General features: G+C 68.7%; 61 protein-coding genes (1 of these 61 only partly in view). 31 read left to right on the top strand and 30 right to left on the bottom strand.

Annotated features, from left to right (window positions below):
• Window positions 1–164, top strand: the final stretch of a protein-coding gene (locus AC1DWT_RS01165) for a ferritin (protein ID WP_124390723.1). It extends 382 nt beyond the left edge of the window; 164 of the gene's 546 nt are visible here — the last part of the coding sequence; the start codon falls outside the window, past its left edge; it ends in the stop codon at window positions 162–164.
• A 66-nt stretch (window positions 165–230) separates the two neighbouring features.
• On the opposite strand, the gene AC1DWT_RS01160 is transcribed toward AC1DWT_RS01165, so the two are convergent.
• Genes AC1DWT_RS01160 through AC1DWT_RS01150 form a run of 3 tightly spaced genes read right to left on the bottom strand, consistent with a single transcriptional unit; the run spans window position 231 to window position 2,944 of the window.
• On the bottom strand, window positions 231–1,145 hold the full coding sequence (locus tag AC1DWT_RS01160) for a DUF5926 family protein (protein WP_095862810.1): 915 nt from the start codon (window positions 1,143–1,145) through the stop codon (window positions 231–233).
• Window positions 1,146–1,178: 33 nt separating this feature from the next.
• Complete coding sequence (locus tag AC1DWT_RS01155) at window positions 1,179–1,943, bottom strand: glycerophosphodiester phosphodiesterase (protein WP_072938670.1); 765 nt, start codon at window positions 1,941–1,943, stop codon at window positions 1,179–1,181.
• Window positions 1,940–2,944 carry a DUF4328 domain-containing protein gene (locus AC1DWT_RS01150; protein WP_477919421.1) on the bottom strand — a complete coding sequence of 335 codons (1,005 nt, stop codon included), beginning with the start codon at window positions 2,942–2,944 and terminating at the stop codon, window positions 1,940–1,942. The genes AC1DWT_RS01155 and AC1DWT_RS01150 overlap by 4 nt, the downstream gene beginning before the upstream one ends.
• Before the next feature lie 456 nt (window positions 2,945–3,400).
• Between AC1DWT_RS01150 and AC1DWT_RS01145 the strand changes: the two genes are divergently transcribed.
• Window positions 3,401–5,182, top strand: coding sequence for a hypothetical protein (locus AC1DWT_RS01145; RefSeq protein WP_477919420.1), 1,782 nt, complete (start codon window positions 3,401–3,403; stop codon window positions 5,180–5,182).
• On the opposite strand, the gene AC1DWT_RS01140 is transcribed toward AC1DWT_RS01145, so the two are convergent.
• The gene (locus AC1DWT_RS01140; protein ID WP_072938680.1) at window positions 5,183–6,049 is read right to left on the bottom strand and encodes a S49 family peptidase; all 867 of its coding nucleotides are present in this window, start codon (window positions 6,047–6,049) and stop codon (window positions 5,183–5,185) included. It lies immediately after the preceding gene.
• A gap of 41 nt (window positions 6,050–6,090) precedes the next feature.
• Between AC1DWT_RS01140 and AC1DWT_RS01135 the strand changes: the two genes are divergently transcribed.
• Window positions 6,091–7,020: an LLM class F420-dependent oxidoreductase gene (locus tag AC1DWT_RS01135; RefSeq protein WP_477919419.1), complete on the top strand. Its 930-nt coding sequence runs from the start codon at window positions 6,091–6,093 to the stop codon at window positions 7,018–7,020.
• Between the two features lie 153 nt (window positions 7,021–7,173).
• A complete protein-coding gene (locus AC1DWT_RS01130; protein ID WP_072938686.1) occupies window positions 7,174–7,485 on the top strand; it encodes a DUF3303 domain-containing protein in 312 nt (103 codons plus the stop codon).
• A gap of 7 nt (window positions 7,486–7,492) precedes the next feature.
• Here the strand turns inward: AC1DWT_RS01130 and AC1DWT_RS01125 are convergent, their stop codons facing one another.
• Window positions 7,493–8,086: an Rv1733c family protein gene (locus AC1DWT_RS01125; protein WP_072938689.1), complete on the bottom strand. Its 594-nt coding sequence runs from the start codon at window positions 8,084–8,086 to the stop codon at window positions 7,493–7,495.
• Between the two features lie 108 nt (window positions 8,087–8,194).
• A complete protein-coding gene (locus AC1DWT_RS01120) occupies window positions 8,195–9,136 on the bottom strand; it encodes an AraC family transcriptional regulator (RefSeq protein ID WP_387492794.1) in 942 nt (313 codons plus the stop codon).
• Window positions 9,137–9,216: 80 nt separating this feature from the next.
• Here AC1DWT_RS01120 and AC1DWT_RS01115 point away from each other — a divergent pair, with 80 nt between their 5' ends.
• Both AC1DWT_RS01115 and AC1DWT_RS01110 read left to right on the top strand, forming a co-directional pair.
• Window positions 9,217–10,047 (top strand): Rossmann-fold NAD(P)-binding domain-containing protein, encoded by an 831-nt coding sequence (locus AC1DWT_RS01115; protein WP_477919418.1) that lies wholly within the window; start codon window positions 9,217–9,219, stop codon window positions 10,045–10,047.
• A gap of 2 nt (window positions 10,048–10,049) precedes the next feature.
• Window positions 10,050–10,517: an anthrone oxygenase family protein gene (locus AC1DWT_RS01110; protein ID WP_477919417.1), complete on the top strand. Its 468-nt coding sequence runs from the start codon at window positions 10,050–10,052 to the stop codon at window positions 10,515–10,517.
• Between the two features lie 11 nt (window positions 10,518–10,528).
• Here the strand turns inward: AC1DWT_RS01110 and msrA are convergent, their stop codons facing one another.
• Both msrA and AC1DWT_RS01100 read right to left on the bottom strand, forming a co-directional pair.
• Window positions 10,529–11,239, bottom strand: a complete 711-nt coding sequence (gene msrA, locus AC1DWT_RS01105) for a peptide-methionine (S)-S-oxide reductase MsrA (RefSeq protein WP_095862804.1) — start codon at window positions 11,237–11,239, stop codon at window positions 10,529–10,531.
• Window positions 11,199–12,392, bottom strand: a complete 1,194-nt coding sequence (locus AC1DWT_RS01100; RefSeq protein WP_095862803.1) for an acyltransferase family protein — start codon at window positions 12,390–12,392, stop codon at window positions 11,199–11,201. The genes msrA and AC1DWT_RS01100 overlap by 41 nt, the downstream gene beginning before the upstream one ends.
• A 258-nt stretch (window positions 12,393–12,650) precedes the next feature.
• Here AC1DWT_RS01100 and AC1DWT_RS01095 point away from each other — a divergent pair, with 258 nt between their 5' ends.
• Window positions 12,651–13,274 carry a superoxide dismutase gene (locus AC1DWT_RS01095; protein ID WP_012691075.1) on the top strand — a complete coding sequence of 208 codons (624 nt, stop codon included), beginning with the start codon at window positions 12,651–12,653 and terminating at the stop codon, window positions 13,272–13,274.
• Window positions 13,275–13,391: 117 nt separating this feature from the next.
• Window positions 13,392–14,831 carry an amidase gene (locus tag AC1DWT_RS01090; RefSeq protein ID WP_477919416.1) on the top strand — a complete coding sequence of 480 codons (1,440 nt, stop codon included), beginning with the start codon at window positions 13,392–13,394 and terminating at the stop codon, window positions 14,829–14,831.
• 3 nt (window positions 14,832–14,834) lie between these two features.
• Here the strand turns inward: AC1DWT_RS01090 and AC1DWT_RS01085 are convergent, their stop codons facing one another.
• On the bottom strand, window positions 14,835–16,184 hold the full coding sequence (locus tag AC1DWT_RS01085) for a YhgE/Pip domain-containing protein (protein WP_477919415.1): 1,350 nt from the start codon (window positions 16,182–16,184) through the stop codon (window positions 14,835–14,837).
• A gap of 201 nt (window positions 16,185–16,385) precedes the next feature.
• Between AC1DWT_RS01085 and AC1DWT_RS01080 the strand changes: the two genes are divergently transcribed.
• From AC1DWT_RS01080 to AC1DWT_RS01060, 5 genes are all read left to right on the top strand, one after another.
• The gene (locus tag AC1DWT_RS01080; RefSeq protein ID WP_072938714.1) at window positions 16,386–16,913 is read left to right on the top strand and encodes a peptidase; all 528 of its coding nucleotides are present in this window, start codon (window positions 16,386–16,388) and stop codon (window positions 16,911–16,913) included.
• A 281-nt stretch (window positions 16,914–17,194) separates the two neighbouring features.
• Window positions 17,195–17,899 carry a TMEM165/GDT1 family protein gene (locus tag AC1DWT_RS01075; protein WP_072938717.1) on the top strand — a complete coding sequence of 235 codons (705 nt, stop codon included), beginning with the start codon at window positions 17,195–17,197 and terminating at the stop codon, window positions 17,897–17,899.
• Between the two features lie 82 nt (window positions 17,900–17,981).
• The gene (locus AC1DWT_RS01070) at window positions 17,982–19,658 is read left to right on the top strand and encodes an NAD(P)/FAD-dependent oxidoreductase (protein WP_072938720.1); all 1,677 of its coding nucleotides are present in this window, start codon (window positions 17,982–17,984) and stop codon (window positions 19,656–19,658) included.
• 13 nt (window positions 19,659–19,671) lie between these two features.
• Window positions 19,672–21,120, top strand: coding sequence for an ATP-binding protein (locus AC1DWT_RS01065; RefSeq protein ID WP_387494689.1), 1,449 nt, complete (start codon window positions 19,672–19,674; stop codon window positions 21,118–21,120).
• Entirely contained in the window at window positions 21,113–21,460 is a 348-nt protein-coding gene (locus tag AC1DWT_RS01060) for a UBP-type zinc finger domain-containing protein (RefSeq protein WP_206014353.1), read from the top strand. The genes AC1DWT_RS01065 and AC1DWT_RS01060 overlap by 8 nt, the downstream gene beginning before the upstream one ends.
• Before the next feature lies 1 nt (window position 21,461).
• Here the strand turns inward: AC1DWT_RS01060 and AC1DWT_RS01055 are convergent, their stop codons facing one another.
• Entirely contained in the window at window positions 21,462–21,809 is a 348-nt protein-coding gene (locus tag AC1DWT_RS01055) for a hypothetical protein (protein WP_477919414.1), read from the bottom strand.
• 156 nt (window positions 21,810–21,965) lie between these two features.
• Between AC1DWT_RS01055 and AC1DWT_RS01050 the strand changes: the two genes are divergently transcribed.
• From AC1DWT_RS01050 to AC1DWT_RS01030, 5 genes are all read left to right on the top strand, one after another.
• Complete coding sequence (locus tag AC1DWT_RS01050) at window positions 21,966–22,733, top strand: SDR family NAD(P)-dependent oxidoreductase (RefSeq protein WP_072938731.1); 768 nt, start codon at window positions 21,966–21,968, stop codon at window positions 22,731–22,733.
• 83 nt (window positions 22,734–22,816) lie between these two features.
• Window positions 22,817–23,446: a class I SAM-dependent methyltransferase gene (locus AC1DWT_RS01045; protein WP_477919413.1), complete on the top strand. Its 630-nt coding sequence runs from the start codon at window positions 22,817–22,819 to the stop codon at window positions 23,444–23,446.
• A gap of 74 nt (window positions 23,447–23,520) precedes the next feature.
• Window positions 23,521–23,856, top strand: coding sequence for a hypothetical protein (locus tag AC1DWT_RS01040; protein ID WP_477919412.1), 336 nt, complete (start codon window positions 23,521–23,523; stop codon window positions 23,854–23,856).
• Window positions 23,853–26,138 carry a TPR repeat domain-containing protein gene (locus AC1DWT_RS01035; protein WP_477919411.1) on the top strand — a complete coding sequence of 762 codons (2,286 nt, stop codon included), beginning with the start codon at window positions 23,853–23,855 and terminating at the stop codon, window positions 26,136–26,138. The genes AC1DWT_RS01040 and AC1DWT_RS01035 overlap by 4 nt, the downstream gene beginning before the upstream one ends.
• Before the next feature lie 148 nt (window positions 26,139–26,286).
• Window positions 26,287–26,922, top strand: a complete 636-nt coding sequence (locus AC1DWT_RS01030) for a hypothetical protein (RefSeq protein ID WP_477919410.1) — start codon at window positions 26,287–26,289, stop codon at window positions 26,920–26,922.
• Window positions 26,923–26,973: 51 nt separating this feature from the next.
• Here AC1DWT_RS01030 and AC1DWT_RS01025 read toward each other — a convergent pair whose 3' ends face one another.
• Window positions 26,974–27,648 carry a YoaK family protein gene (locus AC1DWT_RS01025; RefSeq protein ID WP_072938743.1) on the bottom strand — a complete coding sequence of 225 codons (675 nt, stop codon included), beginning with the start codon at window positions 27,646–27,648 and terminating at the stop codon, window positions 26,974–26,976.
• Window positions 27,649–27,685: 37 nt separating this feature from the next.
• Entirely contained in the window at window positions 27,686–29,242 is a 1,557-nt protein-coding gene (locus AC1DWT_RS01020) for a TM0106 family RecB-like putative nuclease (RefSeq protein WP_477919409.1), read from the bottom strand.
• Window positions 29,243–29,404: 162 nt separating this feature from the next.
• Here AC1DWT_RS01020 and AC1DWT_RS01015 point away from each other — a divergent pair, with 162 nt between their 5' ends.
• Genes AC1DWT_RS01015 through AC1DWT_RS00995 form a run of 5 tightly spaced genes read left to right on the top strand, consistent with a single transcriptional unit; the run spans window position 29,405 to window position 32,777 of the window.
• A complete protein-coding gene (locus tag AC1DWT_RS01015) occupies window positions 29,405–30,058 on the top strand; it encodes a DUF6474 family protein (RefSeq protein WP_477919408.1) in 654 nt (217 codons plus the stop codon).
• A gap of 16 nt (window positions 30,059–30,074) precedes the next feature.
• Window positions 30,075–30,593: a hypothetical protein gene (locus tag AC1DWT_RS01010; RefSeq protein ID WP_477919407.1), complete on the top strand. Its 519-nt coding sequence runs from the start codon at window positions 30,075–30,077 to the stop codon at window positions 30,591–30,593.
• Between the two features lie 41 nt (window positions 30,594–30,634).
• Complete coding sequence (locus AC1DWT_RS01005) at window positions 30,635–31,303, top strand: YcnI family copper-binding membrane protein (protein WP_072938751.1); 669 nt, start codon at window positions 30,635–30,637, stop codon at window positions 31,301–31,303.
• Window positions 31,300–31,833, top strand: coding sequence for a copper resistance CopC family protein (locus AC1DWT_RS01000; protein ID WP_072938752.1), 534 nt, complete (start codon window positions 31,300–31,302; stop codon window positions 31,831–31,833). Before AC1DWT_RS01005 ends, AC1DWT_RS01000 begins: the two co-directional genes overlap by 4 nt.
• A gap of 5 nt (window positions 31,834–31,838) precedes the next feature.
• Entirely contained in the window at window positions 31,839–32,777 is a 939-nt protein-coding gene (locus tag AC1DWT_RS00995) for a CopD family protein (RefSeq protein ID WP_072938754.1), read from the top strand.
• Between the two features lie 50 nt (window positions 32,778–32,827).
• On the opposite strand, the gene AC1DWT_RS00990 is transcribed toward AC1DWT_RS00995, so the two are convergent.
• Complete coding sequence (locus AC1DWT_RS00990) at window positions 32,828–33,733, bottom strand: NADP-dependent oxidoreductase (RefSeq protein WP_476748565.1); 906 nt, start codon at window positions 33,731–33,733, stop codon at window positions 32,828–32,830.
• A 149-nt stretch (window positions 33,734–33,882) separates the two neighbouring features.
• Between AC1DWT_RS00990 and AC1DWT_RS00985 the strand changes: the two genes are divergently transcribed.
• Together AC1DWT_RS00985 and AC1DWT_RS00980 are read left to right on the top strand one after the other, a co-directional pair.
• Window positions 33,883–34,248, top strand: a complete 366-nt coding sequence (locus AC1DWT_RS00985) for a RidA family protein (protein ID WP_072949157.1) — start codon at window positions 33,883–33,885, stop codon at window positions 34,246–34,248.
• A 108-nt stretch (window positions 34,249–34,356) separates the two neighbouring features.
• Window positions 34,357–34,917 (top strand): MarR family winged helix-turn-helix transcriptional regulator, encoded by a 561-nt coding sequence (locus tag AC1DWT_RS00980; RefSeq protein WP_174705575.1) that lies wholly within the window; start codon window positions 34,357–34,359, stop codon window positions 34,915–34,917.
• A gap of 8 nt (window positions 34,918–34,925) precedes the next feature.
• Here the strand turns inward: AC1DWT_RS00980 and AC1DWT_RS00975 are convergent, their stop codons facing one another.
• From AC1DWT_RS00975 to AC1DWT_RS00895, 17 genes are all read right to left on the bottom strand, one after another.
• Window positions 34,926–35,543 (bottom strand): TetR/AcrR family transcriptional regulator, encoded by a 618-nt coding sequence (locus tag AC1DWT_RS00975; protein ID WP_072949187.1) that lies wholly within the window; start codon window positions 35,541–35,543, stop codon window positions 34,926–34,928.
• 90 nt (window positions 35,544–35,633) lie between these two features.
• Window positions 35,634–36,665 (bottom strand): aromatic ring-hydroxylating oxygenase subunit alpha, encoded by a 1,032-nt coding sequence (locus AC1DWT_RS00970; RefSeq protein ID WP_072949159.1) that lies wholly within the window; start codon window positions 36,663–36,665, stop codon window positions 35,634–35,636.
• A 2-nt stretch (window positions 36,666–36,667) separates the two neighbouring features.
• The gene (locus AC1DWT_RS00965) at window positions 36,668–36,880 is read right to left on the bottom strand and encodes a recombinase-like helix-turn-helix domain-containing protein (RefSeq protein WP_072949161.1); all 213 of its coding nucleotides are present in this window, start codon (window positions 36,878–36,880) and stop codon (window positions 36,668–36,670) included.
• Between the two features lie 12 nt (window positions 36,881–36,892).
• Window positions 36,893–37,852, bottom strand: a complete 960-nt coding sequence (locus AC1DWT_RS00960) for a PDR/VanB family oxidoreductase (RefSeq protein ID WP_206014343.1) — start codon at window positions 37,850–37,852, stop codon at window positions 36,893–36,895.
• 103 nt (window positions 37,853–37,955) lie between these two features.
• On the bottom strand, window positions 37,956–38,690 hold the full coding sequence (locus AC1DWT_RS00955) for an oxygen-binding di-iron domain-containing protein (protein WP_477919406.1): 735 nt from the start codon (window positions 38,688–38,690) through the stop codon (window positions 37,956–37,958).
• A 12-nt stretch (window positions 38,691–38,702) separates the two neighbouring features.
• On the bottom strand, window positions 38,703–38,843 hold the full coding sequence (locus AC1DWT_RS00950; RefSeq protein ID WP_167372184.1) for a hypothetical protein: 141 nt from the start codon (window positions 38,841–38,843) through the stop codon (window positions 38,703–38,705).
• A gap of 8 nt (window positions 38,844–38,851) precedes the next feature.
• Window positions 38,852–39,970, bottom strand: coding sequence for an FAD-dependent monooxygenase (locus tag AC1DWT_RS00945; protein WP_477919405.1), 1,119 nt, complete (start codon window positions 39,968–39,970; stop codon window positions 38,852–38,854).
• Window positions 39,967–41,616: a thiamine pyrophosphate-binding protein gene (locus AC1DWT_RS00940; RefSeq protein ID WP_206014341.1), complete on the bottom strand. Its 1,650-nt coding sequence runs from the start codon at window positions 41,614–41,616 to the stop codon at window positions 39,967–39,969. The genes AC1DWT_RS00945 and AC1DWT_RS00940 overlap by 4 nt, the downstream gene beginning before the upstream one ends.
• Entirely contained in the window at window positions 41,609–42,391 is a 783-nt protein-coding gene (locus tag AC1DWT_RS00935; protein WP_072949168.1) for an SDR family oxidoreductase, read from the bottom strand. Before AC1DWT_RS00935 ends, AC1DWT_RS00940 begins: the two co-directional genes overlap by 8 nt.
• A gap of 16 nt (window positions 42,392–42,407) precedes the next feature.
• Window positions 42,408–43,157, bottom strand: coding sequence for a 3-oxoacyl-ACP reductase family protein (locus AC1DWT_RS00930; protein ID WP_072949169.1), 750 nt, complete (start codon window positions 43,155–43,157; stop codon window positions 42,408–42,410).
• Between the two features lie 2 nt (window positions 43,158–43,159).
• Window positions 43,160–43,666 (bottom strand): cupin domain-containing protein, encoded by a 507-nt coding sequence (locus AC1DWT_RS00925; protein WP_072949171.1) that lies wholly within the window; start codon window positions 43,664–43,666, stop codon window positions 43,160–43,162.
• A gap of 14 nt (window positions 43,667–43,680) precedes the next feature.
• Window positions 43,681–44,463 (bottom strand): alpha/beta fold hydrolase, encoded by a 783-nt coding sequence (locus AC1DWT_RS00920; RefSeq protein ID WP_072949173.1) that lies wholly within the window; start codon window positions 44,461–44,463, stop codon window positions 43,681–43,683.
• Window positions 44,460–45,389: a VOC family protein gene (locus AC1DWT_RS00915; protein WP_206014339.1), complete on the bottom strand. Its 930-nt coding sequence runs from the start codon at window positions 45,387–45,389 to the stop codon at window positions 44,460–44,462. The genes AC1DWT_RS00920 and AC1DWT_RS00915 overlap by 4 nt, the downstream gene beginning before the upstream one ends.
• A gap of 131 nt (window positions 45,390–45,520) precedes the next feature.
• Window positions 45,521–47,029 carry an aldehyde dehydrogenase gene (locus AC1DWT_RS00910; RefSeq protein ID WP_072949177.1) on the bottom strand — a complete coding sequence of 503 codons (1,509 nt, stop codon included), beginning with the start codon at window positions 47,027–47,029 and terminating at the stop codon, window positions 45,521–45,523.
• Entirely contained in the window at window positions 47,026–48,408 is a 1,383-nt protein-coding gene (locus AC1DWT_RS00905; RefSeq protein ID WP_072949179.1) for an MFS transporter, read from the bottom strand. The genes AC1DWT_RS00910 and AC1DWT_RS00905 overlap by 4 nt, the downstream gene beginning before the upstream one ends.
• A gap of 48 nt (window positions 48,409–48,456) precedes the next feature.
• Entirely contained in the window at window positions 48,457–49,203 is a 747-nt protein-coding gene (locus AC1DWT_RS00900; RefSeq protein WP_477919404.1) for an ABC transporter ATP-binding protein, read from the bottom strand.
• Window positions 49,200–50,240 carry an ABC transporter permease gene (locus tag AC1DWT_RS00895; protein ID WP_477919403.1) on the bottom strand — a complete coding sequence of 347 codons (1,041 nt, stop codon included), beginning with the start codon at window positions 50,238–50,240 and terminating at the stop codon, window positions 49,200–49,202. Before AC1DWT_RS00895 ends, AC1DWT_RS00900 begins: the two co-directional genes overlap by 4 nt.
• 159 nt (window positions 50,241–50,399) lie before the next feature.
• On the opposite strand from AC1DWT_RS00895, the gene AC1DWT_RS00890 reads away from it, so the two are divergent.
• The 6 genes from AC1DWT_RS00890 to AC1DWT_RS00865 all read left to right on the top strand — a co-directional run.
• Window positions 50,400–51,590, top strand: coding sequence for a sensor histidine kinase (locus tag AC1DWT_RS00890; protein WP_072949184.1), 1,191 nt, complete (start codon window positions 50,400–50,402; stop codon window positions 51,588–51,590).
• On the top strand, window positions 51,587–52,210 hold the full coding sequence (locus AC1DWT_RS00885; protein ID WP_124392048.1) for a response regulator: 624 nt from the start codon (window positions 51,587–51,589) through the stop codon (window positions 52,208–52,210). Before AC1DWT_RS00890 ends, AC1DWT_RS00885 begins: the two co-directional genes overlap by 4 nt.
• 55 nt (window positions 52,211–52,265) lie before the next feature.
• Window positions 52,266–53,750, top strand: a complete 1,485-nt coding sequence (locus AC1DWT_RS00880; RefSeq protein ID WP_206014337.1) for an adenylate/guanylate cyclase domain-containing protein — start codon at window positions 52,266–52,268, stop codon at window positions 53,748–53,750.
• A gap of 101 nt (window positions 53,751–53,851) precedes the next feature.
• Entirely contained in the window at window positions 53,852–55,021 is a 1,170-nt protein-coding gene (locus AC1DWT_RS00875; protein WP_072949192.1) for an LLM class flavin-dependent oxidoreductase, read from the top strand.
• Between the two features lie 4 nt (window positions 55,022–55,025).
• Window positions 55,026–55,451: an SRPBCC family protein gene (locus tag AC1DWT_RS00870; RefSeq protein ID WP_477919402.1), complete on the top strand. Its 426-nt coding sequence runs from the start codon at window positions 55,026–55,028 to the stop codon at window positions 55,449–55,451.
• Between the two features lie 63 nt (window positions 55,452–55,514).
• Window positions 55,515–55,872 (top strand): flavin reductase family protein (locus tag AC1DWT_RS00865; RefSeq protein ID WP_477919401.1); only part of this gene is annotated, 358 nt, incomplete at its 3' end.

The following is a 55,872-nucleotide window of genomic DNA, read 5'->3' as shown; positions in this document are numbered from 1 at the left end:
TCCTCAAGGAGCAGGTCGAGGAGGTCGCGAGCATGACGACGCTGCTGACCATCGCAGACCGCGCGGGCAGCAACCTGTTCGACCTCGAGGAGTTCGTCGCACGCGAGATGAGCGGCCCCGCAGACACGTCCGGCGCACCGCACGCGGCCGGCGGTTCCATCTAGGCGCTTCGCGCCCGTGCGCCTTTCTGGTTGTGGTGGCTACCAGAAAGGCGCACGGGCCCGGAGGGCCTATCGCAACGTCACCTGGCGGCCGCGCAGTCCGTCGCGGGCGCGTCGTTCCTCGGTGGTCAGCGGCGCGTCGACGGCGAGCGCCTCGGCGAGTCGCTGACCGAGTTCGACGGTGGCGGCGGCCCACTCGTTCGCGTGCTTTTCGCGGTCCACGTCGAACACCGGGACCAGCAGTCCGTGCGTCCGGAACGACCCGGCGTAGCGCGAACCCTCACCCAGGTGCAGGCCGCCGGTCGCGTGCACGCGTGCCAGGGCCAGCATCAGATCGTCCTCGTTCTCCGGGCGCACCCAGCGGATGTGCGCCTTCTCGCCCGCGTCGACCCACCACGCCGCGACGACACCCTCGGCCTCGACGCGCGCGGACGGCATGATCGCCGCATTCGCGTGCTGCACGGTCGTCGCGACCTCGGGTGCCGGCTCCACGCCTTCGGGAATCCACCAGTTGAAATCCTGGTGCACGGTGATGTCGAGCGGTGCGTCCGCGTCGATCACGTCGGCCAGTGCCGGGGTCTCGGATCCCGGGTTGGCGGAGGCCAGCGATTCGCCCGCGGCGGCATCACGGACCCAGGCGACGGACGCGGCCAGGTCGGCGCCGAGGTCGGCGGAGTGCGCCTGGACCTGCACACCGACGAACCCGGTGGCGCTGTCCCCCTCGTCGCGGACCAGCGCCGCGACGGCACCGGGCAGCACGGTCGCGAGCGTCACCGGACGGGACGAATCCTTGACCGGAAGCGGGGCGGTCGCCGACGGGACGAACTCGCGCAGCGCCACCAGATCGCATTCGGCGGCGAGGCCTTCGAACGGCCGGGTCACGGCCGCCGCGGCGCTCTCCCGTTCCGCCTGCCGCTGGGCGAGCTTCTCGGCGCGGGCGCTACCCGGCTTCGGACCACTGTTTCTCTTGCTCTTCTTTGCCACGACGCCAAAACCTACACGCCGACGCCGGTCCGGTCAGGAGGCCAGCCATTTCTTGGTGCGCCCGGGGTGGTTGGTGGCCACCCAGCTGACCCCGAGTTCGCGGCACAGTTCGACGTCGCTGCGGTTGTCGACGGTCCAGCAGTACGTGGCCCGTCCCGCGGCGGCGGCCTTGTCGACGATGTCCGGGTGTTCGTGCAGCGTTTTCACCGACGGACCGACCGCGGTGGCGCCGACGGTGGTCGCGGCTCCCCCGCCGAGGTACCGGGCGGATTCGCCGAGCAGCACGGTCGGGAGCATCGGCGCCGACCGGCGGATCCGCCACACCGCTCCGGCGGAGAACGACATCACGACGGCGCGGGAGTGGTCGGCGGACGGGGGTGCGGCGATGCCGAAACGTTGCAGTTCGGCGAGGACCTTGCTCTCGACCAGCCCGCCGAAGCGCACGGGGTGCTTGGTTTCGATGAAGAGTTTCACCGGGCGCGCCGTCCAGTCCAGGGTGAGCGCGATCAGCGCGCTCAGCTCGAGAAGTTCGGCGGGCTCCTCCTCGGTCCCGTAGTTGAACTCCGCCAGTTCCTCGAGCGTCATCTCGCTGACGACGCCGGTGCCGGTGGACGTCCGGTCGACGGTGCGGTCGTGGACGCAGACGAGGTGGCCGTCGCGGGTGAGCCGCACGTCGCATTCGAGTCCGTCCGCGCCTTCTTCCAGGGCCAGTTCGTAGGCGGCGAGCGTGTGTTCCGGCATGGCGGCGGATGCGCCTCGGTGGGCCACCACGAGGGGCCCGCGCCGGTCGGGGCTCACGATGCGACGGCTTCCCGGTCGGCGTCCCCGGACGTCTTCTCGGTCTTCTCGGCCGACTTCGCGGCGGGCTTGTCCGCATCGTTCCGCGGCAGCGGATCGGTGGCGATCACCCAGCGGGTGACGGGTTCCTTCGTGCCCTTCAGCGTCCGGCCCTCGAGCCGCCGGAGCACCATCAGCGCGAGGAGTGCGGTCGCCGAGGCGACCAGCGCCGTGAATGCGGCCAGCAGAACGCCGTCCGCCATGGCCTGCAGGCCCGGCCTGGACCGCCAGAACCAGTTGAAGAGAACGAGCACGGCGCCGAAGACCCACAGACTCCACCAGGCGCGGACCAGCAGGACGGCGCGGGGGTCGCGGCGGATCACCTCGAGCAGGAAGACTCCCGGCATCACCAGGTTCAACCCCGGCACCGCGCACCCGACGACGACGTCGGTCGGCGTGCGGGGGTCGGACTTCTTCGCCCGGGCGAACGTGCGGCGACGCATGCGCAGCAGCCAGCACACTCCGGCGATTCCCGACAGCAGCGCGAAGAGCATCCCGCCGGCCTGGCCGAGGAACACGGCGATGTCGGACACGGCGAGCACGGTGGGGTCGATCAGCCGGGTCCGGTTGCGGAGGAGGACGGCGTACCGGCCCAGTTCGGCGAGCACTCCGAATGCGTACAGGCCGATGGTGACGGTGAGGAAGCGCGCGGCCTTGTTTGCGAGCAGTTCCGGCCAGTCCCGGCGGGTGGAGGGGGCTTCGACGTGATCGTGGAGTCCCCAGCGGGGGATCTCGGTGTAGTGCGGGGTGGGGCTCGGCGTCGGCGGCTCGGCCGCGAGACCGCTGCGCTGCAGTGGGGACCGCGCGATCCAGCGGAATCCCCGGCTCGCGGGCGGCTGGTTGTGATCGGTCCGGACGGGCGCGAGCAGCACACCGTGGCAGCGCGGGCACCACTGCGCCGGGGCGCCGAGGACCGGCCACCGGGCCGCGCATCGCGCGCACACCTGAACGACGACGCTCATGCCCTCCGCACCCACTTCACATTGCCGATTCTGTCACGGCCCGCGAATACGGGCAGCCCACGACCGAATCGTCCTTTTTGGGGAGAATGTGTGAGCTGCACCACCGGAAATGCCGAGTTATCCACAGTTTCCACAGGTTCATACACAGTTATGGACAGTGTGAGTGGTGCTTATACACAGGTCAGAGCGCATGTGAATCCGGGATTGTTGACAGCTTCGGGTGAACGGTCCACAACGGTGGATGAATTTGACATCGCAGCTCGGTGAACATTCGGACTCGGTGACCGACGGCTCGGCCCGGAATTACCCCTCCAGTTCGGATCGCCCGCGAAGCGACCCGAGAACTCCGGACCGGCCGTCGTCTCCCCCACCTGTGCCGGGCGAAAATGTCCCGACACTTGATCTGACGCAGCCCGGCGCGGTTTGGTTCCACCCAATCTGTAATCTCGGAAACCGATGACGGAAGACGCCGGATCGCGGTGGGACCTCGGGCCCGCCCGTGTCCTCCGGGTGGCCGCCGCCCTGATCGCGGTGCAACTTCTCGTGCGGACGTGGGTTGCCGCGAACAGCGACTTCTACTGGGACGACCTGATCCTCGCCGGACGCGGCGGCAGCCTCCCCCTGCTCTCGGGCGACCTCCTGCTCTACGACCACGACGGTCACCTCATGCCGGGGGCCTTCGTGGTGGCGGGTATCGCGACGCGGATCGCGCCGTATCAGTGGATCCTGCCGATGCTGACGATGGTCGTGCTGCAGGCGGTGGCGTCGTACGCGGTGTTCCGGTTGCTTCGCAAGGTCCTCGGCCCGCGGCCCGTGCTGCTGGTTCCGCTGGCGCTGTATCTGTTCTCTCCGCTGACCGTGCCGGCGTTCGCGTGGTGGGCGGCGGCGCTCAACGCGCTGCCTCTGCAGATCGCGCTGGCGTGGGTGGCAGGCGACGCCCTCGACCTGTGCCGCACCGGACGGCGGCGGTACGCCGTATCGGGCACGCTCGTGCTGATCGCGTCGCTGCTGTTCTTCGAGAAGTCCGTGGTCGTCCCGTTCGCCGCGTTCGCGACCGTCGCGCTGCTCGCGCACGTCGGCGAGCGGGAGCGGCCGGTGCGGTCGACGCTGCGGCGGGGCGCGGCCCTGTGGATCCCGTCGGCGGCGGTGCTCGCGGTGTGGGCCGGCTTCTACTTCTCCACCGTCGCGTCGCAGTGGGAGTGGGCGGGGGCGTCGCGCGCGTTGGAGTTGCTCCACCACGGCACGTCGCTCGGTCTGCTGCCCACGTTCGTGGGTGGGCCGTGGACGTGGGAGCGGTGGATTCCGAGTCCCCCGTGGGCGTCGCCGTCGACGTCGCTGGAGGTGGTCGGCTGGGTCGTTCTCGTCGCGGCGGTCGTCGCGACGGTCCGGCTGAAGCGCCGGATCGGCTGGGTGTGGGTCCTCACGGCCGCGTACTTCCTGCTGTCGGTGACGGCGATGGTCGTCACGCGGTGGGGCGCGGACACCACGTACGAACTCGCGCAGACCCTGCGCTACTTCACCGACACCGCGGTGATCCTCGCGATCGCCGTCGCCGTGATCGCCCGTGCACCCCGTCGCCGAGCCGAGCCGGTCCGGTTGCGGCCGCTGGTGGCGGCCGGTGCCGTGGTCGCGTTCGTCGCGAGCAGCCTGTGGTCGACGTACACGTTCACCCGCAGCTGGGAGGAGAACCCGACCACCGACTACCTCGCGACCGCGCGGGCGTCGCTCGCCGACCGGGACGACGCGCCGATCCTCCAGCAGCCCACGTCCATCTGGGTGCTGTTGCCGGTGGCGTACCCGAACAACCTGGTGAGCCGTGTCTTCGCCCCGCTCCGCGACCGCCCCGCGTTCTCCGATAGCACCCCGGACCTCCGGATGATCGACGACGCCGGTTCGGTGGTCGACGCCCAGGTGACGTGGGTACGCGCGATCGAGCCCGGACCCGTCCCGGACTGCGGGCACCTGGTGGACCGGCGCAGTTTCGAGCCGATTCCCCTCGACGGGCCGCTGACCGGCTGGGAGTGGACAGCGCAGCTCAACTACCTGGCCACGGCAGACGGTGAGATCGCCGTCGCGATGGAAGACGGCAGCCCGGTGCGGGTGCCGGTGCACCGCGGCCCGAACTCGGTGTTCGTGCGGCTCACCGGCGGCGGTCAGAGCCTGCGCGTGAGCACCCTGACCCCGGACCTGTCCGTGTGCATCGGGGTGGGCCCGGTCGGGGTGGTCGTGCCGAAGTAGCTACCGCCCGTACCGCGACCAGGCGACGCGGGTGTTCGCCGCACCGACGATCGCGGCGGCCACGTCGTCCCAGCTCGCGGCGGGCAGCCCGAGTTTCGCGAAGAGGGAGCGGCGCGGCCCGGTCATCTCGATCGTGGCGTCGGGGAACCGCTTCTCCACCACCTCGCGCAGTGTGCCGATCCCGTCGACGATGCCGAGTTCGACGGCTCGGCGCCCCAGCCAGACGTCGCCGTCGAAGAGTTCCGCCTCGGCCGCCTTCAGCTTGTCCCCGCGGCGGCCGACCACCCAGTCGCGGAACTCGTCGTGGATGCCTTCCTGGATCTGTTCGAGCCACTGCACGTCCTCGGACTTCTCCGCGAAGAACGGGTCGAGGCGGGCTTTCGCCTCGCCTGCCGAATGCAGCCGTCGTTCGATGCCCAGGCGGTCGATCAGTTCGGAGAACCCGAAGCCCGCGGAGATGACGCCGACGGAGCCGACCACCGAGGTGGCGGTCGCGTAGATCTCGTCGGCCGCGCAGGCCAGCCAGTACCCGCCGGACGCGACGACGTCCTCGCAGAACGCGAGCACGGGCAGTTCGTGTTCGGTGGCGAGCTGGCGGATGCGGGCGGCGATGTATTCGCTCTGCGTCGGAGATCCGCCGGGACTGTTGATCAGCAGCGCCACCGCCTTCGCACCGTGCGTGGTGAACGCTCGCCGCAACGGTTCCTCGACGGACTCGGCGCTCAGCACGCGCCCGAAACCCGCTCCGCCGGACGCGATCATCCCCTGCAGCCGCACCACAGGGACCACCCCGGCGGCGGAGCCCCCGAACGCGTCGGGCAGCTTGTCGGCCAGCGGTTTCGGCAGGTTCAGTGGGATCTTCGCCATGAAATCAGCGTACCGATCACGGATCGGGCAGAGTGGTTCGCATGGAGTTGCGAATCTTTACCGAACCCCAGCAGGGTGCCACCTACGACGATCTTCTGGCGGTGGCGCAGGCCGCCGAACGTTTCGGGTACGGCGCGTTCTTCCGCTCTGATCACTACCTCGCGATGAACACCGAGGGCCTGCCCGGGCCGACGGATGCGTGGATCACGTTGGCGGGCATCGCCCGGGAGACGTCCACGATCCGCCTCGGCACCCTCGTCACGTCCGCGACGTTCCGGTACCCGGGGCCGCTGGCGATCTCGGTGGCGCAGGTGGATCAGATGAGCGGCGGTCGCGTCGACCTCGGCATCGGCGCCGGCTGGTACGAGGAGGAGCACCAGGCGTACGGCATCCCGTTCCCGCCGCTGAAGGAGCGGTTCGAGCGGCTCGAGGAGTCCCTCGCCGTGATCACCGGACTGTGGCGCACTCCGCTCGGGGAGACGTTCTCCTACGACGGGAAGCATCTGGCGGTCAAGAATTCGCCGGCACTCCCGAAGCCGCGGCAGCCGCAGGGTCCGCCCGTCCTGATCGGCGGCACCGGTAAGAAGAAGACCCCCGCGCTGGCCGCGAAGTACGCGAGCGAGTTCAACGTCCCGTTCCAGTCGATCGACGAGACGCGAGAGGTGTTCGAACGGGTCCGGCTCGCGTGCAAGACGATCGACCGGGACCCCGAGGAGTTGGTGTACTCCAACGCGCTCGTCCTGTGCTGCGGGCGGACGGAGGAGGAGATCGCGAAGCGCGCCCTCAACATCGGACGTGAGGTGAGCGAACTGCGGGAGAACGGCCTCGCCGGGTCGCCTGCCGAACTCGTCGACCAGATCGGCCGTTACGCAGAGGCCGGGTCGCAACGGATCTACCTGCAGACCCTCGACCTCGGCGACCTCGACCACCTGGAACTGGTCGCCGGCGAGGTCGTCCCGCAGCTGAGCTAGGCGGAGGCGGAACCGCCCGTCACACCGTCCGTTCGAGACCGGCACGTTCGTTCGGCGGGCTCAGCAACGTTCCGTTCCCTCTCCGGCGGTGGAATGCTCGAGGTACGTCCGGAACGGCCGTGCGTCGACTCCACGAGGAGATGAACAGGTGCGATGAAGTACGTGATTACGTGGACGGTGCGTGAGGGCGGTTCCGCCGCCGAGAACGAGGAGGCCGCACGGCGGAGCCTCGAAGTGTTCGCAAGATGGACGCCGGCCGAAGGGGCGAACTTCCATCAGTTCCTCGGCCGCCTGGACGGCACCGGCGGATTCGCTTTCGTCGAGGCGGACGATCCGAACGACATCCTGGACGGTCCGACGAAGTTCGGGCCCTTCTTCGAGTTCCACGTCTACCCGGTTGCCGACATCGCCGTCACCACGCAGGCCGCGCAGCACGCGGTCGAATTCCGGGGTGCGATCAGCTGATCCCGGCTCAGTGCCGGGTGGTCGAATCCAGGAACTGGCGGAGGTCGCGGTCCCACTGCGCGTCGCGGGAGCGGTTCAGGGAGGCGCGGCAGATGAGGAAGCCGGACAGCGCGATCATCATCACCGCGAACCAGGTGAACAGTCCGGCGATCACGCCGGCCACGCGGGCGGCGGACGACGACATCGGTTCGGTGGTGAGGTTGCCGTCGGCGTTGACCCAGATGTCCTGCTTCGTTCCCGAAGGAGTTGCGGGGTCGACCGTGATGTCGGCGTGCCGGGTTTCGTCACCCCAGGCCCACTTGGCGGGGGCGGTGTCGACGCCCGACGGTGCGACGTCGGAGGTGACGGACACACCGGTGGAGTCGGCGAGCGTGGTGGCGGTGACGGTGCGGTAGTCCGCGACCTGCTTCTCCGCCAGCGTCAGCTGACTGTCGATGGTCCGGGCGCCCACGAGGATGGCGAGGGGCAGCATCGCGAAGGCGAGCACCACAACCGCGAGGGTGAGCATGTTCTCGATCCGGTCCGAGCGCCGGAGAAGCGGGTTGTGCCGCTGACGAGCCGACCGCTTGCGCAGCCCTCGTGGTTGAGAGTTGTTCCACATTCCGGATCCGGTCCTCTCGCCGACAATTCCCTACCATCCAGGGTCGTACGCAAGGCAAACAAGATCAAGTCGATCCGGTGTGTTATTGGGCACTGTGCCGTAATACACTCATCTGCTCTCCGCCATCGCACGATGCTCCTTGGGGCTCACTCCGCGCACGCGTTTGAACGCCGCACTCAACGCGAATGCACTCCCGTATCCCACCCGCTGCGCCACCGACGCGACCGTGGCGTCGGGTTCGCGGAGCAGATCCGCGGCCAGGGACAGCCGCCAGCCTGCGAGGAAGGTCATAGGCGGTTCGCCGACGAGTTCCGTGAACCGGCGTGCGAGGGCCGCCCGCGACAGTCCGGTTTCCGCGGCGAGCGACTCCACCGTCCACTGGTGTGAGGGGTTGTTCTGCAGGATGCGCATCGCCTTGCCGACCACCGGGTCGCCCTGCGCCCGCACCCAGGACGGCGCTTCGGCCGCCGGCCTCGCGAACCAGGCGCGCAGCACGGCGATCAGCAGCAGGTCGAGGAGGCGGTCGAGGACCGCTTCCTGCCCGGGCTCGTCGCGCACCACTTCGTCGTGCATGAGCGTGACGAGCCGGGAGTCCCAGTCGGCGCGGCGCTGCACGACGAGTTCGGGGAGCGCGGACAGCAGTCGCCGGCTGATCTCGCCGGGGGTTTGATACGTGCCGGTCAGCATGACCGTGCGGCCGTTCGCGCTGTTGCCCCAGGTGCGCACGCCGAGGTCCATCGCCTCGGCGAGCGGTTCGCCGCGGAGCGTCGTGCAACTCTGGTCGGGGTTGATGATCACGTGCGGCGGGGTGTCCGGGTGGTCGGCGACGACGTACCGCTCGGGGCCGCGGATGATCGCGACGTCGCCTTCGGTGAGCTGCACCGGTTCGCCGGTGTGCGGGAGGATCCAGGCTTCGCCGCGGCCCATCGCGACGAGGCTGAGCGGCGCGTGGTCGTCGATCTGCAGCGACCACGGCGGTTCCATGATCGATCGGAGCACGAATGCTCCGGCGGCGCGGGGACCACTGATGAGACCGGCGAGGGGATCCACACGTTCAGCGTAGACGCTCGCGTATGGAACAGCGCTTTTCAACCATGGAAAGTCTCGCTGCCGCCGTCTTGACTGAAAACATGACAACGACTCCGCACACCCTCGTCCTGACCGCCACCGGCAAGGTCGGCAGCCGCGCCCTCGCCCGGCTCACCGCCGCAGGCGTGCCCGCCCGCGGCGCCTCCCGGGCCGGCACTCCCCCGTTCGACTGGGAGAACCGGGACACCTGGCTTCCGGCGCTCGACGGCATCACCTCGGTGTACATCGCGTACTACCCGGATCTCGCGGTGCCGGGAGCGGCGGAGGCCGTCGAGGAGTTCGCCGGCCTTGCCGTCGCGAACGGGGCGCGTCGCCTCGTCCTGCTGTCCGGTCGCGGTGAAACCGAGGCGGAGCGTGGCGAACTCGCGATCCGCACGGCGGGCGCCGAGTGGACGATCCTGCGGTCCAGTTGGTTCGGCCAGAATTTCGGCGAAAGTTTCATGCTCGACTCGCTGCTCGCCGGCGACCTCGCGCTGCCCGTCGACGGGCACGTGCTCGAACCGTTCGTCGACGCGGACGATCTCGCCGAGATCGCCGTCGCCGCATTGACCGAGGACGGTCACGCCGGCGAACTCTACGAACTGACCGGGCCCCGATTGCTGTCGTTCGGCGACGCCGTCGCCGAGATCGCGGAGGCGACCGGCCGCGAAATCCGATACACGCCAGTCACTTCGGAGGAGTACTCGACGGCGCTGGCAGGCCAGGGGGTACCGTCCGACGCGATCGGCCTGCTCACCTACCTGTTCGACGAGGTGCTGGACGGACGCAACGCCTCACTCACCGACGGGGTGGAACGCGCACTGGGGCGCGCGCCCCGCGACTTCACCGACTACGTCCGCGCCGCAGCAGCGGCCGGGGTCTGGAGGGTTTGATCATGGAGCGCTATCTGACGATCGTCACGGCGGTCGGCGCCGGCGTGGTGGGCGGGGTGATGTTCGCGTTCTCCACGTTCATCATGACCGGGCTCGGTCGCCTGGATCCGGCCCAGGGCATCTCGGCGATGCAGGCGATCAACCGCGAGGCGCCGAACTTCTGGTTCATGACGGCGCTGTTCGGCACCGCGCTGACGTCGATCGCGCTCGCGATCGTCAGTGTGGTGCGGCACGACGGTTCGGCCGTCTACGCGGTGATCGCGTGCGCGCTGTATCTCGTGGGAATCGTCCTGACCATCGTCTACCACGTGCCGCACAACAACGCGCTGGACGCGATCGATCCCCACGCGACGGGCTCGGCGGACTTCTGGCGCGACTACGTGTCGGGCTGGACCGGGTGGAACCACGTGCGCACCGTCAGCGCCATCGCGGCGTCCGCAGTGCTCACGTGGTCCGCGACCCGTGGTTGAGAGTCCGGGACCTACGAGGGCGGCAGGATGTCGGTCTGCGCCGGGACCTCGTCCTGCTTCAACAGGCCGACGGGGCAGCTGACGCCGGTCGCGTGCACGGGGCAGTATCCGCCGGGGTTCTTCGCGAGGTACTGCTGGTGGTAGTCCTCGGCGTAGTAGAACTGCGTGAGCGGCGCGATCTCCGTGGTGATCGCGCCGTACCCGGCTTCGGCGAGCCGCTTCTCGAAGGCCTCACCGGTGGCCTCGGCGATCTCCACCTGCTGTTCGTCGATGGTGTAGATGGCCGAACGGTACTGCGTTCCCTGATCGTTGCCCTGCCGCATACCCTGCGTGGGATCGTGGTTCTCCCAGAACTCCTTGAGGATCTCGGCGTAGGAGATCACCTTCGGATCGAAGACCACGAGCACCGCCTCGGTGTGCCCGGTGCGTCCCGAGCAGGTCTCCTCGTAGGTGGGGTTCGGCGTGTAACCGCCTGCGTACCCCACCGCGGTGGTGTAGACGCCGTCGAGTTGCCAGAACTCCTTCTCGGCGCCCCAGAAACATCCCATGCCCAGCACCGCGGTCTGCATGCCCTCGGGGAACGGGGGTTTCAGGGGGTGACCGTTGACGAAGTGCGTCGCCGGAACCGGGATCGGCTGAGTACGTCCGGGGAGGGCGTCCTCGGCGGTGACCATCACGGACTTAGCGGCTGCTCGACCCAGAAGCTCGTCGTACCAAGACATGGTTCGATGCTACGCGCGGTGCCGGAGTGGTCTCCCGGGCGAGCGCCGACTGCATGCGCATCCGTTCGGCGCGGGCGGTGACCCAGCCCGTCGCGGGCACCTCCACCCACCGGTAGAGCGCCTCCGACACCAGCGCTGTCACCACCAGAAACGCGATGACGGCCCCGGTCTCGCCGAACGAGCCGACCGTGTGCTCGTACACCCGATAGAGGATCAGCGTGTGGACGAGGTAGATCGCGTAACTGCGGGTCGCGGTCCACCGCACGACGGCCCAGTGCGCCGCGGGTCCGTCGTACCGGCCCACCAGCACGACGCACGCGGTGACGACGGCGAACGTCCAGAGGTAGTGATCGCCCGCCCAGTACACGCGGAAGTCGGTGGCGAGGCGGATCACCTCGACCTGCGCCAGCCCGGCGACGACGATCCACCGGCAGTCCGCGAGCCGCGCCCAGCCGAGGTAGATGATCTGCCCGAGGAACACGGCGGGAAGCGTCGCGGCGATCTTCGACAGCATCGGGACCGTGTACGGCTGCGGCACGTACAGGTTGTAGAGCAGGATCAGGGCGCAGATCGAGGCGCCGGCCATCGGCATCGCGATGGGCAGGGTCCGCAGCACGGGACGCGCGGCGACGCAGGCGAAGTAGAACACGATCTGCACGGCGAGGGTCCACGTGACCCCCAGCACCGCGACCTCCGGTTTGAGGAAGAAACCGCCGAGCACGAAACTCAGCGCGGCGTCGACGTTCGACACCCCGTCCTGGCCGCTGAACATGCCGTTGATGCCGAGGCGGACCAGCACGATCGCGGCGAGGACGGCCACCCAGAATGCGGGCAGGATGCGGCCGAGCCGATTGAACAGGAACTGCCCGGGTTCATGGCGAATGGCCGAACGGGTGATCAACAAACCGGTCAGCATCATGAAGATGGCGACCCCGAGAAACGACAGATGCTGGTTGAGTCCGCCCCGCTCGATGAAGATCTGATAGACGACGTCGATGAACCACCATCCGGTTCCGAGGTCGTCGATCAGATAGAACGAGATGTGTGAGTAGATCACGGCCAGAACAGCGAAAAAGCGGAGCAGATTCGCGCCCGTGAGCTCCACACGCGGCGCGGCCGCATGCGAATCTGCAACAGGTGTCAGCGAAGGCATCGCGTCAGCTTAAGGTTCCGTTCACCGCTCGGACGAATTCTCACGACATTCAGTGTCGCCGTGCCAGCCTTTCTTCGGGTGCCCGAACTTTCCGTTCCGGGAATCGCTCCGTGACCCCAACTGTTGCGCAGGGTGTACCAATGAGATTGGGTATATACCCGAGAACGATTCGCCAAAGGCGGGTGTCAGGCGCGTGCCCACGTGCCGTCGACACCCGGAACACACCAGGGCTCACAGCCCGTTGATGAAGGGACCCTCGTGTCTGTTTACACGCTGCCGGAACTCCCGTACGACTATGCAGCTCTCGAGCCGCACATCTCCGGCAAGATCATGGAACTGCACCACGACAAGCATCACGCCGCGTACGTGACCGGTGCCAACACGGCGCTCGACAAGCTGGCCGAGCTCCGCGAGTCGGACACCCTGCCCGCCGTGGTCAACCTGCACGAGAAGAACCTCGCCTTCCACCTGGGCGGCCACACGAACCACACCGTCTTCTGGAACAACCTCTCCCCGGACGGCGGCGACAAGCCGACCGGTGAGCTCGCGGCCGCGATCGACGACCAGTTCGGCGGCTTCGACGCTTTCCGCAACCACTTCTCGGCCAACGCCAACGCCATTCAGGGCTCCGGCTGGTCCATCCTGGCCTGGGATTCCATCGGCCAGCGCCTGCTCATCGTGCAGCTGTACGACCAGCAGGGCAACATCCCGATCGGCCTCACGCCGCTGCTGCTCCTCGACATGTGGGAGCACGCCTTCTACCTCGACTACCAGAACGTCAAGGGCGACTACGTCAAGGCATTCTGGAACATCGTGAACTGGGCCGACGTCGCCGCTCGCTTCGAGAAGGCACGCACCCAGACCGCGGGCCTGATCGTCTAGTTCTCGCTTTTCGCGGCCACGGGCGCCCGGAACACCGTCTCGGTGTTCCGGGCGCCCGTGGCCGTTTCGGGTGCGAAATCCCGTCCGAGCAGGCCGAGCGTCCAATAGGCTTCTCGAGTGACCGAGTCCAGCATCCCCGCCAGGGACGACACCGTCGTCCACGCCTTCCGCGACGACGCGCTCGGCGACCTCGACGCCACCGGCCTCGCGGCCTGGATCGCCGCCGGGGAGGTGTCGGTCCGCGAGGTGACGGAGGCGGCGATCGCGCGCGCCGAGTCGGTCGGGCCGGCGCTGAACGCCCTGGCGTTCGCCGACTTCGATCGAGCGCTGGCGGAGGCGGACCGCCCGCACGAGGGCGTGTTCGCGGGAGTGCCGACCGTCGTCAAGGACAACGTGGACGTCGCCGGAGTGCCCACCCAGCACGGCAGCGTCGCGTTCGCCGCGAAACCCGCCCGGGTGGACAGCGACTTCGTCACGCAGTACCTGTCCACGGGTGTGCTCTCGCTGGGCAAGAGCAGGCTGCCGGAGTTCGGGTTCAGCGCGTCCACCGAGTTCATGGACGCCGAGGCCGTGCACAATCCGTGGAATCCCGCGTTTTCGCCGGGTGCGTCGTCGGGTGGTTCGGCGGCGCTCGTCGCCTCGGGTGTGGTGCCCATCGCGCACGCCAACGACGGCGGCGGATCCATCCGCATCCCCGCCGCCGCCTGTGGTCTCGTCGGCCTGAAACCGTCCCGCGGGCGGACGGTCCCCGACGCCATGGACAAGACGCTGCCGATCCGGATCATCGCGCAGGGCGCCGTCACCCGCTCGGTGCGGGACACCGCACGGTGGATGGCGGCCGCCGAACGCTACTACCGCAATCCCACGCTGCCGCCCATCCGGTTGGTCGAGGGGCCGAGCAGCACCCGCCTGAAGGTCGGGGTGGTGGTCGATTCGGTCACCGCGTCCCGCACGGACGACGAGACCCGCAAATCGGTCCACGCGACCGCCGATCTGCTCGCGGATCTCGGCCACCACGTCGAGGAGTGCCCGATGCCGGTGGGCACCTCGTTCATCGAGGACTTCTGCATCTACTGGGGGTTCCTGTCGTTCGTCATCTCCAGCAACGGCAAACGGATGCTCGGACCGGACTTCGACCGCGACGCCACGGACAACCTGACGCGCGGACTCGCCGCGATGTACCGCAAGAACATCGCGAAGACGCCGCGGGTGCTGTACCGGTTGCGGCGCACGTACCGCGAGTACGCGCAGATCTTCCAGAAGTACGACGTGATCCTGTCCCCGACCCTGGCCCACACCACTCCGGAGCTCGGATATCTTTCGCCGGCACAGAGTTTCGAGGAACTGTTCGACAAGCTGATCGCCTACACGGCGTTCACGCCGCTGAACAACGCGTCGGGCGGGCCCGCCATCTCGCTGCCGATGCACGAGACGTCCCGCGGTCTGCCGCTGGCGTCGCACTTCTCGGCCGACCACGGCGACGAGCGGACCCTGCTCGAGTTGGCGTTCGAACTCGAGCAGGCCGCGCCGTGGCGTCGGATCCAGGACGCCGGCTGACGGTCAGGCCCTGCGCCGCAGGCCCATCCACACGACGGCGCCGGCGAGCAGCACGGTGGTGATCCCGAAGCCGACGGCGAGGTGCTCGGCGGTGAGGATCGGCGCCGGTGCGGACAGCGTGCGTGTCACCGCGACCGGTTCGGCGAGCACCGTCGCCAGCTGATTCTGCTGGGCCGCCGTGCGCACCGGCATCGCCGCGACCCCGTTGTTGAGGTCGGTGGACAGCTGTCCGGACAGCGTCTTCAGCTTCGCGAACCCGTCGACGATCTGCGAGGTGGCGCCTTCGAGCATCGCAGGCGCCTGATCGGCGATCGGGACGATGCCGTCGTTCAGTTGCCTGGCCCCGCTGCTCAGCTGATCGCTGGCGTCGGTGAGTTGACCCATCGCCACCCGCACGAGTTCGCCGAGGTCGGTGTCGGGGCCGACCTGTCCGCCGAGCAGACCGGGCACCGAACCCAGCTGAGCGGAGAGCAGGTCGAGGTCGGCACCGACCTGCCGGAGCGACGGGACCACGTCCGATGCAACGGGTGTGCCGTCGAGGACGCGGATCGCGTCGTCGATCCTGGTGCGCATCTGGGTCGCGCTGGCGTTCGCTTGGCCCAGGGTCAGCCCCAGCGCGCTCAACCGGTCCGCGAGGCCGTTGGCCGTTCCCGACGTCTCACCGACCACGCCCGCCACCTGATCGGCCACCTCCAGAAGTTGCACCGAACCGGCTCGGGCCGTCTCGAGATACGGGAGCAGGGTGTCGGCGCCCTCGGTGAGCTGTTGCGCAGCATCGTCCGCCGCGGCGGTCCCGGCCGCGAGGAACCCGGCCGTCATTCCCGCCTGCTGGAACCGCGTCCGCGACGAGGACATGTCCGCCAGCAGATCCGTGATGCCGTCCGCGCCGATCTGGGAGGACACCACCCCGGACAGTTCCTCGGACGCCGCGGAGTCGGAACCCGCGACGTCGAGGCCGAGGGTCGCCTGCCGCGGCTTCGCACCCCACACCGAGGAGACGGCCTCGCTGAAGTCCTCGGGCACGGTCACCGTGGCGAACCAGTCGCCGCCCGCCGCGGCGCCCGCGTCGACCACCTGCCAGTCGAACGCCTCGTTCGCCTCGAGCTTCTCGATCAGGGTGTCGCTCGCCCGCACCGGTTTTCCGTCCACGGTCGCGCCGGCGTCGGTGTTGACGATCGCCACGGTCCGGCTGTCGGCCGAGCCGTCGCCGAGGAACACGTATCCGAGCCCGCCTGCGGATGCCAGGACCAGACCTGCCATGGCGGCCGCGGCGACCCGCCGCGGTGTGAGGACCTTTCGCGTCGACTCGGTTCGGGCGTGATTCGCGGAATTCCGTGTGCGCTCAGAGGTCATTCCGGTGAGGGTAGGTGGCTTTCGTAGCGGCAGATTGTGACGATTCTGAGGATTCTCTGAGACGTCTGTGTTCACCTGAGGCAGTTAGCACTCCCATGCTCTTGTGTGCCAGGCACTGTCGGGCGCATTCTTCAAGTACCCAACGAGGTGTGCAGAACGAATCATGTTCGAAGCGTGTCATCACACACCGAGGAGGCAGAGATGAACAGGGACGGCTACATCGGCATCTCGCCCTTCCAGGCCGCGGGTACCTTGCGGGGATTCGTCATTTCCGGGCGCTGGCCCGACACCACCAAGGAGTGGGCTCAGCTCCTGGCGCTCGCCGTGCGGGTGGCGTGCGTTCCGGGGTTGCTCCGCACCACCACGGTCTTCGGAGCGCACGAGGACCTGCCCGAGGAACCCGAGCCCGAGACGGTTGGTCTCGTGGTGGCCGAGGGCACGGTCCTCGGGGAGTTCGCGCTCGCTCCGGGCCGGTTCGCGGATCATCTGCCGCCGGCGCTGATGATGCTGCACCCGCCGTCGGAGACCACCCCGTCGCTCCCGGAGTGCGCGGGCGCGGCCTCGGGCTGTGTTCTGCTCCCGGGTCTCCCCCACCTCGGGCTCGAACACCGCGCGGCATGGGTGGAGGCGGAGGCGGACGGGACGGTGACGTCCATGGTCAGCCGGGTCGGCATCGACCCGATCAGCGATCCCGACACCGCTGTTTTGGCCATGCTGCTGGCCTCGTGAGGGTACCCGAAGTTTGAGCCCCCGGGACCCCAAACTTATTGTCGCTTTTGCCTTTTCGTTCGGCCCTCGCTAACGTGGGTCGCAACGAAGGGGAGTAGCCCCCAATCGCCTGTGTCGACATACTGGCGCGGTAATCTCGCACTGCGAGGTTCCGGGCCCGGCCTGGCGGACCGGTTTCCACACCGGTGGGCGAGACCTTCGGCCGACAGACGCATCGCCGCGTCTGCCAGGCCGGAGGAATCCATTCCATCCTCCGACCCACTACTGGAGGAGGATGTGCCGTGCTGACCGCCGCGCTGCTGAGTTTCGGCGTGATCTTCGTCGCCGAACTGGGAGACAAGTCCCAGCTGATGGCGATGACGTTCGCCCTGCGCTACCGCTGGTGGGTCGTCATCGCCGGCATCACCGTCGCGACCACCGTGGTCCACCTGGTGTCCGTGGCCGTCGGCCACTACCTCGGTGTCGCGCTGCCGACCGCGGCGATCAGCGTCGTCGGCGGTATCGCCTTCCTGATCTTCGGCGCGTGGACGCTGCGCGGCGACAACCTCAGCGAAGACGAGCAACTCAAGGCGGGCCGCGCGACCCGCTCCGCGTTCCTGGCCGTCACCTCCGCGTTCTTCCTCGCCGAACTCGGCGACAAGACCATGCTCGCCACCATCACCCTCGCCACCGACCACGACACGATCGGCGTGTGGATCGGCTCGACCGTCGGCATGGTGGCGGCCGATGCCCTGGCCATCGTCGTCGGCGCCGTCCTGGGCAAGCATCTGCCCGAGAGCGTCATCCGCATCGGCGCGGCCGTGCTGTTCTTCGCGTTCGGCGTCTGGCTGCTGCTCGAGGGCCTGTTCCCCGGCAACATCGCCGGTCCGATCGCCGGGGCCGCCGTCGTCGTTCTGGCGCTGGCCGGTGCCGCCGGACGCACGGTGTGGTCGCGGCGCCGCCGGACGGCCGCGGCCGAGCCCGAACAGATGCAGCGCCAGGACTGAACCCGGTCGACAAAGACGCGCCCCGGGGCAATACTCGGAGTCCTTGGAGTACCTCGCAGTTCTCACGGACGAGAGGGCGTGTGTGAACCATCCCGTAGCGAGCGGCAAGCCTGCGATTCTCACCGTCGACGACGACCCCGGGGTGTCGCGCGCCGTCGCCCGCGATCTGCGGCGCCGATACGGTGAGAAGTACCGGATCATCCGCGCCGAATCCGGCGAATCCGCACTCGACGCGATGAAGCAGATGAAGCTGCGCGGCGATCCCGTCGCGGCCATCCTCGCGGACTACCGCATGCCGGCGATGAGCGGGATCGAGTTCCTCGAGAAGGCCATGGACCTGTACCCGGTCGCGCGCCGGGTGCTGCTCACCGCGTACGCCGACACGGACGCGGCCATCGAGGCGATCAACGTCATCGACCTCGATCACTACCTGCTCAAGCCGTGGGATCCGCCCGAAGAGAAGCTGTACCCGGTGGTCGACGCCCTGCTCGAGGCGTGGGCGTCGTCCGATCACCACCCCGCCGAGGAGACGAAGGTCGTGGGGCATCGCTGGGCGCCGCGGTCTTCGGAGGTGCGCGAGTTCCTGGCCCGCAACCAGCTGTCGTACCGCTGGTACATGTCGGACGAGCCGGAGGGCGGGCGGTTGCTCAGCGCCGCCGGCGAGGACGGCCGGCGCCTGCCGGTCGTGATCTGCGCCGACGGCGAATGCCTGGTGGAACCGTCGGACACCGAACTGGGCCGGCATCTCGGACTGCGGACCGACCCGTCGGAGAACTTCTACGACCTCGTCGTCGTCGGCGGAGGCCCGGCCGGCCTCGGCGCCGCCGTGTACGGCGCCTCGGAAGGGCTGCGCACCGCGCTGATCGAGCGGACGGCCACCGGTGGGCAGGCGGGGCAGAGTTCGCGCATCGAAAACTACCTCGGGTTCCCCGACGGCGTGTCCGGCGCGCAACTCGCCGAACGGGCCCGCCGGCAGGCCACCCGGTTCGGGGCCGAACTGATCACCACCCGCGACGTCGTGGCGCTCGAGGTCAACGGCTCGGCGCGGACGGTCCGGTTCGCGGACGGCGACACCGTCGACGCGCACACGATCATCCTGGCGACCGGCGTCTCGTACCGGCGTCATCCCGCGCCCGGCGTCGACGACCTCACCGGCCGCGGCGTCTACTACGGTTCCGCCGTCACCGAGGCGGCCCGCTGCACCGACCAGGACGTGTACATCGTCGGCGGGGCCAACTCCGCCGGACAGGCCGCCGTCTACCTGTCACGGGGCGCCCGGACGGTCACCATCGTCGTGCGGGCACAGTCGCTCGAGGATTCGATGTCGTACTACCTCGTCCAGCAGATCGAACGGAACCCGCGCATCCGCGTCCGGCCGTGCACCGAGGTGATCGGCGTCGAGGGCGACGCGCACCTCGAGAAGATCCGGCTGCGCAACAACGCGACCGGCGACGAGCAGACCGTCGACGCCGGATTCCTGTTCCTGTTCATCGGCGCCGCCCCGCGAACCGACTGGCTCGACGGCGTCGTCGCGCGGGACGAGAACGGGTTCGTCGTGTCCGGCCCCGACCTCGTCGTCGACGGCAAGCCGCCGCGCGGCTGGCCCCTCGACCGTCTCCCGCACCACCTCGAGACCAGTGTTCCGGGGATCTTCGCCGCCGGGGACGTGCGCTCGGAGTCGGCGAAGCGGGTGGCGTCGGCGGTCGGCGAAGGCGCCATGGCCGTGATGCTCGTCCACCGCTACATCGGCCAACCATGACCAGGGGCAGACCATGAGCCGACTTCCGTGCGATCCCCCCGAGCTGAGGACGCTGTTCCTCTTCGAGAAGCTCACCGACCACCAGCTCGAGCAGCTCTGCGAGAAGGGGCACGTCGAGCTGATCGAACCCGGCCCGGTGTTCGCGGAGGGTGAGGTCGCAACGTGCTTCTACGTGCTGATCGAAGGCGAACTCGTGCTGAGCAAGCTGTCGGGCGGCGAGGAGATCGAGTTCAACCGGACGTCGCAGCGCGGCGTGTACTCCGGGGCCTGGCAGTCGTACCTCGGCGACCGCGCGCCCCAGACGTACACCGCGTCGATGCGCGTCACCGCGCCGTCGAAGTTCTTCGTCCTCGACGCCGACCGGTTCGGGCAGCTGATGCGCGAATGGTTCCCGATGGCCGTGCACCTGCTGGAGGGACTGTTCTTCGGCAACCAGAACGCGAAGCAGGTCGTCGATCAGCGGGAGCGCCTCCTCGCGCTGGGGTCACTGTCGGCGGGGCTCACGCACGAGCTGAACAACCCGGCGGCCGCCGCGGTCCGGGCGACGGCGTCGCTACGCGACCGGGTGTCGCACATGCGGCAGAAACTCGGTGTCATCGCGTCGGGGGTGTACGACCGGCAGGCGCTGGCCACGTTGATCCGGTTGCAGGAGGAGACCGCCGAACTGGTGGCGAAGGCGCCGACGCTCTCTCCCCTCGAGGCGTCCGACCGCGAGGACGAACTCGGCGACTGGTTCGACGACCACGGCGTCTCCGGCGGCTGGGACCTGGCGCCCACGTTCGTGCAGGCCGGGCTCGACGTGCCGTGGCTGGAACGGATCGTCGCCAGTGTCGACGACGCAGCGATGGTCGAGAGCGCGATCCGCTGGCTCAACTACACCATCGAGACCGAACTGCTGATGAACGAAATCGCCGACTCCACCGCCCGGGTCTCCACGCTCGTGAACGCCGCGAAACAGTACTCGCAGATGGACCGTGCCCCCTACCAGCGCATCGACCTGCGGGAACTCCTCGACAGCTCGCTGGTGATGCTCGGCCGCAAGATCGGCGACTCGATCGCGGTGGTCAAGGAATACGATCCCACGCTGCCGCAGATCCCCGCCTACGCCGCCGAACTCAATCAGGTGTGGACGAACCTCATCGACAACGCGGTCGCCGCCATGAACGGCCACGGCACCCTCACCGTCCGCACCCGGCGCGACGGCGACATGGCGCTCATCGAGATCGGCGACACCGGACCGGGTGTGCCCGAAGAGATCCGGTCACGCATCTTCGAACCGTTCTTCACCACGAAACCCGTGGGCGAGGGAACCGGGCTCGGCCTCGACATCTCCTGGCGCATCGTCGTGAAGAAGCACCGCGGCGACCTGCGCGTGGAATCCGAACCGGGCGACACCCGGTTCCAGGTCCGCATTCCGATCGAACCCGAAGTCGCAGCAGCAGAAGGAGTCACCGATGGGTGAGCTGGACGGAATCGACCCGAGTGTGCCGCCGAGCGGGGAAGGCTGCGTCGAATGCGACAGCGCCGGCGGGTGGTGGGTGCACCTGCGCCGCTGCGCGCAGTGCGGTCACATCGGGTGCTGCGACTCCTCCCCGGAACAGCACGCCACCAAACACGCCGCCGACACCGGGCACCCCGTCGTGCGGAGCTTCGAACCGGGCGAGGACTGGTTCTGGAACTACGCCACCGAGACGGCGTTCGAAGGTCCCGAACTTGCCCCGCCGCAACATCATCCGATCGATCAGACCGTCCCCGGTCCCGGCCCCCGGGTTCCGTCGGACTGGCAGGCGCACGTTCACTGACTCAGAGTTGCGCGAAACGCTGTGCCGTCGCCGCGTCCTGCTCGTCGTACCGGCCCAGCGCCGCTTCGAACTTCGCCTTCAGGTCCAAGGCGTAACGCTCGTGCGCGGCGAACGTCCCGACCGCCGAATTCTCTTCCGCGACGCCCGGGCCGCCGATCGCCGTCGCCCGGAACCGCGCGGCCAGTTCCGCCGCCGACGGCAGATGGGTTTCGCCGAGGCCGAAGTTCTCCGGCGCGAGTTCGCGGTGCGCCCGCTCCCGCAGGTCCCGCATGTCCGCCGCCAACACCTCGCACGCGGCGATGCACCGCACCAACGCGTCCCGATCCACTTCGAGCCGATCCTCGGTCATCCGTCCCCCTACGGTCGTCGCTCCACCCGCGAGAGAAACTACCCGCTCCCCCGCCGGCAATGCTTCCCTCAGCGCTGCCTTCACACCGAGCGACCGTTATGGTGCAGGTCACCAGGGTCGGCCAACGAAGGTCGCCGGAAACGAAGGATGCGAACTGTGGAAATTCAGGGAACCGCCGCACTGGTCACCGGAGCAGCCTCGGGCCTCGGTGCCGCCACCGCCAAGCGTCTCGCCGACGCCGGCGCCACCGTGTTCGGACTGGACCTGCAGCAGTCCATCGAACGCGCCGGCGACACCGTCCCCGACGGCGTCACCCTCCTCGCCACCGACGTCACCAGCGGCGACGAGGTCCAGGCCGCGATCGACACGATCGTCGAGTCGGGTCTGCCGCTGCGCATCGTCGTCAACTGCGCCGGCGTCGGCTGGGCCGGCCGCATCCTGTCGAAGAAGGGCCCGCACGACCTCGAACTGTTCCGCACCGTCATCACCGTCAACCTGCTCGGCACGTTCAACGTCCTGCGCCTCGCCGCCGACGCCATCTCCAAGACCGACACCGTCGACGAGTCCGGGCAGCGCGGCGTCATCGTCAACACCGCATCCGTCGCCGCGTTCGAGGGGCAGATCGGCCAGATCGCCTACTCCGCATCCAAGGGCGGGGTGCACGGCATGACCGTCCCCGCCGCCCGCGACCTCGCCCAGTTCGGCATCCGCGTCAACACCATCGCCCCCGGCATCATCGACACCCCCATGCTCGCCGGTGTCACCGACGAATACCGCAAGGGCCTCGAAGCCGGCGTGCCGTTCCCGTCCCGCCTCGGACAGCCCGCCGAGTACGCACAACTCGTCCAGATGATCGTCGAACACGACTACCTCAACGGTGAGACCATTCGTATGGACGGCGCCCTGCGCATGGCGCCGCGGTAGGCGGCTCCGCCACCCGTGCGCCTTTCTGGTTGCTCCAGCTACCACAAAGGCGCACGGGCGCGAAGCGCCCTAGGAGGGCTGAAATGGGGTTCTACTCGGACCGGATCGTCCCGCGACTCGTCGACATCAGTTGCGGGATGAAGTTCACCGAACCGACGCGGCGACGCGTCTGCGCCGGGCTGCGCGGGCGCGTGGTGGAGATCGGATTCGGGTCGGGCCTCAACATCCCGTTCTACCCGGCCGCCGTCGAGTCGGTGAGCGCCGTCGAACCCGCCGACCTCGGCTGGAAGCTGGCCGGCAAGCGCCTGGCGGCGTCGACGACGCCGGTCGAAAGGTCCGGCCTCGACGGTCAGTCACTCCCCTCCCCCGACAACAGTTTCGACACCGCACTGTCCACCTGGACGATGTGCACCATCCCCGACGCCGACGCCGCGCTCCGAGAGGTCCTGCGCGTCCTGAAACCCGGCGGCACACTGCATTTCGTCGAGCACGGCCTCGCCCCGGACGACAACGTCCAGCGGTGGCAGCGCCGGCTCGAACCGATCCAGAAAACCGTCGCCGGCGGTTGCCACCTCACCCGCGACATCCCCGCCCTGGTCACGAACGCCGGTTTCGACATCCAGGACCTCGACCGCTTCTACGAGACGGCCGCACCGAAAATCGTCGGCGCCTACTCACTCGGGGTTGCGGCTTCGCCACCCGTGCGCGGCTGAGGAGTCCAGGGACTCGTCAACCACTCACGGGGCGCTAGGCTGCTGTCGATCCGTGAACAGACGAGGGGGGCTTCGTGGGGACGTTGAAAGCTGATCTGGAGCAGCTCGACAAGCTGGGGGGAACTTTGCGCGCACTGGCCGACGAGGCCGGTGGTCTGCGAACCGGTCCGGCGGCAGGACCGTTCGCGTCCACGCTTGGAGGTGTGATGAGCTCCGTCATCGAGGCATCCGGCATCTCCGCGGATCTCGTGGATGCAGCACTCGTGCCGGCGATCAAGGAACGACTCGGCGAGACCGGCGACGTGATGATCCATGTCGCGCAGGAGTACCGGAACCAGGACGAATCGTCAGCCGACCGGTTCGTCGCCGCCTACACGAACGCCACCGGCGAGTGGAGCGGCAAAGCATGAGCCTCACTCGCACCCAGATCGACTCCTGGAATCCCGCGACTCTGACCGAGATCGGTGACGCATGGATCGCCCTCGGCACCAAGGTCGAAGATCTCTTCACCCGATACGTCGACGGCGTGACCAAGGTCAACGACGCCTACTGGGAGGGCAAAACCGCCGAGGCCGCCCAGAACCGGGCGAATGCCGACAAGAAGACGGCGCTTGTCGTGGTCGATCAACTGGAAGCACTCGCCAACCGTGCGAAGCAGGGTTTCCACGACGTCGACGCACCCCTGCAGCGGGCGCGGATGGCGATCGTGGCCGCCGAGTCTGCGGGTTTCCGCGTAGCCGACGACCTGACGGTCACCGATCCCGGGACCCCCGATCCCGACAACGATCGCGTGAACGACATGACCGGGTGGCAACGCGACATCGCCGACGCCGCGTCCGCGACGGAAACTGCCGACGCAACCGTCAGGGACGCACTCGCTTCCGCTCGCGACGGGCTGCGGGCAACGTTCACCTCAGCCGCGGCGCTGGGCTCCGATCAGGGTGTGTCCGACGGTACGCAACTCGTCTCCGACCCCGCCGGATTGAATCCCGAGCAGGTCCAGAGACTGACCGAGGCCGGGGAACTGACCCCCGAGCAGCTCGACGCCGTGAACTCCGGCAACGCCGCGACGATCCCTGCGTCGCAGATGGAGTATCTGAATCAGGTCAGCCGGTCACTGGACGGAAAGAGTCCACAGGAGATCCAGCAGATCATGGACAAGCTGCCTCCGGACTCTGCGCGTGCCCTGGCGAACTCGCTTCAGATCGTGTCGAACGACAAGATCACGGCCACCGTCAAGGGCGACTCGCAGGTGCCGACGACCGGCGGCCTGAACCTGCTACCCGACAAGATGGTCGAATCGCTGACCCGGGACGATCTCGTGACCCGCGGTTTCAAGATGGTCGGGCCCACCGGTGCATCCAGCGTCGAACTGAACGGAGTCGCCGACAACCAGGCGATCGCCGACATCGTCCAGGCAGGCGATGAGCAGTACAAGAGCGGCAGCAGCCTCGATCAGCACCTCCTGGAGGTCGGTCGCCAGTACCTCGACGCCCAGGTCGCGCACGAACAGAACCCGAACCACAAGTTCGAGTACTTCACGGTCGACGGCCGGGGAACCGAGAACACGGCGATCACCGAAGGCATCTTCACCGCCGTCGGCGACGACAAGATCGCCGTCCAGCACGCGGTCACCCAGCCCGACACCGGCCAGAATCTGGTGCGCGACGTCCTCACTCACAACTGGTCCGACAACGGGCAAGCAGCAGCCTCGATGTTCCGGTTCGACGACGCAGAGGCCACTGTCGAGGACCCCCGCAACCCGGCCGACGTCGAAGCCGCGACACGCAGCGGGCAGATCATGTCAGCCCTCGCCGAGAACATGAGTACCGACTGGGACACGCTCCGGGGAATACCCGGCACCGACGGGCAATCCGTCGGAGAGGTCAACCCGGACCTTCTTCGGACCATGTCCCACAGCATGAGTCCGTACATCAGCGACCTCGCGGGCGCCGGCCGACCAGAAAACCCCGGCTTCGACATCGGCACCTGGGCAGACCCCGCCGACAACAACCACTTCGGCGGCTCGTCGAACGTATTCGCCGTGATGAACACCGACCCCGAGGCCGGAACACACTTCACCCAGTCCTCGATGCAGGAAATCCTTGCCGCGGAGGGCCGGTACGCACACGACCCCGCGGCACCCCTGGCCGGTGGCGACCTCTCCACCGCAGGCCGAATCCACGGCCTCATGGACAGGGGACTACTCCTCTCGACCGAGGACAGCTACAGCGACAAGGCCGAGCAGGCGCAGGCAATCTACGACCGCAAAGCGGCGGCATACGGCGCTCTCACCAGCATCGGCTCCGTAGGCCTGGACCGCCTTCCCGGCGGGGAATTCATCAACACCATGATCGACGCGGGCGGCGACCCCCTGAAAGACGCCGTCATCGGCAAGGCGCCGGGGCCGGCACCCTCCGTCGCCCTGGAAGCTCCGGACTTCTACCGCGACTACTACAACATTCTTCAAGCGACGCCGGAGCTTCCCGCGAGCTTCCGAGGGGATTACCCCTGGGCATTCGATTCGTCTGGCGACCTCCTGTCTTGGGAGGACCTCCGTTCGAATGCCGAGATGAAAGGTTACGGAAAGGATCCTCTCCAAACCATGTTCAGCAACCTCGGCGATCCGGCCGACGGGAACGGGGAACGTATCCGAAACGGTTACGACGACGTGGTACGCAACGATGGTTGATCGCGCGGGTTTCGCACTCACCTTGGGAACGGTGGTTCTTCTGTCGACCAGCTGCGCCGAGGAAACTGCACCTGAACCGGATCCGCCTCCTCCGGCAGAGACCACGGTCTTGTACTCCAACGTCTGGTCTGGCGGATCCGATGTCGACGTGTCCAACCGGAGCGCCGAACTCGTACGCGCGGCCTACGAGGCGGGAGAACTCACGTCCTATGTAGGCCTGAGCAACTCGTATCCCGGATATGAAAGTGCTGTCGGCGGCCCCGCGAGACAAGGTGATCGCGACAAGGAGGAGTTCCTCACCTGGCGAGAACCTGAGGACACCAGCCAGGCTGCGGGAACGAACTTCGTGTACATCGCCGACTTTGCAACCACGGATTCAAGAGTGGCGGCCACGGTATGTAGTTACGAGCTCTTTTCCGAGCCGCGCCCAAACATCACCCTGAATCCATTGAATGCGGCGTTCCGTGTCGAGCTGGAACGGACCGCCGCCGACCCGGGGCAGCCGGGAATTCCCGACACCGACCCTGCCCAGCAGGACGCTCGTGCGAATCGGGTGCCGACGTGGAATGTGTTCGAGGGCTGGAAGATCACCAAGCTCCACTACCTGCGCCGGCTGGACGGTGATGTCATTCCTCAGGGGTGCACGGACTGGTGGCAGCAGCAGTTCCCGGCATTCGCCGCGAATGCGTCCGGCAACCTCGTTCCGCCTCCCGGTTTCGAGCCGCCGACGATGCCGGTCGYCGTCCAGTATCCGGAGTGGATCGGGCCCGCGAATTCGGAGTAGGCGGCTTCGCCGCCCGTGCGTGCGTAAGGAGTCCCTGGACTCGTCAACCGCTCACAGGCGGCGGCGCCGCACGTCGTCGACGTAGAACAGGATGAGGGCGACGATGAGGAGGGCCGCGGGGATCCAGGCGGCGGATCCGCCGAAGTAGCGGGTGGCGAAGGCGCCGAGGACGGCGCCGCCCGCGAAGCTGCTCACGATGGCTGCGTACACCCGGGTGTGCCGCCGCGATTCGGGGATCTTCTCGATGAATCCGGCGTACGCCGCCTCGGTGAAGCGCATGAGGTTGCCGGTGGTGGCGACGGCGATGTAGGACAGCGATCCGATGGTGCGGAACAGGCCGAACTGCATGGCCGCGACGAACGCGATGGGCACGGTGACGAGCGCGTTGGGGACGTCCGGGGGGACGAACGCGACCGCGACGAGGACGACGATCTGCGCGACCATCGCGATCCGGATCGGGTGGTCGAAGACGCTGTGGGCGAGTTCGCCCTTGAGCAGGTGCGCGAATGCGACTCCGACGATGAACGCGAGGATCGGCCACAGGTGTGCGCGTGCGGCGTGGAAGTGCCGCTCGGACAGGTCGATGGCCATGAGGATGACGTTGCCGGTCTGGGCGTTCGCGAAGACGCCGCCGCGGCTGATGTAGGTGTAGGCGTCGAGGAAGCCGCCCGCGGCGGTGAGGAGCAGCGCGAACCGCAGCGTCGTGGATGTCTTCGGCACCTCCACCTGACCACCCCTACCGAATCGGGCCCTGCATTGCAGCCTAGAGGTCGGATGCGAGCGGGATCTCGTTCTCGGCCCGATCCGACATCCATTCGCGCAGTACTTTCGTGGCGATAACGTCGTCCTCGTTGTATTGCAGCAGTCGTTCGCGCTGGGTGAGGTCGGGTTCGCCGTCGTAGCCGACGGCTTCGCGGTACCAGCTCATGGATGCTTCGCCGCCGGCGTCGGCGTCGCGCCACCGGAATCCGGCGACGGGGGCGATCTTCTTGAGGCCCTTGCCGCCGGGGCAGATGAACTGGTCGCTGATCGCCTGGTAGATGTCGACCCATTGTGGGCTGTCGATGAATTCGCGGATCTCGGCTTCGGTGGGGATGCCGGGCGTCCCGGCGAACCGGCGGGCGGAGTCCAGCAACCACTTGTCCTCGGCGGACCGCGAATAGCAGTAGGCGGCGAAGGTTCTGCCGCTCAGGGCCGCCGCTTCCCGCTCGGCCATCAGCCACGTCCAGAATTCCGCGAACGACCGGGCCTCGTCCTGCGTCGGCACCGGGTCCCAGCTGACGAACGGCCGGTACGCGGACACCCCGTCCACGTTGAGCAGTGTCCCCCACAGGTAGGCGCCGTGCTCCTGGTAGCTCTCCATGTCGACGTCGACCTCGACGTCGGCGCGCGTCACCCGGATCTCGGGGAAGCGTCGCACCAGCGGCGCCCCCGCGAGCCAGGCCTTGGCGGTGACGACGGCGTCCTCGAACGCGCCGTGCGGCCAGTCCTCGAGGGGTTCGCGGTCCCATGCGGCGAGGTCGTCGATGGTGTGGCAGCCCGCGTCGCGCAGCATGTCGGCGCGCGACCCCGTGGCCACCAGGCTCACGTCGTGCGTCTGTGTCAGCTGTTCCTCGCACCCGGGCCACCACGGGCAGRACCGGCATTCGCCGATCCTCGACGGCACGGTCGCCGATTCCCCGCGTGCGACGGCGAGCCGGTCGGCGAAGCGTTCGTCGTAGTCGTCGAGGATGGTGGTGAGGTCGTGCACGTAGATGACGTCGGAGCCGTAACCGATGGCGCCGGCCACCAGGGCGGGACTCGCCAGCCCGTGCCGCTCGAGCATCCGGTACACCTGCGCGACGCGCATCTGGTCGCGGACCTGGCTGCGGGGCTTCCGCGCCACGTCCTCCTGCGGTTTCCACTCGAACATTCCCGACGTCACCGCGCCGCGGCCGGGATCGGTGACCTTGTGGTTGACGACGATCACCGGGATGTACCCACCGCGGTCCTCGTCGCGGAGCAGAATCTCGCAGCGCGCCCTCCGGCCGGCGTCGCGGTCGAGCGGGAGCACGGCTCCCCAGATGCGGTCCACGCCCGCCTCGCATGCGGCGAGGGTGTCCTCGGCGCGCCGGCGCAGGCTCTGCTCGGTGTCGATCTGCACCCACCGTTCCGGTGCGTGCTCGGTGAGGGTCCGGCGGACCTCGTCACGTTTGGCGGCGGCAGCATCCTGGCGCTGGCGGACGCCCGGGTCCTCCGGCGCGGCCGCGAGTTGTTCGGGGAACGCCGCGTCGAGGTGCACCCGGTGGCGGCACCGCGTCAGGGCGCTGGCATCGATCACCGTCCCCGACACCTTTCCGGGAGAGGCGTCGGGTTCTGATTGCTGACCGATATGGGAACACACGATGACGAAGATTATGTGCTCCCCTAGGCTGATCCCGAAGCACCGGATGCAGTTGGTAGCGTGGGCTCCGCTGAAACACCAGGAAAAGGGGTCTTTTCGATGGGGTTGTTGAAGAAACGTAAGTCCCGAGCCACCCGCAAGGCGGAAGCCAAGGCACTCCGGCACAAGGCTGGAGTGGAGGCGAAGCTGAGCGCGAAGAACGAACGGAAACGCGACAAGCATGCCGCGAAGGCCGGGCGCAAGCTCGAGGCCGCCGAACTGAGGTCGCTGAAGAAGGTCGAGAAGGCTCAGATCGCTGCGTTGAAGGCCGAGGAGAAGGCCGCCGCCCAGAAGGGTTTCACGGTCGCCGCCGTCCGCAAGTACCTCGGTGTCGCTCGACTGCTGACACCGGTGCTGCTGCCGATCGCCTACCGCGCCGCCACCGTCGTGCGCGGGCAGATCGACGCCCGGCGTGCCGACCGGATGGGTGTCGACGTCGACCAGCTCGCCAACTTCACCGGGCACGGCGCCAAGCTCAGCGCCCGCATCGCCGGTGCCGAAAGCACCACCACGGAGATCCTCGCCCAGAAGCCGGACGACGCGGAGACGCAGAAGTTCGCCGCCGCCATCCGCGACCGCCTCAGTGATCTCAACACCGCCGTCCGCGCGGCCGAGCAGATGCCGCAGGCCCGCCGCAAGGCCGCCCATCACGCCATCTCGTCCGAACTCGACGGAGTCGAAGCCGATCTCCTCGCCCGCCTCGGCGTGCGCTGAACGACCCGACCACTCGATGTCCCCCGCCCGCCCCGCCGCGACCGCTACCCTTCGTGGGTCGGCGGTCGGTGCGCTCGTCGCCGGTCTCGCGGTCGCGGCGCACGGCATCGGCGGGGGCGGCCTTCCCGAATCCGCGGCCCTGACCCTGCTGCTCGTCACGTGCAGCGGTGTCGGCGCGGTCACCGCACAACTGCCCGCCCGCTTCCACGGACCGCTCGCACTCGTGGCGGCCCTCGGCGCCGGCCAGGTTGCCGCGCACTTCGCGCTCACGCTCACCTCGCACCTGCACTCGGCGGTCCCCGCCGTGCCGATGGTCGCCGCGCACGCGGCCGCCACCGTCGTCTGCGCGCTGCTGATCGCCAACGCCGAGCGGCTGTACGGTCCCCTCGTCCACGTCTGGCGGGTGGTTCTGCGCGGTGAACCGCAGCCCGTCTCGGCAGCAAGAACGGCGCACCTCCCCGCGCGTCCCGCGAATCCCGTGGACGCCCTGCTGCGCGCGAGCATTTCGCGTCGCGGCCCACCGGTCCTGGTCTGATTCTCACCATTTCTCCCTTCAGACCTTTCAAAGGACCTTTGATGAATTCCCTCGTTTCCCGTGCCCTTTTCACGGCCGGTGCGGCCGGTGGCGCCATGCTCCTCGCGGCCGGTGTGGCCGCCGCCCACGTGACCGTCGTCGCCCCCGGCGCCGAGCAGGGCGGCTACTCCGTCCTGACGTTCCGCGTTCCCACCGAGTCCGAGACGGCGTCCACCACCAAGCTGACCGTCACGCTCCCCGACCTGAAGTCGGCCCGCACCACACCGATGCCGGGGTGGACGTCCGTCGTCGAGAAGGACCCGACGTCCCAGGTCGCGAAGTCTGTGACGTGGTCCGCCGACCCCGGTGTCGGTGTCGCGCCCGGGCAGTTCCAGCAGTTCGAGCTGTCCGCCGGACCGCTGCCGGAGCAGGAAGACGTGTCGTTCCCGGCCACCCAGACGTACAGCGACGGGGAGGTCGTCAACTGGGATCAGGCGGAAGGCCCCGATGGCGCGGAGCCCGACAAGCCGGCCCCCACCCTCACCCTCGCCGCGGCGAGCGGTGAAGATCACAGCCACGACGCCGGCGGCGCCACGACGTCCGAGGAGACCGAGACGACGGCGTCCGGCACCGACGACACCGCCCGCTGGCTCGGCGGCATCGCCCTGGTCCTGGGCGCACTCGGTGCGGCGCTCGGTCTCGGCGCGATGGTCCGGAGCCGTCGAAAATGAGACGACACACCACTTTCACGTCGGTGAAGGTGATCGCGGTCGGACTGCTGACAATGCTCGCGAGCATGCTCGGCGCCGGCACCGCTCTCGCCCATTCCGTCGTGATCAGCTCCACCCCCGAGAACGGCGCGGAAATCGCGTCCGGCCCGGAACGGGTGAGCGTCACGTTCAACGAGGCGCTGCAGGAATCGTTCGCGTCGCTGACCGTGGTGGGACCCGACGGGAACCTGTGGACAAAGGGCGACCCGGTCGTCGAAGGGCCCACGGTCAGTGCCGAACTCGGCGAGCTGGGACCGGCAGGCGTGTACACCGTCGCGTTTCGCGTCACCTCCGCCGACGGGCATCCGGTGAGCGGGACCCGCACGTTCACCCTCACCCAGGAGGGGTCGGGCACACCCGGCGCCGCGGCCGACAGCTCGGGTGAATCCGGCAGTGGCGGAGTTCCGCTGTGGCCGTTCATTGTTGCCGGTGTGCTCGTGTTCGGCGGCGGGCTGTGGTTCGCGCTTCGCAAGCCTCGCGGCGAGAACTGAGCACGGTGGGTGCGGCGCGACAGTCCTGGCTGCTGTTCGCCGTACCCACGTCGCTCGTCGGGGTCGCGTGCGGTTGGGCGCTGGCGCAACCGGAAGACCCGTCGCCGTCGAGCGCTGTCCGGGCGCTGTGCCTGGTGCTCGGTTCGGTCGTCCTCGGACTCGCCGCGCTGGGCTGGTGCAGTCGGGCGGACAGCCGTCCCCTCTTGCGGGACCAACGGCTGTGGCGGTTGTCGACCGCGGTCGCCGGCGCGTGGATGCTCGCCGAGGCCGTGCTGCTGTCGATGACGGCGGCGGAGGCCGACGCCCTGGGGTTGTCCGAGCTGTCGGTCGGGCGGTTCGGTGCCTACGTGACCGAGATCAGTGCGGGACGCGTCGACCTCGCCGTTCTCGTGTGCACGGCCGCGGCCACCGTGTGGTCGGCGGTCGCGTTCCGTCGCAGCGACGCCCGGCTTCCCGTCCCGGTGCTGGTGCTCGCGGCACTGGCCCTGGTGGCCCGGCCGATCACCGGCCACATGTCGCAGCAGGTCCTCGGCTCGGTCCTCGACGTCGTCCACGCGCTGTCCGCCGCCGTGTGGTTCGGACTCCTCGCCGCGCTCGCCCTGATGCTCCGGTCGCGTGGGGACTGGTCGTCGTGGCTGCCGCGCTATTCCGTCGTCGCGTGGCGGTGCGTGTGGCTGCTGACCGCGACCGGTGTGATCGACGCCGCGGTCCGGCTGGGTGGGGTGACGCCCCTGTTCGACACCGGTTACGGCCGCATCGTGCTCGCCAAGGCGGTGGCGTTGGCGGCGCTTCTCGGGCTCGGCTGGTGGTGGCGGCGAACGTGGGTCGTCCAGGCCGCCGCGCACCGGATCACCGCGGAAGGGTCCCTGCGGCGCGCGATCGTCGAGGTGGTGGTGATGGCCGTTCCGTTCGGTCTCGCCGCCGCCTTGGCCACCACCGCCTGACCCGTGAGTACTTGTTAACCACGGGCGGTTAATAAGTACTCACGGGCGCGTCAGCGCACGAGGAGGAGCTTCCCGCGGCTGCCACCCTTCTCGCCGGCGCGCTGCGCGTCGGCCGCTTCGGCCAGCGGGAACGTCCGGGCCGGCGGGAGGGCCAGCTTCCCGTCCACGACGAGGGCGCCCAGCCTGCGCAGTGTCTCCGCGCTGCGGTCGCCGGCGTTGCCGGACGAGAAGGTGATTCCCAGCCCGAACGCGGCACCGTCCGACAGCGTCACGATCCGGTCGGTGCCCCCGCGCAGTTCCATCGCCACCTCGAGTCCGCCGAAGCCGAGGTCGAGGACGGCGTCGACGCCGTTCGGGGCGAGTTCACGCACCCGGTCCGCCAGTCCCTCGCCGTACGTCGTGGGGGTCACGCCCAGCTCCCGCAGCGTGTCGTGGTGTTTCTCGCTCGCGGTGCCGATCACGGTGACTCCCGCGTCCAGCGCCAGTTGCGCCGCAATGGTTCCCACCGCACCCGACGCACCGTTCACCAGCAGCGTCTCACCGGACTTCAGCTTCAGGAGCCGGAGTCCCCGAGTGGCGGCCTCGCCGGCGACGGGAATGGTGGCGGCGTCCGTCCAGCTCAGCCCACTCGGCTTCGGCACGACTATCGAGGCGAGCGCGTATTCGGCGTAGCCGCCGGTGTCGGACCAGCCGAACACGTCGTCGCCCACCAGCACACCGGTCGCGTCCGGACCGACCGCGTCGACCACGCCGGCCACTTCGCTGCCCGGGATCTTCGGAAACTGCACCGACATCACCTCGGCCATCGATCCCGACCGCAGCTTCCAGTCGATCGGGTTGACGCCAGCGGCCCTGATGAGGAGGCGCACCTGGTTTCCGGTGGGCTCGGGTACCGGCACGTCGTGGATCTCGAGCACCTCGGGACCGCCGTAGGACGAGTAGGAGACTGCCTTCATGGTCTGGTTCGAATTCGTCATGCCCTCAATCTCGTCCTCGGCGGTCCGTCGCGCCAGGAGTTCGGTCGGACTTCGCTTCCCAGACCCTGTCAATTAGTTTAGCGCTAAGATATAGTGGCCGGAGCAGCCCCCCGAGAAAGCGAGCCTCCATGTCCCTCACCGAAGTCACCGCCCACCACCCCTACAGCCCGGCCGTGGTCGCGGGCGGACTGGCGTTCGTCTCCGGCGCACTGTCCGTCGACGCCGAGGGCACCGCCGTCCCGGGCCGCACCGAGGCGCTCGACGCCGCCGTCGACCGCATGGTCGATCGCCTCGCGACCGTCGGCGGGCAGCTGCAGGACGTCGTCAAGCTCACCTACTACGTCACCGACCTGTCGCTGCGCGAGGAGGCGAACCGCCAGTTCGAGCGCATCTTCGACGAGCCGCGTCCCGCACGCACGTTCCTCGAGGTGAGCAGCCTCCCCTACGGCGCCATCGCCGAGATCGACGCCGTCGCGGCGGTCGCGGGCCACTGACGGCACTGACGTCCGGCCGCGCCGCGGGTCCCCGTTTCGAGCAATCGACGGGGACCCGCGGAGCGTCGCCGTCACCTATGCTCGTTTCGATATCTTGGTACTAAACAGATGAGACCCTCGAGAATCCAGGAGGTGCGCCCGGTGACGCAACGCCCCGTTCCAGATCGCGATGCCGTCGACGACATCGTCGACCAGTGGGCCCACCAGTGGCCGGACCTGGATGTGAGTCCGCTGAAAGTGCTGGGCCGCCTGCACCGTTCGTATCTGCGGTACCAGTCGTCCCTCGCGGCGGTGTTCGAGGAGCATGGCATCAACATGGCGTCGTTCGACGTCATGGCCGCCCTCCGACGTTCGGGTCCGCCGTACCGGATGACGTCCGGACAGTTGGCGGAGTCCGCCCTCGTCACTACCGGGGGTGTGACACTGCGCGTCGACCGTCTCGAGAAGGCGGGACTCGTGCAGCGGGAGCGCGACGCCGAGGACCGCCGCATCGTGCACGCGCAACTCACCGACGAGGGCCTGCGGGTGATCGAGAAGGTCGCGGAGGCCCACTTCGCCAACGAGTCCCAGATCCTCAGCGGGATGTCGAAGGACGATCAGGCGGCGCTGGCCGAATTGCTCCGCAAGCTCGAGCACTCGATCGTCGAGAACCAGGCCCCCACCGCCTGAGCGGAAACTCAGCTGGCCGTGCGGGCGGTCAGATCGGCGACCTCACCGAATCCGATGAATCGTTCGGAGGCCGCCGTCATCTCCACGATGAAGCGTCGCTGCTCGTCCGGCGACGCACCGATCAGGCGCGCCGCACCCGTCCACTGCGCCTCGGCCAGTTTGCGGGCGAGTTGGGCGGGTTCGGCGCACGGCGTCGCGATCCCGGCCTCGTTGAGCCGTTCGATGAACCGGATGTACCGGCCGAGAATCCGGTTGTGTGCCGCCTCGAGTTGTTCGCCGATCACGGGGTCGACGGCCGCGCGGTCCTCGACCATCGTGAACAGGCGGCCGCTGCTGTAGACGGTCTCGATGAACGCCGCGGTGGCGGCGCGCAGGACGCTGCGGGGGTCCGCGTCCGGCGGGACCGGGATGCGCTGAGCCTCGACGAACGTGTCGAACACTTCGGCTGCGACGGCACGGAAGGCGTCGTCGCGGGACGCGAACCGGGCGCGGAATTCGGCCTCGGACACTCCGGCAGCAGCGGCGATGACCGCCTCGGTGGTGCGCTCGTACCCCAGTTCGGCGAAGCACCGCCCCGCCGCTTCGACCAGCGCGAGCCGACCCCGATCGTCACCGTTCGTAAGCACCGCTCGCGCCTCCTCGCACCCGGCCGGCGCCCACGTGTCGGCCGTCACACATTCTTAGTTGACATTTCACTCGAGTCAACCCGCGCGACCCTACGCCTCCTGAAGCGCCTTCGCCTGGGCCTCGGCCTGCGCCCGGTAGAGCCTGCGGAGCCGGATGACGCCGAGGTCGTGCTGGTACAGGTTCTCCGCCTGGTCCGCGTCGAATGCCATCGCCTCGAGCATGGTGCGGTCCTGCTCGAGCACCACCCAGTGCCGTTCTTCGAGCTTGGTGCGGTACAGGAACCGCCAGACGTCGCGCTCCCAGCCCTCGACGCGGCGGTAGCGCCAGAAGAACACCGCGGTGGTCTCGGCGTCGATCGGAGTTCCCATGCCGACGATGCCGAACGACCCGCCCGGGCCCGCGGTCGGCGGGTACGGGATCTCGAGGTCCACCCAGTCGATGCCTGTCCGGCAGAATTCGACCCAGTCGAAGTTCACGCCGCGCTGGTCGGTCTTCTCGAAGAAGAATCCGCGGTCGGTTTCGCGGATCCGGAACTTCGCGGACGTCTCCCCGCCGAACATCGAGTGGGATTCGCGGTGCAGGAACGCCCCGTGCATCGGGTCGAGCAGGTTCTCCAGCGTGAACCGCCACGGCGCCTTCCACTCCGCGTAGCAGAGGAAGTGCGAGATGCCGTCGTCGGTGAGGCGCTCGGGCAGTTCGAGGGGTGCGGGTTCGGCGTCGGGGTCGGTGCCGAACCAGGCGAGCACGGCGCCGGCCACTTCCCGCACGGGGAGGCTGGTCACCAGCCGCTTGCCTTCGAGGTTGCAGCCGGGCATCCCGGGGACGGAGACGACGGTGCCGCCGCCGTCCACCTGCACACCGTGGTACTGGCAGGCGACGCGGTCGCCGAGGTGCTGCCCCTGCGACAGCGGAGCGCCGCGGTGCGGGCAGCGGTCGGCGAGCATGCGGAGGGTGCCGTCGGACTGACGGAACAGCAGCCAGTCCTCGCCGAGGCGGCGGATCTTCTTCATGTCTCCGCGCGCGACGAAGTCGGACGGGCACACCGCGTGCCACTGGTCGCGCATCCCGGTCGCGAAGATCTCGTCGCCGGTCAGTGCCGCCTTGTGCAGTCGGTTCACCATGGTCAGGCCCCCATCCGTCGGATCTCGTCCGTGAAAGTGTCGGTGGTCCAGGCGTCGCCGCCGGGACTGTGGATTCCGAGGGCGTTCAGGCCCTTCACCAGGCCTTCGAGGTGGTGCACCCCGGTGCCGAAGACCTCTTCGATCGCACCGGCCAGTTTCCGTTCGTACGGGGTGGGCGCCGCGCCGGACTGGCGTGGTTGCAGATACAGGCTCATGGTTCTTCCCTTCTAGAGATCCAGCACGAGCTCGTCGGAGCGGGCGCGGGAAACGCAGATCATGATGGTGGTGCCGGACTCCTGCTCGGAGCTGGAGAGCAGGGAGTCGCGGTGGTCGGGGGTGCCGGCGAGGACACGGGTTTCGCAGGTCCCGCAGATGCCTTCGCGGCAGGAGTTGGGGACGTCGACGCCGGACTCCTCGAGGGTGTCGAGGATGGTCCGGTCGGGGGCGACGGTGGCGGAGATGCCGGATCGTTCGCAGATCACGCGGACGGGACGGTCGCCGGCGAGGGTGTCGGCGGGGATCTCCTTGGCCTTGAACCGTTCGAGCCGGATCGCGCCGTCCGGCCAGGAGCCGGCATACCCCTCGACCGCGCCGAGCAGTCCCTCGGGGCCACAGGCGTAGACGAGGGTCTCCGCGCGGGCGGTGCCGAGGATGCCGTCGAGGTCGAGGATGCCGTCGGCCTCCTCGGTGACGACGTGGACGCGGTCGCCGTACGGGGACAGCTCGTCGAGGAACGCCATCGACGAGCGGGCGCGGCCGCCGTAGTGCAGTTCCCATTCGGCACCCATGCGTTCGGCCTCGCCGATCATCGCGAGGATCGGCGTGATGCCGATGCCGCCGGCGATGAACACATAGCGCGGCGACGGCAGGAGTTCGAAGTTGTTGCGAGGTGCGCTCACCGACAGACTGTCGCCGGGCCGCAGCGTCTCGTGGACGTGCCGGGAGCCGCCTCGGCCGGTCACCTCGTGGAGGATCGCGACGCGGTACCCGGTCTTGTCGTCGGGGTCTCCGCAGAGGGAGTACTGACGGATCGTCCCGCGGTTCAGGTGCAGGTCCAGGTGGGCGCCCGGCGTCCACCGGTCGACCGTGCCGCCGTCCTGCCGTTCGAGGCGGAGCGAGACGACGCCCGAGGACTCGACCCGCATCTGACGCACCATCATGGGGACGGTGTCTGCGTCTGTTGTCATCGCTCACTCCCAAGCTCGACCCGAAGGCATAGTTCCTTAGTGCTCAATAATTTAGCACTAAGATGTATTCTGCGCCACAGTCGAGGGGAAATTTCCGGGTCGGCTATTCGGCTTCGCGGTACCGCGCGGCCTCGGCCGCCATCCGCTCCTCGTACGCCTGCGCGAGATCCTGCAGACTCCGCACACAGTCACCGGTGAACACCGGCGCGTGCATCGGCGCCAGCAGCAGCGGTTTCAGATCGGCGAGCCCCCGGATCGTGGGCCCGAGCGCCGGCGTCAGGCACGTCGCGCTCCCCATGTCCTCGGCCGCGATGGCCGGGCCGACGATCTCTTCCTCGGTGGTCGTGGGGTGATGGCCGAACGCGGTGAACAGGTCGCCGCAGAACAGCGTCTGCGTCGTCTCCTCGAAGATCAGCCCGGCGTCCCACCCGTGCGGCACGTGCGGGGTATCGAGGTGACGGACTCGCCTGCTGCCCGTCTCCAGCACGTCGCCGTGCTGCAGGGGACGCGGCGCGCGATCGGCCAGGTCGTTGACCTGCACGAAGCAGCCCATCGCCCCGTGCGCGACCTCCGCGTTCGGCGCGGCCGCCAGCCACGAGTTCATCGCGCCGCACTCGTCGGCCTCGACGTGGCCGAACGTGATCCACCGCAGCCTGTCGAGGGGAATCAGCCGGCCGACCGCCTCGGACACGACCGGGAACAGCGCACGCTGACCGGCGTGGAACAGCAGCGGTTCCTCACCGTCGACGACGAACTGGTTCATGATCAGGTTCGGCTCGTCCAGATACGTGGACAGCCGGTAGATGTCGGGAGCGATCTCGGTAATCGTGGTGTCCATCCCTGGCTCCGATCACGTCGCGGTGTCGTGAGATCCAGCCTTCTCGGGACCGCGGCGGCGCGCAAGATCACGCGGGTACGGCGGCGATGCCTCGACATAGACGTCGACGCCACCGGACAACCCGTAGGTGTCCGGCGGCGTCGCGCCGATCATGCGTCCGTTCAGGCCGCGGCCAATTCCAACGGCACCTGCCAGGCGTCGTATTCGTAGACCCAGTCGCCGTTGCCCGCGACCTTCAGCCACTCGTTGGACCGGGAGCCCCGCTGGATGCGGGAGGTCCGCTGCAGTCGCGTGTCCTGGTAGGTCTGCAGGGCGACCGCGGGGTCGTCGAACAGACTCAGGCAGCGGGACAGGACGACGGCGTCTTCGATCGCCATGCCTGCGCCCTGCGCCATGAACGGCATCATCGGGTGCGCGGCGTCGCCGAGGAGCACGGAGCGGCCGTCGGTCCACGATGCCAGCGGGTCCCGAACGTAGAGAGCCGATTTCAGGACGCCGTCGCACGCGTCGAGCAGCGCCCGCGCCTCGGGGTGGAAGTCGCGGTACAGCTCCCGCAGTTCGGCGACGGAACCGGGTGTGGTCCACGATTCCTCGGTCCACTCCTCCTGGCCGCAGGTGGCGAAGACGAAGATGTCCTTGCCCTGGTTGAGGGGGAATGTCACGATCTGCGTCGCACTGTCGGGGCCCCACCACTTGGTGAAGCAGTCGAGGTTCGGCAGGTTGCCGACGCGTTCGGTGGGGACGACGGCGCGGAACGCCACGACTCCCGTGAATGTCGGCTGTTCCCGTCCGAGGAGCGCGGTCCGGACCGCGGAGTGGATGCCGTCGGCACCGACGATCACGTCCGCGGAAACCGCACTGCCGTCGGTGAACTCGATGCGCCCGTCCGCGACGCCGGCGACCCGGCGGCCCATTTCGACGGACCCCGACGGCAGCCGGTTCTCGAGCGCGGTCATCAGGTCGCCGCGGTGCATGGTCAACTGCGGTGCGCCGTACTGCTGTTCCGCGCTGTCGCCCATCGGCAGCCGGGACGTCTCGGCTCCCGTGTCCCACGTGCGGCTGATCCGGAACTGCGGCCGGGCGGCGGAGTCGCGGATCGCCGGCCCGACACCGAGACCGTCGAGCGCCCGGACCGCGTTGGGGGTGAGGTTGATGTCGGCGCCGACGCGGGCGAACTGCCTCGTCTGCTCGTAGACCGTGACGTCGAGGCCGAACTTGCGGAGGGCGATGGCCGTGGCGAGTCCGCCGATGCCGCCGCCGCAGACGGCGACCGTGGTCACTGTGCACCCTTTCCTGGCACCGTCACGGGCGGCGTGAACGGTGCCGGCATGTCGCCGTAGGCGGCGAGGTCGACCTCGACGATCACGGGGGCCTGCCGGGACACGGCGTCAGCGAGCACGCTGTGCGCCTCGGCCGCGCCGCCGATCCGCAGGTAGGGCACGCCGATCGACTGTGCCAGCAACGGGAAGTCGGGGGTGACGAGATCGACGGCGTAGGTGTCTTCGCCGCCGCCCTGCTGCATGTTGCGCAGCACACCGTACCCGCCGTCGTTGAACACGAGCAGCACCAGCCACGGCTTCTCCTGCGCCATGGTGAGGATCTCGCCGAAGTGGACGGCCAGGCCGCCGTCGCCGACCAGCGCCAGGGTGGGGCGGGTCTCGTCGGCCAGTGCGGAACCGATGGCCATGCCCAGGCCCTGCCCGATGCCGCCGCCGCGGGGGAAGACGTTGGACCTGGGGTCGAACATCGGCAGCAGCCGGTTACCCCAGGAACTGGACGCGATGGTGACGTCGCGGGCGATCACGGAGTCCTTCGGGAACGCGGCGCGGACGGCGTCGCACAGCACGGCGTGGTCGCCGAGTCCGGCGCGCTGCCGGGTGCGGACCAGTTCCCTTGTCGCCCGGCCACGCTCGGTCCACGACGCGTCGACCGGGGCCAGTTCGGACAGCGACCGCAGGAACGTCGCGACGTCGGCGGTCACCCCGGCCTGCGCCGGGTAGACCCGTCCGATCGCGGCGGCGTCGAGGTCGACCTGCACGTGCACGGCGGGGACGGGCATCGAGTAGTCGCCGGTCTCGTTGGACCGGAAGTGGGTGCCCAGCGACAGCAGCAGGTCGGCGTCGGCGAGGAGTTCGCGCCCAGCCGGGGTGTTGCCGTAGTTGCCGATGCACAGCGGGTGGTCCTCCGGCACGGCGCCGCGCCCGGAGTTGCTGGTGAGCAACGGGACTCCCCACTGCTCCACCAGTGCGGTCAGCTCGGCACCGGCCGTGGCGACGCCGCCGCCCGCCCAGATCACCGGGCGTTCCGCCGACCGCAGCAGCGCGAAGGCGACGGCCAAGTCGTCGACGTCCGGCGTGCGCAGCGGTTCGACGACCGGCTCGACCACGTCGATGACGTGCTCCGCGTACTGCAGGTCGATGGGCCATTCGATGCTCGACGGCCCGCCGGGCGCGGCGAGTGCGGCGGCGATGCCTTCCCGCAACACCTTTCCGGCGCTGTCCGTGTCGAGGATGGTGGCGGCGTGCTTCGACGTCGCCGTCAGCATCCCCAGCTGATCCTTGGTCTCGTGGATGAACCCGCGACCCGATCCCAGGTACCGGCTCTCGACGTTGCCCGTCACGTGCAGCACCGACGTTCCGGCGCTGAGCGATTCGATCAGCGACCCGGCCGCGTTACCGGCGCCCGTCCCGGTGCTCGTGAGCGCACAGCCAAGTCCCCCGGTCGCCCGGGCGTATCCGTCGGCGGCGCTGACCGCGGTGGCCTCGTGCCGGACCGGCACGAACCGCAGGTGCTTGGCGACCGCCTGCACGAGGGGCTGGTTGTGCACGCTCACGATGCCGAAGACGGTGTCGACACCGGCTTCGCGCAGCACCTGGACGAGCAGGTCGCCCCCGTTTCCTACCGACATGGTGTTCCTCTCAGACATAGCGCGCGACGCCTCCGCAGACGTCGAGGCTGGTGCCCGTCACGTAGGACGAGCGGGGGGACAGCAGGGTCACGATCATGGCGGCCACCTCGTCGGCGCGGCCGAACCGGCCGAGGCCGATCCCGCGGTCCTGGGCGATCTCCGCCTCCCATTCGGCGAAGGTGGCGTCGGTGCCGGATTCCTCGTAGCGGCGGCGCCACTGACCGGTGTCGACCAGGCCGAGCGACACCGAGTTGACGCGGATGCCGTCGGTCGCGAGTTCCAGCGACAGCGACTTGCTGAGGTTCAGCAGCCCGGCCCGGGCGGCGCTGGTGGTGACCAGCCGCGGCTCGGGCTGGCGCGCGAGGACCGCCGAGATGTTGACGATGGACGCGGCGTCGGACTTGCGCAGCGCCGGCAGCGCCGCGTCGACGGTGTTGAGGACGCTGGAGAACTTGAGGTCGAGTTCGTCGCGCCAGTCGTCGAGGGTCGCCTCGCCGCGCGGGACCATGCGGGACTTGCCTGCGTTGTTGACCAGACCGTCGAGGCCGCCGAATCGGGCGACACCGGCGTCAACCAGTGCGGCGACCGCGGCCGGATCACGGACGTCGCACGACGCGGTGAGGACGCGGTCGCTGCCGGGCAGCGGCGCGATCACGGAGTCGAGCCGGTCGCGGTCGCGGGCACAGGTGACGACGTTGGCACCCTCCTCGAGCAGCATCGCGACGGTGGCGAGCCCGACTCCCGAGCTTCCGCCGGTCACCAGGTGGGTGCGGTCTTTCAGTTGCAGGTCCACGACGTGGTCCCCTTCTCTAGTGCAGGACGAATCCGCCGTTGACGACGAGTTGCTGGCCGGTGATGTACGACGCCTCGGGTCCCATCAGGAACGCGACGGCGCCGACGAGATCCGACGGCTGCTGCGGCCGTTCGAGCGCGCGATTGAGGCGGTACAGCTCGTGCCGGTGCTCCGGAACCTTCTGCGCCGATTCGCTTTCGGTCAGACCGGGCGAGACGGTGTTGACGGTGATGCCGTGCGGGCCGAGGTCGCGGGACATGGCGCGGGTCAGCGCGGCCACCCCGCCCTTGGATGCGATGTAGTGCGCGAGTCGCGGCGAACCGTACAGGGCGGCGTCGGAGCCGATGGTGACGACTCGTCCGCCTCCGTTCCCGATGATGGAGGGAACGATCGCCCTGCTCACGAGGAACGTGCCGCGCAGATTCACGCCCAGCACACGGTCCCACTCGTCGATGTCGAGTTCGTGAATCGGTTTGCCGCCCACGCCGTCCGCGAGGGCCGCGTTGTTGACGAGGCCGTACAGCGGGCCACCCGAGGTGACGGTGGCCGCCATCGCGTCGACGGACTCCGCATCGCGGAGATCGACCCGCACGAACTGCGCCTTGACGCCGTCCGCGCGCAGGCTTTCCGCCGCGGCCTCGCCCCAGTCCTCGCGGATGTCGGCGAGCCACAGGGTGGCGCCGTCCTCGCCGAGCCGGCGGGCCAGGGCGAGGCCGAGACCCCGCCCCGCCCCGGTGACGAGGATGCTGCGGCCGTCGAGACTCACGGTCAGTCCCGCGTGACGCCGTGCATGGCCGACGTCTCGGGGTACGTCGGGATCTGCGGCTTCTGCGCGCCGATGATGACGCAGAACAGGGCGTCCTTGTCGCCGTTGTTCTTCAGGCTGCGGGGCACGCCGGCCGGGACGACGATCATGTCGCGGTAGCCGAGGGTGCGCTTCTCCACCTGGCCGTCGCGGTGGACGCCGACCTCCACCTCGCCCTCGAGGACGAAGAAGGCTTCCTCGGCGTCGTGGTGGGTGTGCTCCGGGCCCTCGGCGCCGGGGGGAAGCAGCATGTTGGAGAACGTGAATCCGCGCGATCCGATGGTGCGGTTGTCGTTCTCGTGGTTGCCGGTCGCGCCGGAGCCGACGTAGCGGATCTGCGCGCGCTTGAACTGGTCGCCGGCCTTGGCCTGGAAGCCCAGGGTGTCCCAGTCCTCGTGGCGGGAGCCACGGGTGAGGATCAGCGAGTCGGTGAATTCCTTCAGATCGGCGGTGCCGTATTCGAGTGTCATGTCGTGCTCCTTCTCTAGAGGTGGTTGCGTAGGCGTTCGGTGATGTGGATGAAGGATTCGACCCAGGCGTCGAAGGCGTCCGGCCGCTCCTGGTTCGCGAGGTGCCCGGCACCGCGGATGGTGACGAACACGGCGCCCGGAATTCCGCCTGCGAGAACCTGACTCGCGGGAACACCGGTCACCCCGTCCTCGTCGCCACTGAGGACGAGTGTCGGGACGTCGATCTTCGGCAGATCGGCCGTGTGATCGGCGGCCGCCATCGACTCCGCGGCGTACCCGTAGCCGGGCAGCCGGATCGACGACGCCATGATCGCCGTGGCCTTCGCGGTCAGTTCGTCGTCGGCGGTCCCGGACAGTAGCCGCGGGGCCCGTTCGGCGGCAAAGGCTTCCGCACCCTGCTGCTCGAGCGTCGCGGCCCGGGCACGCATCCGGTCGGCGGCTTCGCCGTCCGCTCCCGAGCCGACGGTGGAACTGCCGAGCAGCAGACTCCGCACGAGCCCGGGGTGGCGCAGCGCCAGCCGGGTGGCGATCACGCCGCCCCACGACATTCCGAGGACGTGCGCCCCCGCGTCCCCGCAGCGGTCGCGGATCACGTCGGCGGCGGCGTCGGCGTAGTCGTCGAGGTCGAACGGACGGCCGGGGTCTTCACTGCGGCCGTAGCCGGGAGCGTCCCAGGCCAGCAGTCGGAGCGACCCCGCGAGTTCGTCGAACTGCGGCGCGAAACTGTCCGCGCTGCCGCCAATCCCGTGCAGCATCAGCAGCGCGGGACCGGAGCCGGATTCGACGACGTGCGTCACGACGCCCGCCCGAGGTCGAACCGCTCGAACGCCCCGGGGTCGGGGACGCCGGCCATGTGGTCGCGGACCTGCGTGGACGGCGGGCCCGCGGTGCCCCACAGGTCGGAGAGCTCCGGAACCCGGCGCCACACCTTGCACAGCCACCGGTCCTCGTCGACCTGCGCGATGCCGGACGTGTACTCGCACACCAGCCCCGCCGGGTCGGCGAAGTAGGAGAACGTGTTGTCCCCGGGACCGTGCTTGCCCGGACCCCACAGCGGCACGGTGCCGTGGTGCCGCAACCGGCCGATGCCGCGCATGAAGTGGTCCACGGTGGGCATCTCGTAGGCGACGTGGTTCACCGACGTCCACTCGGCCTGGTTGAACGCGATGCTGTGATGGTCGGTGTTGCAACGCAGGAACGCCATCTGGTGCTCGGACCAGTCGGAGACCCGCATGCCCAGGATGTCGCAGTAGAACTTCACCGCAGCGTCGATGTCGACGGTGTTGAGGACGACGTGCGTGACGCCCACCGGGACGGCGTCGTCGCGGCCGAGCCTGGGGACCGCGAGCGCGTCGGCGAGCAGTTCGACGACGCGACCCTCGGGGTCTACGAGGCTCACGCCGTAGCCGCCCCCGAGGTCGTCGACCGGCCCCGGGCCGCTGACGATCGGGACACCGCGCAGTTCGAGCCTGCGGGCGGCCTCGTCGACCTCGGCGGGTGTGGCGACGGCGAACGTGATGCGGCCGAGTCCGTTCCGTTCGGCCTGCGTCAGTTGCAGCGCGTGGTGGTGCTCACCGGTCCCCCGCAGCCAGGCACCGTTCGTGCCCTGTTCGACCACGCGCAGTCCCCACACCTCCGAGTAGAAATCGGTGGATTCGAGGCTGGCCTGTGTGCGCAGTTCGACGGAGCGCAGGCACCGCAGCCGGGCTATGGGTTGGTTCATCGCAAGCCTCCAGTTGCTTAGGTCTCAATATCTTAGCGCTAAAGTAATAGGTCGTACAGAGGTGGCGGGAATTTCTTTCTGCCCGACCTATCCCACGAGCGGGTCGCTCAATTTGCCCACGAGCGGGTCGCTCAATTTGCCCAGGGGTTGGGTTCCTCGTCGAGGCCCCAGTAGATGCTCTTCTGCCTCGAGTAGGCGGCGATGCCACTGCGCCCCTTCTCCACCCCGAGTCCGCTTTCCTTGACGCCGCCGAACGGCGTGGAGATGCTGAACTGCTTGTAGGTGTTGATCCACACGGTGCCGGCCTGGAGTCGGCGGGCGAGTTTCCAGGCGCGGCGGTAGTCGCCGGTCCAGATTCCGGATGCCAGGCCGAACACCGAATCATTGGCCTGCGCAACGAGGTCCGCTTCGCCGTCGAACGGCAGGACCACCAGGACGGGTCCGAAGATCTCCTCCTGACAGGTGCGCGAATTGTTGGGCAGCCCGTCGATGATCGTCGGCAGGTAGTACGCGCCGTCGCGCAGTCGCTCGTCGTCGGGGATCGCCCCGCCGCACAGCACTCGGCCGCCTTCTTCGCGAGCGAGGTCCACGTAGGCGGCGACGCTGTCGCGGTGCTTGCGGTGGACCATCGGCCCGACCTGGGTGTCGGGGTCGCGGCCGGGTCCGAGGCGGAGCCGGGTCGTCTTGGCCACCAGTTTCTCGACGAACTTTTCGTAGATGCGGCGGTCGACGAACAGGCGGGATCCGGCGATGCAGCTCTGCCCGGTGGACGAGAAGATTCCGTACATCACGCCGTTGACGGCGGCGTCGAGGTCGGCGTCGTCGAGGACGATCGTCGGCGACTTGCCGCCGAGTTCCAGCGACACGGGCATCAGTTTGTCGGCTGCCGCGTGCGCGATGGAGCGTCCGGTGTTGGTGCCGCCGGTGAACGTCACCTTCCCGACGCCGGGGTGGGTGACGATGGCGTCGCCGACCACCGAGCCCTTGCCGGGGAGCACCGACAGCAGCCCGGCAGGCAGTTGTGTTTGGTCGATCAGCCGCGCCAGTTCGAGGGACACCAGCGGCGTCCACTCGGCGGGTTTGAGGACGACGGCGTTGCCGGCCGCCAGGGCGGGGGCGATCTTCTGCGCGTCGCTGGCCACCGGCGAGTTCCACGGCGCGATGGCGCCGACCACGCCGATGGGTTCGAGAACGCTCATCGTGAGGAAGTTGCCGCGCGGGGCGGTGAGGTCGTCGTCGGCGGTTTCGAGGACGGCGGCGAAGTAGCGGAACGTGCCCGCCGCGCTGCCGACGAGTGCCGTGGTCTCGGCGACCGTCTTGCCGGTGTTGTAGCTCTGCAGCAGTGCCAGCCGGGACGTGTTCGCCTCGATGGCGTCGGCGATGCGGTGCAGGTACTTGGCCCGCTGGTGCGGGAGCAGCGCGCGCCACGCCGGGTCGTCGGCGGCGGCGCGGCCCTTCCGAACCGCCTCGTCGGCGTCGTCGGCGGTGGCCTGGTGGATCACCTGGAGGGTGTCGCCGTTCGATGGGTCCGTGACCGCGAAGGCGGGGCCGCTCGCCTGCCGCCACTGCCCGGCGACGAGGATCCGGTCGGCGACCGGGACGAACGGCAGTGTCTGTGGTGCGGTGTCGAGGATGGTCACTGGGAGATCTCCTCGAGGGTCTTTTCGCGGGTTTCGACGGCGAAGAAGCCGACCACGAGGGCACCGATCAGCGCGACCGCGGAGAACATTCCGAAGACGACGGTGAGCGTGCCGCCCCCGTCCAGGATGGCGCCGACGGCGAGGGGGCCGACGATGATGCCGAGGCGTCCGCTCGCTCCGCCGATCGCGCAGCCGATGGCGCGCATCCGGGTGGGGTACAGCTCTGCGGTGTAGACGTAGAGCGCCATGTTGACGGCGAAGACGAACAGGGCGGATCCGGCCGACCAGAACAGGACCTTCGTCGCGGTGTCGGCGCCGGTGGCGGCGAGCAGGAAGAGCAGCGACGAGCACAGGACCATCGACGCGGTGATGCAGATGCGGCGTCCGAGGTTGTCGATGAGGAACGCGACGAGGATGCAGCCGAGCAGACCGGCGACGCTGGTGACGATGCTGTAGTGCAGGGCGGTGTCGACGCTGACATTGAATGCGGACCGGTAGAGCGTCGGCAGCCAGGACGCGATGCCGTAGTTGACGAAGTAGGCGCAGCCCCAGATCGCGGCGAGCATCAGCGTGCGGCGCAGGTAGACGCCCCGGAACGCCTCCGCGAAGGTTCCGCGGCGCACGTCGACGGTGACGGAAGGCAACGGCTGCGGAGCCGGGAGCGTCTTGCCGTACTTCTCGGTGATCTCGTTCTCGATGCGGGTCATGGCGTTGTGCGCGTCTTCGTGGCGGCCGCGGGACGCGAGCCAGCGCGGCGACTCGGGAAGCTTCCACAACATCGGCAGCAGCAGGACGGGCAGCGCACCGAGCGCGAAGAGGATCTTGTAGCCGTAGTTCGGGACCACCCACGCCGACACGATCGCCGACATCACGAGTCCGACGGGGAAGATCACCTCGTAGAGCAGCACGAATCGTCCACGCTTGTGGGCTTTGGTGATCTCGCCGATGTAGCTCGCCGCCACCGGGACCTCGGCGCCGAGGCCGATGCCCTGCACGAATCGGAAGATGAGGAAGAGCTCCAGGGAGTCGGTGAACGCCATGCCCAGGCTCATTACCGCATAGAGCGCGAGCGAGAAGATGATGACGTTGAGCCGGCCGACGCGGTCGGCGAACCAGCCGCCGGCGAGCGCGCCGACGAGCATGCCGATGCCGCCGATGGCGATTACCCAGGCGATGTCGCCGGGGGTCAGGCCCCACTTGGGAATGAGGACGGGGAGCGAGTACGCGATCATCAACTGGTCGAAGCCGTCGAAGAACGTGACGGCGCCGACGATGACGCGGGCCTTGATGTGCCACCTGCTCATCGGCAGGCGTTCGAGTCGGGCGCTGATCATCTCAGCTGTGGCAGCCATGGCGGGCGATACCGTCGTCATGAGCATCCTCAGGGTCGGGTCGAGGCATTTACTTAAGCCCTCAAAGGCTTACCGCTAAGATGTAATCTCACGCACATGAGAAACGTCAACCCTTGACTTTGAAAGAAACATATTGTTCACACCTGTGAGTACGTCGACCACGCGGTGGACTGCATCCATTCTGCACAGGTGCGTGCGGTCGTGTGTCACCAGCAGCGTCGCGACCTCGCGTTCTCGCACGACACCGAGGATCAGATCCATGATCGCGGCGCCTCGTTCCTGGTCGAGCGCGCTAGTCGGCTCGTCGACGACCAGCAGCGACGGATCGTTCATCAGCGCCCGGGCGAGGTTGACCCGCTGCCGCTGCCCACCCGACAACTGCGCCGGCCGTTTTCCGGCGTGATCTGCGAGGCCGACGGCGTCGAGCAGATCGCGAGCCTTCGCGCGCCCCGCCCGCCGCGGCACGAACCACCGCTGCCCGAGATGCGCCATCGCTTCGAGTTGTTCGAGGGCCGTCAGCGACGACACCAGGTTGGACTGCTGGAACACGATGCCGATCCGGTCGCGGCGCAGTGTGGACGCCTCGCGCCGGCTGAGAGTGGTGAGTTCGGTGTCGCCCAACCGGACGGAGCCAGAGTCGGGCCGGATCAGTGTCGACGCCACCGCGAGGAGCGTCGACTTTCCGGAACCGGACGGACCGGTGATCGCGGCGATCTCACCCCGGCCGAGGGTCAGCGACACGGAGTCGAGGGCGGTGACGCGTCCGGCGCCGTCCGGGTAGGTGAGGGTGACGTCGTCGAGGGTGAGGGCGGGTGTGGTCATCGTGTGCTCCCGAGTGCGGTGAGGGGGTCGGTGGTGAAGAGGAAGCGGAGCGCGAAGGCGGCGCCGAGGAGGCCGAGCCCGACGAGTGCGGTGGCGGGCAGGAGAGTGGTGGAGATGTCGAGCACGAACGGCACCGCGTCGCCGATCATCGACCCGGCCACGGCCGCCATCCCGACACCGGCACCCACGCCGGCGAGCAGAACGACGAGCGCCTGCCCGAGCGCGTCCCGCACGAGCGACCCGGTGGACGCTCCGAGCGCCTTCAGCGTCGCGACGTCGGGGGTGCGCTGGAGTGTCCAGACCGTGAAGAACGCGCCGATGACCAGCGCGGAGATCGCGAACAGCATCACCGTCATCAACGTCAGCGACCCGTTCTCGGAGGTGTAGGAGCCGACGGCGGAGAAGGAGTCGGCCACGGTTCGGGAGGTCGTCCCCGCGAGGGAGTTCGTGGCGTCGTCCCCGCCAGACACCGCGAGCACCGTCGCCGCGCCCCCGCGCGGGTTCGCGTGCTGCCAGTCGGCGAGCGTCATCCACACGGCCGGGCTGTGGCCGTACCAGTCGTCGCCGCGGACCGCGGCGACGGTGAACGCCTGGCCGGCGATCGTCACCGTGTCGCCGGCGGATACCCCGAGCGACCGCGCCGCGCCGTCCCCGACGATCACGGTTCCCGGCGCGGACGGTGCGCGGTCGCCCACACCGCCGTCCGCGCCCACGAGCGCCACCCCCTTCGTCGCACCTCCAGCTGCCGACGCCGAGCCTCGTCCCACCCCGATCGGGTGCACCGAGTCGGCACTCCGCCGCCAGACGGCCACCTGCTCGGACGTCAGCGCGGACTCGTCGAACGACGGACCGTCGTCGGAGGCCGCGAAGACCACCGACTGGGCGTCGATACGTTCCACGACGGACACGTTCTGGTGGCGCAATCCGGCCGTGAGACCGCTGAGAAACGTGACGAGCAGCGCAATCAGCACCACGACGACGGATATCAGCGCGAAGCGACCACGCGCGGCACGCAGGTCTCTCGATGCGACGAACACAGATGGTCCTCTCCAGATCACGACCGGCGCCGCAGTCGATGTGGGCCGGGGCGGCGCTCACGGCCTCCGAACTCACCGTGCCCCCGGCACGGCACGGTTCCATCGCACGTGGGATGGAATTCTCGGCGGTCGAAGGTCGGGTGCGGGTTCCGACTTTCGATGGATGCCGGGTGCGCTCACGTCGATAAGCTGGACGGGGTGCACCGCTCCCCTCTCACTCCCGTGTTCGCGGGACTCCAACTCGGACTGCATGCGCTGACCGCGGCGCTCACTGCAGTCGTGATCTTGCGTGCCGTCCTCCTGGACGCGCCGAACGCGCCGGCGATCGTGGTGCTGTCGGTGGCGTTTCTCGCGGTGTACGCGGCGGGGGCGACGCGACGTCTGCGCGGGGGGTGGTGGCTCGCAGCGCTGACGGCACTGTGGGTGGCCCTGATGGTCCTCGCCCCCGACGCCGCCTATCTCGCGTTCGGACTGTTCTTCCTGTACCTGCATCTGCTGCCGCGACGATGGGGAGTCCTGGCGGTCGCAGCCGCGACCGTCGTGGCGGTGGCAGGCACCGGAATGCACCGCGGCTGGAGCGTCGCGGGTGTCGTCGGTCCGGTGATCGGCGCGTGCGTCGCGGTGGCGATCGGCCTCGGCTACCGGGCGTTGTACCGGGAGGCCGTCGAACGCGATCGCCTCATCGACGAATTGACCCGGACCCGAGCCGAACTCGCCGAGCAGGAACGTGCCGCCGGTTCCCTGGCCGAGCGTGAGCGGCTCGCACGCGAGATCCACGACACCGTCGCGCAGGACCTGTCGAGCATTCAGATGCTGCTCCACGCCGTGGAACGCGCGGACCCCGGCCACCCCGCCCGGGACCGTATCCGGTTGGCGCGGGAGACCGCCGCCGACAGCCTCGCCGAAACCCGTCAGCTCATCGGCGATCTCACACCCGCCGTCCTCGACGGGCAGTCGCTCGCGGACGCGCTCGCGCGGATCTGCACGCAGGCGAGGAGCGACACCTTCGACACCATTGCCGTCGTCGTGGGGGATCCGGTGCGGTTGCCGATGCCCGTCGAGGCGGCGTTGGTGCGGATCGCGCAGGGTGCGGTGTCGAACGTGGTCCGGCACGCGCAGTCGTCCCGGATGGCGGTCACTCTCACCTACTACGAGGATGCGGTCCGGTTGGACGTCGTCGACGACGGCATCGGCTTCGATGTCGCACTTCTCGACCGTGAACCGTCGAAAGCGTTCGGGCTGAATTCGATTCGCCGTCGCGTCGAGCTGCTCGACGGGTCGATGTCGGTGGAGTCGGAACCGGGACTGACCGCGGTCGCGGTGTCGTTCCCGCTCGAGGCCGGCGCATGATCCGACTGCTGCTCGCCGACGACCACGCGATCGTGCGCGCGGGCCTGCGCGCCCTGCTCGAGCACGAGGACGACATCGAGGTGGTCGGCGAGGCGGCCACCGCCGACGCCGCCGTGGCGTTGTGCGCGACGACCCCGGTCGACCTCGTCCTCATGGACCTCCGGTTCGGCGCCGGCACGTCGGGGGTGGACGCCACCCGGAACCTGCGGTCCCTGCCGAACCCGCCGCACGTGCTGGTCGTCACGAACTACGACACGGATGCGGACATCCTCGACGCGATCGCCGCCGGCGCCGCCGGGTATCTCCTGAAGGACACTCCCCCGCCCGAACTCCTCGCCGCCGTCCGGGCCGCGTCGGCCGGCGACAGCGTGCTCTCCCCGGCCGTGGCGTCGAAACTGATGACGCGCGTCCGCCGACCGGCCACCAGCCTCAGCCCGCGGGAGATCCAGGTGCTGACGTTGGTGGCCGCGGGGCGATCCAATCGGGAGATCGGGAAGGAACTGTTTCTCTCCGAGACGACCGTGAAGTCCCATCTCGTTCACATCTTCGGCAAACTCGGCGTCAAGTCTAGGACCTCCGCAATAGCCCGCGCCCGCGAGCTGGGCACCCTCCCCAGGTGAGCGGCAAAGCGTCCGGACGCACACTTTGCCGCTCACATGCGTTTACGCTGGGAAAATGGACCCACCGGTCGTCCAGTACATCCAGCGGGACGGACACGCGCTGGCGTATCAGGTGGTGGGCGGCGGCGCGCTGGACGTCGTGTGGCTGTTCGAGATCAACATGCACCTCGACCTGATGTGGACCGACCCGCAGATCCACTACCTCATGGAACGCGGCAGCACGTTCGCCCGCACCGCGTATTTCCAGCAGCGGGGGCTGGGACTGTCCGAACCGGTCGACCACCTGCCGACACTCGAGGAGCAGGCCGACGACATCGTCGCGGTGATGGACGAGATCGGGATGCGTGAGGCAATGCTGGTGGGTGTGGCCAGCGCAAGCGGTGCCGTGGCACTCGTGGCGGCGCGGTCGCCGGAGCGGGTCACCGGAGTGGTGCTGATCCAGCCGTTCGCCGAGCGGCTGATCGGCGGCGACCACGATCCGGACGGCTGGACGGCCACCGAGCGGGACCAGTTCGTCTCCGCATGGCGCGCGGCCACGGAGTCGTGGGGGTCGGGCGCGACCGTGCCGCTGTGGGATCCCCTCGAGGATTCCCCGTTCAACCGGCGGCTGATGGCGATGCTCGAGCGAAACTCCGCGGCACCGGCCGTCGCGCGCGCCCACATGGAGTGGATCTTCCGCCTCGACTACTCGGACATTCTGCCGTCGATCCAGTGCCCGGCCCGGGTTGTGCTCGTCTCCGGTAGTCCCGTCCCCGCGACGGCCTCCCAGTACGTCGCCACCCATATTCCCGGCGGCACCTTCCATCTGCTGCCGCCTGCGCCGTCCGGCGCGTCGCTCGGTGAGGCGTGGAAGCCGATCATCGATCACGTCGAGCAAGTCGCGACCGGCGGGCACCCGACACCGGACGCCGGACAGTTCGTCGCGTCCGTGCTGTTCACCGATGTCGTCGGGTCGACGGAGATGCTCGCCCGGATCGGCGACGCCGCCTACCGCGACCTGCGCGCCACCCACGAACGGCAGGTCCGCGACGCGGTGGAGAACGCGGGCGGACGTCTCCTCAACGTGGCGGGCGACGGCACGTTCAGCATCTTCGACGGCCCCGCCGCGGCGGTCCGGTGTGCGCGGGGCGTCGTCGACGACGCGTGCACCCTCGGCCTCGAGGTGCGGGCCGGCGTCCACACCGGACAGGTGGAGCGGAACGGACCCGACGTCAGCGGGATGACCGTCCACGTCGGCGCGCGCATCGGTTCCGCGGCCGGAGCCGGGGAGGTGCTGGTGTCGCGGACCGTGCGCGACCTCGTGGTGGGGTCGGGACTGCGGTTCGCCGCTGTCGGTGAACGCGAACTCAAGGGCGTGCCGGGCCGATGGCCCTTGTACTCCCTCACCGACGCCGACCACGCGCCCCGGACCGTCCCGCGACTCACACCGAAGCTGAGCATGATCGACCAGGCCATCCTGCGGACCGCGAAGCGGGCACCGCAGGCACTGCGCGCACTCGTCGGCCTGGCCTATGCGAGGCAGCGCAAGCTGTCCCGCTGATCCGGTGCTCGGCGCGAAGTGTCTCCTTTAGAGGACTACACGCGATGCACTCGCGGCCATAGCGTTTCACTCACTGTTGCCCCCGTCACACAGGAGTGATCATGAGCAGGCTGAAGTTCGGAACGTTTCTGGCGCCGATCCACACACCGGGTCAGAATCCGACGCTGTTGTTGCAGCGCGACCTGGAGTTGGTTCAGTTGCTCGAGAGGCTGGGCTACGACGAGGCCTGGTTCGGGGAACATCATTCGGCGGGCTCCGAAATCTACGCGTCCCCGGAAATCATGATCGCCGCCGCCGGCGAACGGACCAGCCGCATCAAGCTGGGAACGGGGGTGACGTCGGTGTCGTACCACAATCCGCTGTGGGCGGCGGAGCGGATGGTGATGCTCGACCACCTGACCCACGGTCGCGTCCTGTTCGGCCTCGGTCCCGGGTCCCTGCCGACCGATGCGGCGATGCTCGGTCTGTCGCAGATCGACACCCGCGAATTGCTCGCGGAGAACACCGACATCATCATGCGCCTGCTGCGGGGTGAGACGGTGAGCGCGAAGACGCGGACCCATACGCTCGTCGACGCGTGCATTCAGATGGCGCCGTACTCCTCTCCCCTCTTCGACGTGGTCGTCGCCGCGATCGCCTCCCCGACGGGAGCGCGACTGGCCGGCCACCACGGAATCGGGCTGCTGTCGATCGCCGCGACACTGACCGCCGACGGATTCAGTGCTCTGCAACATCATTGGGGAATGCTCGAGGAATTCGCGACGCTCGCGGGCCGGAGCGAGGACGTCGATCGCTCGAAGTGGCGGCTGGTGGGTCCCTTCCACATCGCCGAAACGCGGGAGCAGGCCTACCGCGATGTCGAGCACGGCATCGAACACTGGTTCAAGTACCTGCAGCACGTTGCCGCGTTCCCGCAGATGGCGGTCGAGGGCGAGAACAAGCGCGAGATGATCGACTTCATCAACAACTCCGGCATCGGCGTCATCGGCACCGCGGAGGAGGCCCGCGCACAGGTCCAGCGTCTCGTCGATCAGTCGGGCGGCTTCGGCACTCTGCTTCTGCAGGGTCATGATTGGGCCAACCCGCAGGCCACCGCGCGATCGTACGAGCTGTTCGCCCAGGACGTCATGCCGTTCTTCCAGGGCCAGGCGCAGCCGCTGCTCGACGCGGACGAGCGTGCCCGCCGGGTGCGGGAGGGGCAGGCGGACGAACACAGGAAGGCCGTCGCGCACATGACGAAGAAGTACGAGGCCGAGCTGGGACGGGTGTAGGGCGATGGCCGAGATCAGCATTCAGAAGCAGTTCCCCGTCGGTGCCGACACGATCTGGGACCGCGTCGGCGACCCGGGAACCATCGCCGAATGGATTCCGTCAGTCGCGGCCGCCCGGATGGAGCAGGGGATCCGCCACATCGTCTTCGCCGACGGTCAGCCCGCCCGTGAGCGGATCGCCGAGCACAGTGACAGCGAACGCCGGTACACCTACGAGTACATCGACGGCCCATTGCCGTTGACGCACTACCGGTCCACCATCTCCGTGCTCGGCACGTCGTCGGAGTCCTGCACCGTGGAGTGGGCCGCGACGTTCGCCGCGGACTCGGCGGAGGTCGAGTCGGAGTTGGCGACGGCGATCGAATCGATCTATCGCGCTGCGCTCGACGAGTTGTCGATCYTCGTCTCGAATCCGTCCGTCCGCGGATAGACCTTGTTCGGAGTCCGCTTCCGTCCGGCGGACTCCGAACATTCAGCACCGAAGAAGGTACCGATGCGAACCCCCACCTCACCGCACATCACCGCCACCACCCCCGAAGACATCGCGGACGCCTACCGCACCGTCCTCGGAAAATTCTGCACCGGCGTCGTCGCCGTCACTGCACTCGACGACACCGGCAACCCCGTCGGACTGACCGTCGGCTCCTTCAGCTCCGTCTCCCTCGACCCCGCCCTCGTCGCCTTCTTCGTCGGCCGGCATTCCACCACCTTCCCCAAGGTCGCCGCCTCCGGCCGCTTCTGCGCCAACATCCTCGCCGCCGACCAACACGAACTCGGCCGCGCCTTCGCCCGCAGCGGCACCGACAAATTCCACGGAATCGACTGGACCCCCGCCACCACCGGTTCTCCCC

The organism is Rhodococcus sp. P4_B6 (assembly GCF_056402215.1).
Note: the sequence above shows the minus strand (reverse complement) of the source record. Positions and strands in the feature narration are given on the sequence as shown.

Coding starts and splice junctions, on each gene's coding strand:
- AC1DWT_RS01150 (WP_477919421.1), bottom strand. CDS start 2,944: ATGAGCGTCGTCGTTCAGGTGTGCGCGCGATGCGCGGCCCGGTGGCCG.
- AC1DWT_RS01145 (WP_477919420.1), top strand. CDS start 3,401: ATGACGGAAGACGCCGGATCGCGGTGGGACCTCGGGCCCGCCCGTGTC.
- AC1DWT_RS01140 (WP_072938680.1), bottom strand. CDS start 6,049: ATGGCGAAGATCCCACTGAACCTGCCGAAACCGCTGGCCGACAAGCTG.
- AC1DWT_RS01135 (WP_477919419.1), top strand. CDS start 6,091: ATGGAGTTGCGAATCTTTACCGAACCCCAGCAGGGTGCCACCTACGAC.
- AC1DWT_RS01130 (WP_072938686.1), top strand. CDS start 7,174: ATGAAGTACGTGATTACGTGGACGGTGCGTGAGGGCGGTTCCGCCGCC.
- AC1DWT_RS01125 (WP_072938689.1), bottom strand. CDS start 8,086: ATGTGGAACAACTCTCAACCACGAGGGCTGCGCAAGCGGTCGGCTCGT.
- AC1DWT_RS01115 (WP_477919418.1), top strand. CDS start 9,217: ATGACAACGACTCCGCACACCCTCGTCCTGACCGCCACCGGCAAGGTC.
- AC1DWT_RS01110 (WP_477919417.1), top strand. CDS start 10,050: ATGGAGCGCTATCTGACGATCGTCACGGCGGTCGGCGCCGGCGTGGTG.
- msrA (WP_095862804.1), bottom strand. CDS start 11,239: ATGTCTTGGTACGACGAGCTTCTGGGTCGAGCAGCCGCTAAGTCCGTG.
- AC1DWT_RS01100 (WP_095862803.1), bottom strand. CDS start 12,392: ATGCCTTCGCTGACACCTGTTGCAGATTCGCATGCGGCCGCGCCGCGT.
- AC1DWT_RS01085 (WP_477919415.1), bottom strand. CDS start 16,184: ATGACCTCTGAGCGCACACGGAATTCCGCGAATCACGCCCGAACCGAG.
- AC1DWT_RS01080 (WP_072938714.1), top strand. CDS start 16,386: ATGAACAGGGACGGCTACATCGGCATCTCGCCCTTCCAGGCCGCGGGT.
- AC1DWT_RS01065 (WP_387494689.1), top strand. CDS start 19,672: ATGAGCCGACTTCCGTGCGATCCCCCCGAGCTGAGGACGCTGTTCCTC.
- AC1DWT_RS01060 (WP_206014353.1), top strand. CDS start 21,113: ATGGGTGAGCTGGACGGAATCGACCCGAGTGTGCCGCCGAGCGGGGAA.
- AC1DWT_RS01055 (WP_477919414.1), bottom strand. CDS start 21,809: ATGACCGAGGATCGGCTCGAAGTGGATCGGGACGCGTTGGTGCGGTGC.
- AC1DWT_RS01045 (WP_477919413.1), top strand. CDS start 22,817: ATGGGGTTCTACTCGGACCGGATCGTCCCGCGACTCGTCGACATCAGT.
- AC1DWT_RS01035 (WP_477919411.1), top strand. CDS start 23,853: ATGAGCCTCACTCGCACCCAGATCGACTCCTGGAATCCCGCGACTCTG.
- AC1DWT_RS01015 (WP_477919408.1), top strand. CDS start 29,405: ATGGGGTTGTTGAAGAAACGTAAGTCCCGAGCCACCCGCAAGGCGGAA.
- AC1DWT_RS01010 (WP_477919407.1), top strand. CDS start 30,075: ATGTCCCCCGCCCGCCCCGCCGCGACCGCTACCCTTCGTGGGTCGGCG.
- AC1DWT_RS01005 (WP_072938751.1), top strand. CDS start 30,635: ATGAATTCCCTCGTTTCCCGTGCCCTTTTCACGGCCGGTGCGGCCGGT.
- AC1DWT_RS01000 (WP_072938752.1), top strand. CDS start 31,300: ATGAGACGACACACCACTTTCACGTCGGTGAAGGTGATCGCGGTCGGA.
- AC1DWT_RS00990 (WP_476748565.1), bottom strand. CDS start 33,733: ATGAAGGCAGTCTCCTACTCGTCCTACGGCGGTCCCGAGGTGCTCGAG.
- AC1DWT_RS00985 (WP_072949157.1), top strand. CDS start 33,883: ATGTCCCTCACCGAAGTCACCGCCCACCACCCCTACAGCCCGGCCGTG.
- AC1DWT_RS00980 (WP_174705575.1), top strand. CDS start 34,357: ATGAGACCCTCGAGAATCCAGGAGGTGCGCCCGGTGACGCAACGCCCC.
- AC1DWT_RS00970 (WP_072949159.1), bottom strand. CDS start 36,665: ATGGTGAACCGACTGCACAAGGCGGCACTGACCGGCGACGAGATCTTC.
- AC1DWT_RS00965 (WP_072949161.1), bottom strand. CDS start 36,880: ATGAGCCTGTATCTGCAACCACGCCAGTCCGGCGCGGCGCCCACCCCG.
- AC1DWT_RS00960 (WP_206014343.1), bottom strand. CDS start 37,852: ATGACAACAGACGCAGACACCGTCCCCATGATGGTGCGTCAGATGCGG.
- AC1DWT_RS00955 (WP_477919406.1), bottom strand. CDS start 38,690: ATGGACACCACGATTACCGAGATCGCTCCCGACATCTACCGGCTGTCC.
- AC1DWT_RS00950 (WP_167372184.1), bottom strand. CDS start 38,843: ATGATCGGCGCGACGCCGCCGGACACCTACGGGTTGTCCGGTGGCGTC.
- AC1DWT_RS00940 (WP_206014341.1), bottom strand. CDS start 41,616: ATGTCTGAGAGGAACACCATGTCGGTAGGAAACGGGGGCGACCTGCTC.
- AC1DWT_RS00925 (WP_072949171.1), bottom strand. CDS start 43,666: ATGACACTCGAATACGGCACCGCCGATCTGAAGGAATTCACCGACTCG.
- AC1DWT_RS00915 (WP_206014339.1), bottom strand. CDS start 45,389: ATGAACCAACCCATAGCCCGGCTGCGGTGCCTGCGCTCCGTCGAACTG.
- AC1DWT_RS00905 (WP_072949179.1), bottom strand. CDS start 48,408: ATGCTCATGACGACGGTATCGCCCGCCATGGCTGCCACAGCTGAGATG.
- AC1DWT_RS00900 (WP_477919404.1), bottom strand. CDS start 49,203: ATGACCACACCCGCCCTCACCCTCGACGACGTCACCCTCACCTACCCG.
- AC1DWT_RS00890 (WP_072949184.1), top strand. CDS start 50,400: ATGGATGCCGGGTGCGCTCACGTCGATAAGCTGGACGGGGTGCACCGC.
- AC1DWT_RS00885 (WP_124392048.1), top strand. CDS start 51,587: ATGATCCGACTGCTGCTCGCCGACGACCACGCGATCGTGCGCGCGGGC.
- AC1DWT_RS00880 (WP_206014337.1), top strand. CDS start 52,266: ATGGACCCACCGGTCGTCCAGTACATCCAGCGGGACGGACACGCGCTG.
- AC1DWT_RS00875 (WP_072949192.1), top strand. CDS start 53,852: ATGAGCAGGCTGAAGTTCGGAACGTTTCTGGCGCCGATCCACACACCG.